The organism is Verrucomicrobiia bacterium (assembly GCA_035946615.1).
Taxonomy (GTDB): Bacteria; Verrucomicrobiota; Verrucomicrobiia; order Limisphaerales; family UBA8199; genus DASYZB01.
Genome location: DASYZB010000105.1, coordinates 115,027 through 172,697, shown reverse-complemented (window position 1 = coordinate 172,697; position 57,671 = coordinate 115,027). Strand labels below are relative to the sequence as shown.

The window sequence follows — 57,671 nt, the reverse complement described above, 5'->3', positions numbered from 1 at the left end:
GTTCGCATTTGAGGCCGCCGTTGGTAAGGCGGGAGAAGGAGTTGAGCATGCGGAAATAGTTGAGCGGGTTGGCGATGAGAGCTTCGCGGAGGATATCGCCGCCGAGTTCAGCGACGACCTCGCAGATTTGGGCGGAGGCGATTTGCTGGGTGGCCTGGAAGCCATGGATGTGGCCGTTTTGGGCCAAGAGAGCGAAGGCGCGATCGCGGCGGGCAGCGCACTGGTCGAGGAGGCGCTGTTCGCGGAGGTAATCCTGGTACCCGCCGGTTTTCCAGCGGTGGATCATGTCGTCGTTGAGGTCTTTGCCATGGTCACCGAGGCGTTGAATGATTTGGCGGTAGGCCAGGCCGTCATCGAGCATTTGGTTAATGCGCCATCGGACTTCTTTAGGCAACCGGGCGATGGCGCCTTGCCGATGGTGGGCAGGGCCGAGCGGGGCAGCGGCAAGAGGGGGATGGCTGTTAGTTGGAGATTGGGAGTTGTTTCCCTGGAGCGGGATTTCGCTTGGAGGCTCGGGAGGGGAGGGTTCGCACGGGGTCTGAGGTTCCGAGGGTTCTGAGGTGTTTTGGGGCATAACTGGTCTTTCTTTTTGAAAGGAATGGCAGCAGGGGCGGGACAAGGGGAGTCCAAGGCAACAGTTTTTGCGGTCCGGCTGACTGGCACCGGATGGGTGCGACTGACTGTGTCTGTCTGCATATAAGGGCTTCGCTTGGAGCTGAGCCGTCGGCCAGGTGGGTGGTCTCCTTTCGATGCATGGCACGCCCACCAGGCGGGGGATTTTTAGCATTTAATGTACCAGTACGGATTAAGTAGATGTTGTAATATATTTAGAGGATCGGGCTAATGGGTTTGTTGTAAAAAGGGCTGAAAAACAGAGGAGGTGAGGAGGAGGGGGCGGATGGCGGGATGTGGGGGGGAAGGAGGGCGGCGTCCAAAATTTGGGCAGTATGGATGGATGAGGAAGAGTGGGGCTAGTGGAGAACAAAGACGGACAAGGACGGACACGGACGAGTGGGAGGGATGGGACCAAATCGACAGAGCGCAAAGACTTTGGCCCGGGGCGCCGTCGGAAAGACAGCGCGAAGAAAAAGGCGCCGCCAGCTCCGCGCGCCGTAACTCCGGGGCTCACTGCGGGAACCAGACGGAGCGAAAGAATTCATTTGAATACTCGCCTGCGGGTAGAATAAAAACTGAGGGCGCGGTGTTGGTAGCCATGGGAATCCAATTCGTCAGGTTGGTTGAGGATTCGAGCACATAGAGAAATCCGGGCACCCCGGACATCCCGAGTTGAAACTGGTCCGGCAGGCCAAAGGCAGGTGTGAGGATTCCCGCCGCAGAACTATAGATGTGGAGCATGGCGCTAGAGCTGACGGCGCTGCCCACAGGATTCGTAATGCACACCCAGTACCAGCCCTGGCTTCCTAAAGTTAAATTTGTCAGAATTAACTGGCTGTTAGTCGCCCCCGGCACAGGCACGCCGGGATCCGTGGAGGTTGGGCTGAAATACCACTGAAAACTCAGTGATTGCTGGCCGGCAACGGTCGTGGTGAAGGTTGCATTCTGGCCCACCAGTTTGTTCTGGGATTGAGGTTGGGTGGTAATCCAAGGAGAGGAGAAGGAGGTGGAGGACAGGCTCTCATCGTAGTGGAAGAAGACGGAGCCGTTCAGCGTCAGGGAGTTCACCATGAGCGAACCGTAAAAGTCAGTCAGACTGCTCCCACCACCGTTGATGGAGGCATTGGCATTGGGTGCAACCAAAACGCCGCTAAAGCCACCGTTGCCGGAAACGTTAAGAGACATGACGGAAGGCGCGGCGTAAAGTAAGAAATCCGCAGCATAACCGGCTTGATTGAGGACCCCGTTGCCGCCAATCGTGCAACTGGTTCCCCCCGAATAAACGACGATATTGCCGCCCCGACCCACAGTAAAGGTGTCGCCGCCGCTCATATTGAGCCCGTTTGGCAGCGCCAACACGACGTTGGAACCGGTCACATAAGTGGTTCCAGAGAGGTCAGTTGCGGTGTAGTAATTTGTATAAGGACCTGTTGCGCCAACGAGGATATAGTCGTAGGAGTTGGTTGAATACACTGTCGCGGTATTGCTAACAGGATAATTGTAGCTGGCAATGCTGACTGCCCACGTATATATGGCTCCGCTTTTTGTGACCCAGAGGTAAGTACCGGGCAGGGGCGCGGTAGTGCCCGACATTGTATTATAATTCGTGCTTGTGTTGATTGGCCCGGGCCACGTGGTGGTGGTCGCGGCGGTGGTGTAGTTACTGAGAGAAGTGGAAACCCACACTCCACCTGTCGCAGTGAGAAATTCAGCGGTGTTCGGATATGAGGTGGCGGGGAAGCTGGGATTTGCACTTTGCAGCCACCAGCCGGGTTCAATGCCGGAGTTGGTGGCCAGCCAAGAATGGCCACCAATGCCGCCCGGACCAATTGCCATGGTGTTTGAGCCAGAGAGCGTGTATGCGTGCCCATATATCTGGGCGGTACCGGTGTTCAGGCTGTTCAGAATGCCGCCGAGCGCCATGACATCGCCATTGTCACCAGAGTATTTTGCCGGATCGTACTGGCCATTGATGCTTTTGGTTGGATCGGAGGAGTCAAAGCTATCGACCGCTAAGCGGTTTCCATTGAGGTCGATGGCCTGGCGAACGGCCAGAGCCCCGGGCCAATTCGTCTGGCCGAAGGCAGAAACCGCCAGTAAATGGGTGAGGAGCAGCGCACAAGCTCTCCTGGCACTGGGATTGAGAGATACCCAGGACTTCTGAGAGTACACTCGCATAAGTTCGGCTGGTGTTAATGCCTCAAGCGAAGCGTTGTGGTGTTAAGTTTCGCTTCTCGCTCGGAAGTGTCCCAAAAGCAGCCACAAACCAGGCTGCCGCGACACAATAAGCTCAATGGAGCAGTCCGTGGGCCATACACACACCCGGGTTCCCGGCAAAAGTTTCTCGCGCCCACCGTGCAGGGGAAAGGCCAAACGGAACTCAAGGTGGCTTGCGACAATGCTGTCAAAGGCTGTTGGGGAAACGGTGAAGGTGCGACCAATGGTGGCGCTTCCAGGGTGGCTGGTGAACCGAGAGGTTAAGGACGCTGAAGTGGTTGTTCTGAGCGGGAAGGAAATTCCCGACTTTTTCTCCGTTCAGATTTCCATGCTTACATTTTTGCTTCGGCGTCGCGGATGAGGGTGATTACCTGTTGAGGGTCGTTTGCGGTCAGCAGGTTTTGCCGGAGGCGGGGGTCGCGGAGGAGGCGGGTGAGCCGGGCGAGGATGGCCAGGTGCTGGGTGACGGTGGGGGCAATGAGCAGGAAGAACAGGCGGGCAGGCACGGCATCGATTGCGCCGTAGGGAATGCCATTGGGGTGACGTCCAAAGACGATAACGGAATGATCGACAAGGCCAACCAGGGCGTTGCGGGCATGGGGCAGAGCGATGCCGTCGCCGATGCCGGTGCTGTGCAACTGTTCCCGCTCGTGAAGGGCGCGCAGGAGGGTCTGGCGGGCATCCGGCTGTGCCGCCAGGTCCGGGATTTGGTTGACCAACTCGCCCAGGACGGCGTCGCTGTCGGGGCTTTTCAAGTTCAAATTGATCGTCGCGGGGGACAGGAGGTCGCCGAGCGTTACAGAGCCGAAATTTTTCATAGAGCGGGATATGGTAGGGAGGAAGTGGAAGGCGTAAAGGGGAAATCCAAGGGAAGGGGGGATGGGAGGGGGATGGGAGGGATGGGATGACCGTGGGCCCTTTCCTTCGTCGGGAACTTTGTCGAGTGGTTTGGTCAAGGCCGGGACTGAATACTCACTCACCAGAGGGCGCTTCCCAGCTCTGACAAAGTTTTCGACGAAGTTTCCGACAAGGTTTCCGACAAAGTTTCCGACGAAGGGAGACACGAGGTTGGGCGGGGAGAAAATCAGCTTGTGGATCGAACGGGTTTGGACAAACTGTTGCCCGTAACCATATGGCATTTACTGCAACCAAGGATTTGATGTTGCCGGCAACGGTCACCGGCTCGTGGCCGCGTCCGCGCTGGTACAACGTGAATATGTGGGGCCGCCCGCTGGATACGGCGATGATGGACCCGTGGTTTCGGGAGCAGTTCACCGACGCCCACGCGGTGGTGGTGTCCGATCAGGCCCGAGCGGGGCTGGACATCGTCACGACGGGCGATTACCACCTCGATGAAGATGTGGCGGGGCGGTCGTGGCATCATTACATGCTGCAACGCTGGAAGGGCTTCGAGCAGGAGGAGCTGCAAACCGAGAAAACCCGCTCGCCGCTGTTATCGTATCCGGTGGGAACGATGCTGGATTCGATTTACAAGACGTGGCGCTGGCCGCGAGTGGTCGGGAAGGTGGAGCACGACCCGAAGAACCCGCTGGAATACGCCAAGATATGGCGCATAGCGCAGCAGGCGGCGGCTGCGGCGGGCAAGCCGGTCAAGTTCGGCACCTGCTCGGCGCAGGTGCTGGCATTTTTCCTGGACAGCCACACGCCGAATTACGCGCTGGATGATAAGAAGCAGTTGATATGGGACATGGCCGAGGCGATGAACCGCGAGTTGCGCCAACTGGCGGCCTCGGGCTGCAAAGTCATCCAGGTGGAGGAACCGACGCTGCATTTCATGGCCCGCTACAACCCCGACCAGAAAGAGCTTCTGAATTTCCTGGTGGATGCCTTCAATCGCGAGGTCGAGGGCCTGGAGAATGTCGAGGTCTGGATTCACACCTGCTGGGGCAATCCGAACATGCAGAAGGTGTTCAGCGACGAGTCGTACGCCAACTCGATCGAGATATACCTGGAACGGCTCAAGGGGGATGTCTGGACCATCGAGGCGACAGAGAACAATCTCAAAGAACTGCCGCTGTTCAAGCCATTCAAGGAGCGATTGAAGAAGAAGATAGCGGTGGGGGTCATCAGCCATCGCACGCTGCAAGCGGATTTCCCGGATGTCATTGCCGGCCGAATCCGGCGCTGCCTGGAATGCATCCCTGCGGATAAGCTGGTGCTATCGACCGATTGCGGTTTTGGCCGGCAAGGGTTCAACCGGCACCTGGCGTTTTACAAGGCGACGGGGATTCCGCTGGCGCGCAACATCATCCTGAAAGAACTGGGTTTGCCGGAGCGGTATATCCCGGCAGCCGATGAAAAGCTGGCGTGGGACCAATTGCCCGATTACGAGCCATATACGCATCTGAAGCCGTTGAAGCAGGGCTGAGTCAGAGCCTCCTGGCGTCGGCTGCTACGGACCAGCGCCCGGTGAAACTCGGGACTGAGATTAGAGCCTCCTGGCGTCGGCTGCTACAGACCAGGGACGACGGGGAATGGCGGCAATTCTATTTTTACAAAGCAGGCGCTAAAAAAATCCAAAAGCGTGTATTGAATTCTCTGTCGAGCATTCTATAGTGCGGTCGGTTTGTCGGAATCGAAATGAGCAACTCTAACGAGGCCAGCCCGGCCTGGGACATCCAGCAGGCGCGAAACTTGTATTGCATACATCGATGGGGGGCCGAGTACTTCGATATCAACGAGGCGGGCCGTGTCATCGCCAAGCCGTTGCGCGACGCGGGGGCATCGGTCGATATCACCGATGTGATCGAGGAGGCCAAGGCGCGCGGGCTGAAGTTTCCGGTCCTGATCCGGTTTCAGGATATATTGAGGCACCGGGTGGAGTCGATAAACCTGGCCTTCCGCAGCGCGATCAGCGAATTCAATTACCAAGGCAGGTACCGGGGCGTTTTTCCAATAAAGGTCAATCAGCTTCGCGAGGTGGTTGAAGAAATCCTGGATGCGGGCAAGCCTTACGAATTTGGATTGGAAGTGGGCAGCAAACCGGAATTGTTTGCCGGCCTGGCGCTTCAAAGCCAGCTAGGCAGTTTGATTGTGTGCAACGGCTACAAGGACGCCGCGTTTATCCGGATGGCGCTGCTGGGCAATAAGCTTGGCAAGAAGGTCATCATGGTGGTCGAAAAGCTCGAAGAGCTGAGGGCCATCATCACCATTTCCAAACAACTTGGGGTCGAGCCTCTGATTGGTGTCCGGGCGCGGCTGTTGAGCAAGGGCGGGGGCAAATGGGCTGATAGCGCCGGAGAAAATGCCAAGTTCGGGCTGAGCACAGCCGAGTTGCTGGTGGCCACGGAGATGCTAAAGACTGAAAACCTGGGACACTGCTTCCGGTTGCTCCATTTCCACATCGGGTCGCAGGTGCCGGATATTCTGATTGTGAAGAGGGCGGTGCAGGAGGCGGCGCGATTTTATGCGAAGCTGCAGAAGATGGGCTTTCCGATCGATTACCTGGACGTGGGCGGGGGCCTGGGTGTCGATTACGACGGGAGCCGCTCGGCCTTTGACAGCTCGACCAATTACACCTTGCAGGAATACGCCAACGACATCGTTTATTACATCGCCGATGTGTGCAACGCCGAGAAGGTGCGGCACCCGGACATCATCAGCGAGAGTGGGCGAGCGGTTGTGGCGCACCACAGTGTGTTGATCGTCGAGGTGTTTGGGTCAATTGCCAAGATTCGCCCCGGCGATTACTTCCATTACACCGAGAACGAACAGCCGCTGGTAAAGGAGTTGCTCGATATCCGCAAGAACCTGCCGAAACTGAACAAGCTCGAGGCGTATCACGATGCGCTGGAACGCAAAGAGGATGCCCAGCACATGTTCACCCTGGGCATGTTGGAATTGCCGGAGAAGGCGAAGATCGAGCATCTCTATTGGGAAATCAGCCTGGAAGTGGTAGAGAGCTTTAAAGGCCAGGCCTATGTGCCCGAGGAAATCCGCAAGCTCGAAGACAGCCTGGGGGACCAGTACCTGTGCAATTTTTCTGTGTTCCAATCCTTGCTGGACCACTGGGCGCTGGGCCAATTGTTCCCGGTGATGCCCATTAGCAGACTTCACGAACGGCCCACACGCGAAGCCACGCTGGTGGATATCACCTGCGATTCCGATGGGCAGGTCAATAAGTTTATCGACCTGCGCGACGTGCGCGACACCCTCTCGCTGCACCCGCTGCACGCCAATGGCAACGGCATGCCCGACCCGTACTACCTCGGCTTTTTTCTCATGGGCGCTTACCAGGATATCATGGGCGACCTGCACAACCTGTTTGGGCGCGTCAATGAAGTTCACGTCTTTCTCGATCCGGACGAACCTGCCGGCTATTACGTCGAAGAAATTATAGAAGGCACGACGATCGGGCAGGCGCTCGACTCGGTTCAATACGATGAAAAGGAACTCAAACGGCAGATGAAAGCGCAGGTCGATGAGGCGATCAAATCGGATCGGATGAAACCCTCGGAAGCCATGCGGCTGCTGGATGATTACGAGCGAGGACTTAAGGAGTACACGTATCTCAGCTTTTGAAGGCCCCCCCTAATGAGCCAGCGCGCTCCGACCCCGCCCGCCCGCGTGCCCCGGTGATGGCCGAACAGGTTGCCCATCCCGACCTGCTGCCGTCGTTGGGCCTGCTGGCGCGCGGCCTCTCGGCGCTATTCTGGGGCCTGCCCCTGGGGTTGGTGGTGTGCTTCAATACCGTGAGGGCAGAGACCTTGCGCTCGATGGGTGTGGCGCCGCCACTGGCCTGCACCGGCCTGCTGGTCTATGGCCTTTGGAAATTGGGCGGATTCCAAAAGCAGGAACGGGTGTGGCGCAACGCCCTGGATAGAGCCCGGGTTCTGAGCCTAATCAATTTTGGCCTCAGCCCTTTCCTGTATTGGTGGAACAAGGTCCCGGGCAATAGCCTGTTTTTGGTGATGGTCCTTTTGATGGGGTTTTCGGCCTTGCTCTTTCTTGCGAGCCTGAACCTGGTGTTGCAACGGCTCGGGGCCATGTTGCCCGACGAAACCCTGCGGCTGGAAATAAAACAATTTACCAAGCTCAATCTCAATCTGCTCGCCGTCACAGTCCTGATTGGCCTCGCATTTCTTGCCCTCAATCACTGGCCAAAACTCCTGTTAGTTTCCCCCCTGTACGGGCTCAAAGCGCTCCTGGACCAGGGCATTTTCTGGTCGTTGGCGATGCTGGTCCCGCTGGTGTTGCTGCCCATCGCGTTGACGATGGCTTTGCTGTGGAAAACCAAGGAGGTTATTTTGGAGAATGTGTTCGGGGCCAAGCCCGCGTAGAGAGGGCCTCAGCCCAGAGCCATCTCCAGTCTTGTAATCGATGCGGGCGCAAAGACAGGACTCAATTTCCCGCCATTCACCTCGACGTTGATATCGCGCGCTTCGACGGCATGAGGCTGGTCGAATGTGTTATGAGCATGGATATCGTTGGAGGCCAAAACGCGGCCCTTTGCGGATTGAACCGCAGCGCCGCGGACGTTGATAGCCGCTTCGCGCGGCTCGGTTGGATGAGGATTGACGACCGTCAGAATCAATTGCTGGTCATGCAAAGATGCCGACCCGGCCAGCCCCGGCAGCCGCCCTCCGCTGCCTTGCCCGCCTCCAACCTGGGGCGCATCGAAAATCGCGCGCAGCGATTTGCCATGGTGATGGGCGGCGTACATTTCGAACACGTAGAAGTTGGGCGTAGCGACGAAACGCTCTTCGTGGGCCAGAAACAACGAGTGCAGGTTATTGATAAGCTGCGCCACGTTGGCCATGGCAACTTTCTCGGCGTGCCGGTTGAAAATGTCCAGGGTGAGCGCTGCGATGAGGGCATCGCGCATGGTGGAGGTTTGGCCGAAAAGGTGGGAGCGGTCAACCTGGGTGCCGGGGCGATGCCAGGCGCCCCATTCGTCCACGACCAGTTTGACATGGTGTTGGGGGTCGCGCTCAGCCATGGCGGCCCAGTGCGCCTCGATGAGAGGTTCCATTCGAAGGGCTTTGGCCAGCAGCTCATACCAATCGCCAACGGTAAAATCAATGGCATCGCCTTTGCCGGCCGTGCCGCAATAATAGTGCATCGCCCAGCCATAGAGGCTACGAATCAGGCCGCGGTCGCGCTCGGTGAGGCGCTCGAAGAATTTCCGCGTCCAATCGATGTCGCCCCCGTTCGGGCCGGACCCGATGAAGGCCAGCGGGACTCCGTAGCCGGGCACCCAGGCGGTAAAGCGGCGGAATTCCATCGCGTATTCCTCGGGAGTAAAATTGCCGCCGCAACCCCAGGATTCGTTTCCGACACCCCAAAAGCGCACGTCGAACGGTTCGGGATCGCCGTTGGCGGCGCGTTGGGACGAGAGAGTGGTTTTGCCTGCAGGCGCGTTGCAGTATTCGACCCATTGATAGAAATCGCGCGGGGTGTTGCTGCGCAAATTAGCCGCCAGATACGGCTGCGCTCCGATGAGCCTGCAAAAATGCATGAACTCGTTTGTCCCGAATTCGTTGGGGTCGAATTTTGCGGGGCCATCGGGGGCGGTTGCGAGAAAGGGGTCGTTGATCCAGAAATTGGTTCGACGGGGTCGCTGAGCGCGGGGGCCAACGCCATCGCGCCAATCATAGCTATCGGCGAAGCAACCTCCAGGCCAACGCACGACCGATGGCTTGATTCGTTTCATCTGCTTGACCAGCGCCGAGCGGATGCCGCCCTGGTTAGGGATTTTGGAGTCTTGGCCGACCCAGATACCGTCGTAGATGACGCCGCCGATGTGCTCGGTGAAGTGCCCGTAAAGGTCAGGGGAGATGGTCCCGATGGGCTCGTCCAGCAGGATATCAATCCAGGCGCCGGGTCCCGCGGCCCGTGCGGCGGGGAGAGCCAACAGAGCAGCGCTGCCAACGGCGGCCTGTTGAATAAATCGGCGTCGAGTGATCGGAATTACGGCGGGTTTTTGTTCCGGCATACGCTGGAAGGCAACCAGAGGTCCCATGCCGTGGCGAGAGATTTCTGCATGGGTGAGAATCTGTTTTTCTGCCTCGGCGGTCGGAAACTTTGAGCTTGTGACGAGTGAGCAATCAGTGCCGGGTTTGACCAAACCATTCGACAAAGTTTCCGACAAAGGAAGGCGAAAAGGGGGCTGCTCTGCCTCGGTGGCCGCTCAGAAAATTATATCGCGCGTCCTCGAAACGTGCTACACAGCCACCGATTGAATGATGAACAGCCACCTGGAAAAAGATGACGAGGGTGAACAAAGACTGGTGAAGTTGTATATGGAGTTGACCGGCAGTTGTGAGTCCGCAGCGCGGAGTGTTTTTATGCACACATGCGGCTTGGAACCAGACCCCTCGAGGCCGGCGCCCGTTCCCTTAACCCAACCCATTTCCAATGGTGAGCCTGGCAAACGACCGGGGCAGGGTGGTCTCGTGCCCATTCTGCTCTTTGGGATAGCGGCCTGGCAGGCGCTCCCTGCGGCAGCAGCGCCTTCGACGACTCCCCCGCCCGAGCACACCCTGATTACCACGCCACTCTCATTGGCCGATGCGGTCAACCTGGCCCTGACCCAGAATCCAAGCATCCAGCGCGCTCGCAAAGACATCGAAGCGGCTCAGGGTGTGGCCATCCAGACACGCGCCATCGCTCTGCCCACCATCGGCATCAACGGCAGCTACTCCGACGCCCAGCGCTCCGATATTGATAGTTTCCAGGGCCCGGGCTTTACTTTCGGCACCACGGAAAACTGGGTTTCCCAGCTCAAGCTCGTCCAGTCCATCTATGAAGGCGGACGCATCCTCTCGTCGCTGCGCGCGGCGCGCCTGACGAGGCAGCAATCCATGTTGAATTACCAAACCACCGTCGCCGACACGGTCCTGAACGTCGAATTGGCCTATTTCGACGTGCTCATGGCGGCCCAGCAGATCACCGTCCAGGAGGCCTCCGTCGAGCTGCTCACCCGCGAGCTGACCGACACCAACCGGCGCTTCGAAGCCGGGACCGTTCCCCGATTCAACGTTTTGCGCGCTGAGGTCGAGCTGGCCAATGCCCGGCCCAAACTCATTAACGCCCGCAACAGCCTGCGGATTTCCAAAAACAACCTCGCCAATCTCCTCGGGTTCAACATCCCGCGCGAGACGTTCCAGGAGATTCCGCTCAACCTCTCAGGCCGCCTCGAAGCCGACCCGTTCGAACTGGAACTCACCCGCGCGCTCAACCTGGCCCTGGAACGCCGCACCGAGTTGGGCTCCCTGCGCAAAGCACAGGCCCTTCGCAAGGAGGACCTCGTTACCGCCAAAGCCGGTTACAAACCGAGCTTGCAGGGCTTCGTCGGCTATGACACCCACAACTCCGTGCTCAGCCAGGACCTCGGCGCCGAACTCCATGGCTGGATCGCCGGCGCTCAGCTCACCTGGAACCTCTTTGACGGCCTCCGCACCCAGGGCCGCATCCTGGAAGCCACCGCCAATTACGAACGCGCCGAGGTGGACCTCGACGACACCACCCGCAGGATCGAATTGGAAGTGCGCACTGCCTACTCCAATTTCATCGAGGCGCGCGAGGTGCTGGAATCGCAAAAAAAGGTCGTCGAAGAGGCCGAAGAAGCCCTTCGCCTGGCCCGGGCCCGGGAACAAGCCGGCACAGGAACCCAACTGGACGTGCTGAGCGCGCAGACAGCCCTCACCGATGCCCGCAGCACTCAAATCCAGGCCCTCCACGACTACGACGCCGCCCGCGCCCGCCTACAACGCGCCGCCGGCTTGAATCTGCCGGAGTAACCTGCGGAGCGGGCGCGTCCCCAGCTAAAATAAGCGCACTGCATCGCGACGTTCCCGGGACTCGCTTCTCACAAAAGATTTCCTGCCGAATCGGTTTTGGAAGCCGCATCACGCCACCGCTCCACCCCAATCCTTCGGAGAATCTCCGTGTCACTGGTCGGCTTGGTTTCGGGCGGGAGCGAGTTTTCCGGCGCACGGTCGAGCCACAGCCAATAACCGCTTAGAGCTGCGGTGATCTCGACGAACCGCTCAAAATCCAACGGCTTTACCAGAAACGAGTTCGCTCCCAGTTTGTATGCCAGGCTCACATCGCGGATTTCATCCGAGGAGGTCAGCATGACCACTCGCAAATTGGGCAATGAGGATTCCTGGCGAATCCATCGCAACACTTCAAAACCGTCAATGCCCGGCATCTTTATATCCAGCAGCACCAGCGAGGGAATAGGATACTCACCACGGTTAGCGAAAGGACCTTTGCCCTGTAGATAAGCGATGGCTTGCTCGCCGTTTCTAACCACTTGCACCGGATTGAGAACTCTGCTTTTGGTAAACGCCCGGCGAATTAAGAGAGCGTCATTTTCCTGGTCTTCAACGAGCAAGATGACGGGGTGATCAGGCATATAAGCCACATTCAACTAACCCATCCAGAATGCCTTCTGTATGGGGTGAATACCCTAAACCCCGCCTACGAATGACGCGCGAAGTCGTATCCTGCAATGACCAACACGATCCTGACGAAAACCAGAAAAGCACCCTCGCGCGGTCCCCATCCGACTGAAGAGCAAACGGCGGGCCACTCCCATCTTCTACATCGCAGGTCCCTGTGATATCAGGGTCCCCAGGAATTTCCCAGGAGTCCGTTTCCCCTGCGCCCCTTGCTCAAAGCTGGTTGACAGTAGATAGTCAAACGTACATCATTAATATAGTGAATTACGCCCGGCATGGTTTGCGACGTTCCAAGTACCTGAAGGCGCCCCGCCAGACGCTCCCTGCCGGCCTTGGGCTCCTTGCCCTCGAGGGCTAACCACGGGCTTCTGATCTATGTCTCCCTCCGCCCGAACCCTCCCATACCGCTTCCGTGGCCTGATGGCTGCCCTGCTTTGTGTGGGGCTGGCCCAGCCGGTTTTGGGGCAGATGGTCGATTTGAACGGCAACGGGATGAGCGACATCTGGGAGTTGATTTACGGGGCAAGCAATCTCGATCCGAAAGGCGATGCGGATGCAGACGGGGCATCGAACTGGCAAGAGAGCATCGCCGGGACCGACCCGTTCGATACGAACTCCGTGCCAAAGATCACGTTGAGCGTTGTTTCCGGGACCAACTTCAACGTGAGCATGCCCAGCGCGCTGGGCAAACAATACCAATTGGAGAGCGTCGAGCCGTCCGGGCCGGGCGGTTGGTCCAATTGGACTACTGAAGCCAGCCTCATTGTCCGCACCGGCTCGGTCGTCACCCTCAGCGGCTCGACCGGTCCTGCGCCCAAGTTATTCCGCATCGCCATTTCCGATGTCGATACCGACGGTGATGGCGTCAACGATTGGGAGGAATACCAGCTCGGCCTGGACCCGATGAACCCGTACAGCAACGGCCAAACCGACGGCAACGGCCAGCTCGTGGGCGATTATGCCTATGTCGTTGGAAAGCTCGCAAACCAGAATGTCCTGGCCATCAGCGCTACGGACCCGACCGCAATCCAGCCTGACCCGGGGCAGTTCCCACTCAATTCGGGTTTAATCACTATTACCCGGGGCGGCTTCCCGCTCAATGCCATCACGGTGAATCTGGGGCTGGCGGGGCCCGGGCCCGGCATCGCCATCGAAGGGGTCGATCACGCCCCCCTGCCGCGTTCCATCGATTTCCCGGTCGGTTCCAGTTCTCAAGTTGTTTCCGTCATGCCCCTGGCCGACACTAACTTAATGGCCCCTGTTCTGGCCAAGCTCCGCCTCCTTCCAGGGGCCGGATACAAACTGGGGATGGCCAGCAATGCCAGCATTCTGATTTATCCCTCGGCCACGCCAACCGGGACAGGTTTGACCGGCCAGTACTTCACCAATTCGAGCGCCACGTACTCCAGCAGCGCTAACTTCGACCCAGCCAGTTTTGTCATGACCCGCCTGGACCCGGTGGTGGACTTTCTCTGGGGCAACTTTACAACCCCATTTGCGAACAGCGGCTATTACACCGTCCGCTGGACGGGGCAGGTCCAGCCACAGTATTCGGAGACTTATTATTTCGATGCGAACACGGATGACGGGGTGAAACTGTGGGTGAACGACCAGCTCATTATTGACCACTGGGTTCCACAAGGCGCCTCGGATTCCATTGGCACGATCACTCTGCAGGCGGGGGTTCGCTACGACATCCGGATGGATTATTTCCAGGGCGGTGGCAACGCCGCAGCGCATTTGTATTGGTATAGCCCGAGCCAGCCCAAGCAGGTCATTCCGAGCGAGCGCCTCTATCCCGCCAGCACGCCCCCGACGCCGACCGCCGTCACTAGCCCACTGAGCGCAATCGCATTTTTAGGGCAACCATTCAGTTTTGCCGTCACCGGCGCTAATTCGGCCAATTCCTACACTGCCGGCGGCCTGCCGCCGGGCTTAGGCTTTAGCCCCGCTTCGGGCCTCATCAGCGGCACGCCAAACCTCGCGGGTGATTTCCAGGTAACTCTCACAGCCAGCAACTCGGTCGGCCTGGGTGCCTCGGTGCTCGATCTCCAGGTGCTCGATACGGGCAGTTCGGTCGTGCGCGAGGTCTGGCTTGGCGCACCAGGCACCAATGTCGCCGATATTCCTCTGAACACGCCCGCCAGCCTCACCAACACCCTGGGCACCCTGGAAGGCCTCACCGATTTTGGCGATAATTATGGCGAACGGATTCGCGGCTATCTCACGGCCCCGGTCACAGGCAATTACTATTTCTGGCTTGCCGCGAGCGACTCGGCGGAACTTTGGATTTCAAACGACAGCGAGCCGGTCAACAAGGTGAAGCGCGCTTACGTCCTGCCGATACCTAACCCTGCCCCGCCGCCCACGAACGGGACTGCCCCGCGCCAATGGAACTTGCAAACCAACCAGCGTTCCGGGTGGCTGTCGCTGGTTGCAGGCCAGCGCTATTATCTCGAGATTCTGCACAAGGCTGGGGCGGGAGCGGCGGATAACTGGTCGGTGGGTTGGCTCCAGGACCCGACCGGCACCAATACCACACCCGCAGGCGTAGTGCCTGGCTACGTTTTGTCCCGGTATTATCCGTTGCCTTCAGCGATCGCTCCGGGCGCCCTTTATACGGCCAACCTGCTGCCCAGCGCGACCGCCACTGGCAGCACCGGCACCGGTTCGGCTTCCCTGCGGCTCAGCCCGGATGGGACCCAGGCAGTTATTCAATACAGCTACTCAAGCCTCTCCTCACCGGTTGTCGCGTGGCACCTTCATGCCGATCCCTATCTCAACAACCCCGAGACCCTCTTGTTCGATCTCGACACCGGGGCTTTGCAACCGCAAGGCACCTTTACCTGGGCCATCGGGGCCGTCGGCACCCTCTCCGCTGCCGATGTCCTCGAGATTATTCGCGAAGGCAAGCTCTTCATGGACGTTCATACCACCCTCCATCCTGACCCTGCTGAAATTGCCGGCCACTTCCTCCCCGTCAGTGGCACTCAGAGTTTCGTCCCGCCTCCGCCGTCCCCAGCCTGGACCGACGATTCTTCCAGCTCGAACGCTGCCGCCCGGTTTCTAATTCAGGCCACCTTTGGTCCAAACCCCGACGAGGTGGCCGCCGTGCAGGCGCTAGGCTACGCGGGTTGGATCAGCAATCAATTCGCTTTGCCGCCCACTCATCACCTGCCTCTGGTTGTTGCCAACAAAAGCGCCGACCCAACCGATCCGTATCCCAGTTCGCTCACATTTAATTCCTGGTGGCAGCGATCGGTGACGGCGCCCGATCAATTGCGTCAGCGGGTCGCTTTTGCCTTGAGCGAAATCATGGTCGTCTCGGAAAACGGCGTGCTTCAGAACTATGCGACAGCCCTCTCGTCTTATTACGACACACTGCTGGACAATGCGTTTGGGAATTTCCGGGGCTTGCTTGAGGCGGTGACCTTGGCGCCGGCGATGGGAATCTTTCTGGACATGCGCGCCAATGATAAAGGGAGCCTGATCACGGGAGCCCATGCCAATGAGAATTACGCGCGCGAAGTGAATCAATTGTTTTCGGTTGGCCTGAACCGGCTCTGGCCCGATGGGACTCTGGTGATGGATTCGCAGGGCAACCTGGTGCCCACTTACGACCAGAACGTCGTCATGGGTTTTGCCAGCGCGTTCACCGGCTGGAATTATTGGCAACCCAATCAATCTAATGGCCGGTTGCCCGCCAACTTCTACCCCTCATCAAACTATACCAACCCCATGGTCCTGGTGCCCCTGCATCACGATCTGGGACCCAAGCTCCTCCTGGATAATGTCGTGCTCCCGCCCGCCTGGGGCGACCAGGCAAACCCGGCCAGCACCAACTTCGATGCTTATGGCCTGCATGACCTCGAGTTGGCGCACGATTCGATTTTCAACAACCAGAATGTGGGCCCCTTCATCTGCCGGCAGCTCATCCAGCGCCTGGTGACCAGCAATCCAAGCCGCGACTATCTTTACCGCGTTGTGCAGGCCTTCAACGACAACGGCGCCGGTGTCCGCGGCGATATGCAGGCCGTGATTCGCGCTATCCTGCTGGATTACGAGGCGCGCAGCAGCGTGTTTAGCGGGCAGCCCACCTTCGGCAAACAACGCGAACCCTTGTTGCGCGCCACAGCCACCGCGCGCGCCTTTCCGTCGCCCCCCTGGAATGCGGGGACCTATAGCGAAAATGGAGACCGCCCAATCACCGTCACCACCACCAATGCTCACCGCCTCAATAGCGGTGATACGGTTTTCCTGAGCTTCACGGACACTTCCGGCCAACCCGCGCCCGCTTCGCAGGGCTACGGGGTGACGGTCACCAGTCCAACGACCTTTACCGTAAATGCCCCTGGCCTGTCGTCCGGGACCTACACCCAGGCGCAGAACATCAGCTTTACGAACATTGTTGGCAGTACGACCAATGTTTTCACCACCAATACACTGACAGTAAGCGTTTCCGGCAACGGCCTGCTGCCCGGCGACCCAGTTTACCTGGTGTTTACAACCGGCGGGGCTTCCAATGGGCTTTACCAAATCTACGCCACCAATTCGACGTTGAGCTTTGTCCTGTTCACCCCGGATTCCGCCAACCGGAGCGGCAACTGCCTCTTGCCCAAGCTCAGCGCGGGCGGATACAGCCAAACTAAAACCAATATCACCGTCAGCATTTCCTCCGGACCGCATGGGTTGAATCCAGGCGATCCGGTCTTTATCCACTTTACCAGCGGCAGCGCCGTGAGTGGCCAATACCAGGTTGTGGCAGTGCCCGATGCAATTCACTTCACGGTGTATGCGACCAACTCGGCCACTCAAACCCAGAATAGCCTTTCGGTTTATCCGCTGGTCCAACCGCCCCTGGCGCGCTCGGGCAATGTGGTGGTCCAGGAAAGCACCTGGAACCTCAGTTATACCGACAGCAGCCTGACACAAACTCCTTTGCGCGCGCCGACGGTTTTTAATTTCTTCTACCCCAATTTCGAGTTCCCCGGCCCATTGGCTTCGGCGGGATTGACGACACCCGAATTCCAATTGACCTCGGATACGACCGTTGCCATCCAGATGAATTTTCTGGAAGGAGGGCTTCTGAACAATGGTGGCAACACCAATGGCTTGAGCAGCTTTAGCGGTGGCAACGGGTCAATCGTGCTGGACCTCGGCCCCTGGATGACCCCGTCCTACGCTGCCAATGCGGGCATTGCTTCGCTGGTCGATGCCCTCAGTTCGCTGCTCACCGGCGGTCAATTGTCCCCAACTGCCAAGACCTTCATCGTGAACTACGTCGCCAATACCGCCAATTTCCCGTACAACAATCCACCCTCCGATTCCCAATTGCGCGACCGGGTTCGAGCTGTGGTGCATTTGATTGTGACCTCACCTGACTTCACCATTCAGCAATAGATTATGGAACAGAGACCCTTTCCGTTGATGCAGTCGCGGCGCGAATTTATTCGGCAGGCGGCGTGCGCGGCTATCGGCACAGCCGCCCTGACCTCCGCCATACGCGACCTGCGCTTCATGAACGCGGCTGTGGCCCAGAGCAACATCTCCGATTACAAGGCACTGGTCTGCATCTTTCTCCAGGGCGGGAATGACTCGAATAATGTCGTCCTGCCCACCATCCAGGCCGAGTACGACAATTATGCTGCGATTCGCACCCCGGTGCTGGCCATCCCACAATCCGCCATCCTGCCTCTCTCCCCATTGACCAGCGACGGTCATGAGTACGGCCTGCATCCGTCCTGCCCCGAACTGCAGACTTTGTTTGCCGAACAAAAGCTGGCCATTCTGTTCAACACCGGAACGCTCGTCTATCCATTGACCCGCGTCCAGTACCAATCCGGCGCGCTCAGCAGGCCGCCCCAGCTTTTCTCGCATGCCGACCAGGTTACCCAATGGCAGACCTCGATTCCAGACCGGCCTCCGCTGACCGGCTGGGGCGGGCGCTGCGCCGATTTGTTGGCCGCTGTTCAGCCCAACGCGCCCATCTCATTGTCCGTGACTCTCAGCGGGGCCAATACATTCGAAGTCGGCAATACGCTCTCCCAATACTCGGTATCGACTTCCGGGGCTATTTCGCTGAGCGGCGTTAGCGGCAACCGCTTGCAGGCGCTGACCAATATTCTGGGGCTATCGTATCCGAATATGCAGGCCCAGGCCTATGCTCAAGTTGCAAAGCACTCGATCAATACCGGCGCGCTGCTCAATAGCGCGATTGCTCCCACTTCAGCGGCGAATTACTGGACGGTTCCTTTTCCGGCAAAGATCACGCCCCCCACGGGCGGCCTGGCCTTTAACTCCGCGCTCAGCCCCCAGCTCCAGATGGTGGCGCGGTTGATCGAGGCAGGCCATCGCAGCGCAGCCAGTGGAGGCTTTGGCATGCAACGCCAAATCTTCTTCTGCCAGGTCGGCGGCTACGATTTGCATACCAACCAGACTCCCGGCCCTGGCCAAACCATCATAGGCGCCCACGCCAATCTCCTGGCTGAGTTAAGCCAAAGCATGCTCGCCTTCCAGCGAGCGATGGAGCAATTGGGCCTCTCGGGTAAGGTAACGGCTTTCACAGCCAGTGATTTCGGGCGAACCTTCCCCAGCAACGGCCAGGGCTCCGATCATGGCTGGGGCAGCCATCACCTGATTCTAGGCGGGGCCGTTAAGGGCCAGCGCACCTATGGCGCATTTCCGGTGCTGACTGTCAACGGGCCCGACGACACCAGCACCGGTCGTTGGATTCCAACAACCGCTATCGATCAGTATTTCGCAACGTTGGCCACGTGGTTCGGCGTGGACAGCGGGAATCTGACGACGGTGTTCCCGAACATTGGCCGCTTCGCCGCATCCAATCTGGGTTTCATTTGAGAATCAATCGTGTCTTCGTATTGCTCTTGCTCGCCTTGGCGGGCGGATTGGCCCTGTACCTGATCGGAAGACGCCCCAACGCCGCTGGGCCGCAAACTGCAACCGAAGAGCGAACCAATCTGGCATCGACTGCGGCTGCGGAAACCTCCGCGCGGAACACGAACCTGCCACTGGTTCAGGCCGTTGTCCCTCAGCCCGCTGCACAGGTCGCCTCCGCTTCAAACGCCGGCCCGACAGCAATGGCGGCAGCGGTCGCGCCCCTGCCCCCCGAGCTGGCTAATCTTTCACCTCAAACCGTTCTGGAAAACATGCGCACCGTTATCTGGCAATATGGCTCGACTTTCGGCGGAAACCCGGTCGGCACCAATGAGGAGATCACCCGGGCGCTGCGAGGGCACAATCCCAAACAGATCAATTTCCTCAAGGCCGACGGCAACCGGGTCAATGCGAACGGCGAATTGGTGGATGTTTGGGGCACCCCTTATTTCTTCCATCAACTCTCTGGCACCGAAATGGAAATCCACTCCGCCGGCCCTGACCGCCGAATGTGGACGGCCGATGACTTGGTGATAAAGTGAGGAGTCCGTAAGATGGAACTACAGAGGGCGCTTCCGCTTGGCGTGGAGAGCGCTGAAGGCCGAGAACTCTTGAGCCGAGTAGTTGCCATAGCTCAGCAAGTTCTGAGGTTAATAGAGGTTGGGCTTCGACAAGTTTTCGACAAAGTTAAGTTTCCGACAAAGGGGGATGAGATCGTTATGAAAAGGTCCAAACTCCACTCCCTCTGAGTAGTCCATCCCACGGCCGGCTTACTCGCCCGGAGCGCTGACGACTTTCCAGCCCACAATCTCATAACGCCGCCCAGGGAAACTTCCCTTCCGCTCCAGTGTCCCGCCTTTGGCCGGGCTCCACCGCAGAACCACCTGGTTGGCTGCGCCCTTTGCCACATCGAAGGTCTCGCCGTCATCTTCGTATAATGTAAACGGGGCCGGGTTGCGGCCGAATACCTTTACTGTTATCCGGAAAATCGTGTCGCGCTCGACGTGTTGCACCGCTTCGGCAACCGGCAGGAGGGTATTCTCCCTGGCATATAAGGGCATCTCACCCGGAGAACCCGCGACCTCGACCGTTGCGCCGCCGGGATACCAGCTGCCAGTTTTGAGTTCACACCAGCGTGTACCAGTTGGCAGGGTTAATTTCCGGGTTCTGGCTTCTCCCAGCAACGGCGCGGCCAGCAAGTTGTCGCCGAACAGGAACGCATCGTCCTCAGTCCAGATTTGGTTGTCTCGAGGAAAGTCCAGCAGCAGCGAGCGCACCGGCGGCAACCCCTCCTGATGATAGCGCATAAAACCGGAGTAGAGATAGGGCAGCAGTTCATAACGCTGATTTACAATCGTACGCAGTTGACCGGCAACGGCCTTCTGTTCGGCGTCGGGAAGCAGTTGGTTGGCCTTGTTCCTCTTACCGTCATATTGCTCCCAGAGGGGATGGGGCATGAACCAAAGGTTTAAACACATCTGCGGCGCAAAGGCGCTCATCGCCACCCGATTCAGCAGTTCGTCCAGGCTGCGCCCCTCGCGCACCTCGGGTGACCAGAGCAATCCTGTGAAGGACGCATTGATGAGCTGCCGGAGGTATTGGTCGAAGGTATAAGCGTCGCTGTACAGGTTAAAAGGCAGCGGGGCCGCCAATGCCGTGGTCGCCCGCACGTCGCTCCAGGTCCGCAGATTATGCGCTTTGAAAGCTGAGAAAAGCGACCGCTGGTATAAATAGCCATAGAGTTGCGACATCTGGTCACCGTCTATTCCCGATGGAAAAATCGAGCAATAGGGGAAATTGAAGGGAGTTGCGTCATTAGGCGGTTGGCGGTCGCATTCATCCCCTTTGAAGCCCAGAATGCCTTGGCTTACGAACTCCCGGTCGTGGTAATCGGCGAAAGTCCGAAATGCTTCAGGGTCGGCAAAGTCCACCACCAGGCCGCCCCAGACCAAGAAATCTCCCGCGCGCGGTTTTAGCGGCGCGAATAATGGAGAACTCGGGTTCAGGTAGGCGTGCTCCCACAGATTCATTTTAAACCCTGCCTGGCGCAGTTCCTGGATCATTTTTCCCGGCTCCGGGAAACGCTCCTTCGACCACACGAGCGAACAGGAATAGGCGTGTGATTGCCACCCGGGCTCCAGACCGATCATATCACACGGGATATTCATCGACCGCAGCGCACGCGCTGTTTGCAAGACAGCAGCCTGGTCCGCGCTCGTGAAGGTCCGGTACTTCAGGCCCAAACCCCACAACGGAGGAATCGCTCCACCGCCCGAGAACAGGTTGTAACGCTCGACGGCTTCACGAATCGTTGGCCCGCCAAACACGTACACGTCCACTCCTTCCGAATCGCAAGGAATGTCGAAAATCACTTCTGTCCGCCCCCGCGCCGGACGCGCGGCATACAATTGCCGCTCGGAGGTTTTGAGGTCTGGTGAGTTGTCTTCGCTCGCCACGGTGGCCTGGTTGGGAGTCAATCTCGCCACCTGCACGTTGGGGACCCGGGCGGTATCCACGTAGATGCCGTAGCCTTTTGTGCTCAGATAAAAGGGCACCGGCCCGTGGCTAGCCCCGGTCTTGCCCACCACCCCGGCGCAAACCGTCAGATGCTTGAACAACCCTTTTTGTTCATACGCCCCAGGGTCCAGCCCAAAACCGTAAATCTGTTCCCCGGTTTCATTGCAAGGGACATAAACCGTGGTGCGCGAAGGAGTGATGCGGCATCGAATCAACTCGGGCCCAATTGGCGCTGTGCCAACAGCGGGCAGAGCTTCAAAGGCCTCCACGCGCGGACCCGATTCCCGCACCGCCACCGGCGTGAACCGCTCGGGCGTTCCGAAGCGCACGCGCCAAACCCCGGGAAGCACCTGCTCGACTTGCGCCTTTGGCCAACCGCTGGAGGGAGGCGCCGGATTGGCCGCCGCGGCGGATGCTTGGAACGCCGAGCGGGACAGACCTGCGGACATGGCCGCAAACAGCGTGAACAGCAAGAGAGGGTTTCGCATAATCTTGCCCAGGATTCAGGTTTTGTTCGCTGGCTTTGTCAATGATGAAGCTGGAGTAATGTCCTGATTTCAGCGTTGGTAAAGGATGTTGCCGTCCATGACAGTGAGCAAAACCTTAGCCTGGTTTATTTGAATGGGATCGATCTTGTATAGGTCCCTGTCCAGGAGGACCACATCCGCAAGCTTCCCGGGCGTGATGGTCCCTTTTGCCTTATCGCAAAACTCGGCATAGGCGGAACCGAGGGTGTAGGCGCGCAGGGCTTCATCGAGAGTAATCCTCTGCTCGGGGAACCAGCCGCCGGGATATTTGCCATCGAGAGTCTGGCGGGTCACGGCGGCTTTGATCCCTTCCAGCGGATTGAGCGGGGCAACCGTCCAGTCCGACCCGAACGCCAGCACCGCCCCGCTATCGAGGAGCGAGCGGAAGGCGTAGGCGCTTTTGGCCCGCGCCGGGCCGATTCGCTTTTCGCACCAACGGCCATCGTCGGCCGCATGGTAGGGTTGCATCGAAGCGATGACCATTTGCCTGCCAAACCGAGGGATATCGGTGGGCCGCAGATGCTGCGCGTGCTCGATTCGGAACCGGCGGTCCGCGGCGCCATTTTTCTCAGCCACCGCTTGGTAAAGGTCCAGAATTCTCGAATTGGCCTCGTCACCGATAGCATGGATCATCACTTGCAACCCGAGGCGGTCTGCCCTTTCCACCCGCTGGAACATGATCCCTTCCGGGAGCATCTGGTCGAACAGCAGCCCCCGGTTCTCCGGTGCGTCGCTATAACCCTCAAAAAACAAGGCTGTTGAGGAACCGAGGCTGCCGTCTGCGAACCCTTTCAAACCGCCAAAGCGCAGCATATCCCCGCCGAAGGCTGCACGGACACCGGCCTTGGCCAGGACGTCCCAGGAAACAATCGAGTGGAGCGCATAGATGCGCGTTTTCAACTCGCCCCGCTGGGCCATGAATTGGTAAAGGCCAACGTCTTCACCGGCGGACACATCGGTAAGGCTTGTCACGCCCGCTTGCGCGGCGTGGCGGGTTGCGGCCAAGGCAGCGGCACGTTTTTCTTCGAACGTTTTCTCCGGGATCACCCGTTCCACCAAACTTTGGGCGGCATCCTTGAGCAGGCCCGTCGGTTCGCCGCTCGCACAGTCTCGCACGATTACCCCTCCCGGTGGGTCTGGGGTTTGTTTGGTTATTCCGGCAAACCGCAGCGCCAGGCTATTGGCCAGCGCCATGTGGCCGTCCAGCCGATTGATAAACACCGGGTAATCGCGCAGCACCGCATCAATCACTGCTTTGGTTGGCAATGGCGCGCCGGGCCACTTTTCGTGGTCCCAATCGCCTCCAAGAATCCAACTTCCCTTCGGGAGCCTGGCCGCATAATCGCGCACACCGTCCGCCAACTCATCCAGAGAAAGGGTTTGGCGCAAATCGACATTCCCCAGCGAAAAACCACCAGCCAGGAAATGCACATGCGAATCATTGAACCCGGGTAAGAGGGTATTTCCTCCAGCGTCAATCGTCCGTGTTCGAGGTCCCGCTAATGTTTGGGTTTCAGCCGTCGAACCCACTGTGGCAATCCTGTTGCCCAGGATTGCAACCGCTTCGGCAATGGGTTGAGTCGTGTCCATGGTGTGGACCGATGCGTTGAAAATGACAAGGTCGGCAGCAATTAGCCCGGTCCTGCTTTGAGATGGAGAGTTCAGCAAGAGATATTTAGTCATCCGAGGGGTGGATGTCACGTTCCGAATCCTCGAAGTTTCTTTTGGTTGCGGGTTTGGCGCGCTAAGTCCTAGATTGGCCGGGTGGCGATTGTTGGCTATTGCCTCTGCGCGCTTATTGGATATTTGCTGGGCTCGATCCCAAGCGGGTTCTTGGCCGGCAAAACTCGGGGCATTGACATTCGCAAAACAGGCAGCGGCAATATTGGAGCGACCAATGTGTTTCGGACCCAGGGCATGCTTGCCGGGATTCTTGTATTGCTGGCAGATGCTTTTAAGGGGTGGGTGGCAGTCACCCTGGCGGCGGGGGTCATTTGCAACAGTCTGTATCCGGCGGCTTCACCGCTCGAACGGGAGTGGTTCGAAATCACGGCGGGTTTGTCGGCGATTCTGGGTCACAATTACACCTGCTGGCTTGGCTTCCGTGGCGGCAAAGGCATCGCCACCTCAGCCGGCGTCCTGGCGGCCCTGGTCCCTTTGGCTTTGATCATTATCCTGGTTATTTGGGCTGTCGTGTTGCTCCTCACCTGCTATGTTTCCCTGGCTTCGATGATTGCCTCGTTTGCCCTTCCCTTTGCTGCCTGGTTGACCGGGCGAAGCACCAATCTCATCGTCGTGACGGCCGCTATGGCTGCCTTGGCCATTTTTAAACACAAATCCAACATCCAACGCCTGCTCAACGGGACCGAGAACCGCTTTGGCCGCAAGGGCCAGCCCGCGGGAGGGCACTCGCCCGAATCCACCTCATGAACATCACCATACTGGGCGCAGGCGCATGGGGGACAGCCTTGGCGCGTCTTCTTTACCAGGGAGGAAATCAAATCACCCTCTGGGGTCACAAACCCGAGTGGTTGCATGAAATCCGCCAGACCCACCGTAATGAGCGCTTTTTGCCGGGGATTGATCTGCCGGCGGATTTGCTGCTCGAACCGGGCCTACCGGAGGCCGTTGATCGAGCGGAATGTGTTGTCGTGGCTGTGCCGTCCCAGCCCTTTCGCCAGGTGACCCTTCAGTTGAAACATTACTCCGGCCCGCTCGTCAGCGTCACAAAAGGAATCGAATACGATACAGGGCTGACCATGTGCGGCATTCTGGCTCAAAACGCGCCGCAAGCCAAATGCGCGGCGCTTTCAGGGCCCAGCTTCGCAATCGAGGTCGCCCGGGACATACCCACCGCCATCGTTGCCGCCAGCGAGGACCCCACCACCGCCGCGCTGGTCCAGACTCTGTTCAGCCGGCCCACTTTCCGCGTTTATACCGGCCAAGACGTCCTCGGGGTCGAGCTGGGTGGCGCTCTCAAGAATGTCATCGCTTTGGCTGCAGGCGTTAGCGACGGGCTGGGTTTTGGGGACAATTCCAAGGCGGCGCTTGTGACACGCGCTGTTGTGGAAATCCGCCGCTTGGGCATAGCCTGCGGCGCCGAGCCCGAGACTTTCACCGGTTTAAGCGGGTTGGGCGATCTCATGGTCACGTGCTTCTCGCGACTGAGCCGCAACCGCGGGTTTGGGGAGCGTGTTGGCCGTGGAGAAAAGCCTGCGGACATCGCAGCCGGCATGGTGGCCGTGGCAGAAGGCTATCCCACCGCGCGTTCGGCCTACCAACTGGCCCGCAAACACCGGGTCGTCACCCCGGTCATCGACGAGGTCTTCGCCATGCTCTATGAGCAGAAAAATGTCGCCCAGGCTGTGCGGGACCTCATGACGCGCGATTTAAAGCCCGAAAGCTGACGCGCGCGTTCACCAGTGATCGTAGCAGCCGACGTCAGGAGGCTCTACTTTTTTTCGGCCTCCGGCTTGGCCCTGTGAAACTCAGGGCTAAGGTCACAGCCTCCTGGCGCCGGCTGCTACGCGCGAGGATTAACATCACTTGGGCGAAGAACCGCCCCTCAATAGGAAGACAGGCGTGATCGTCCGTAATTTTTCTGCGTGACTTGATGGCGTGGGTTCATTAGAAGGGTATAAGCCGAATAGGCGCAAAATGGGTCATTGATTAAAAAAATGGGTCAAACGCATGCATATAAAGTCGTATAAATTGCGGGGGATGGCCGTCGATCACGGCGCATCCAAGTCCATGGATTTGGAGTTGGAATTCGAAGACGAGCGGGCGTTCGTCATTTGGGATTCGTTCGAGTTAGGCAGTTACAGGCTCAAAGCCAGGATCGAGATCGACCCGGAATTGTTGCAGGAAGGGACCGGAGGCGGGTGCGATTATTATTACCAGGGCCCACTGGTGTTGCCGCGCCCTGAGAATAACTGATGCCCCTATCGCTGTTGCTGCAGACCAAGTCGCGGCCAGCCACTAGAGAGAAGAGCTTCTACCGCGGAATACGCGGCCTTCACCCGGTTTTTCCGCGCATTCGGCGGTTCGAAGAATTCCGTTAGGCGAGACTTTGAGGCGCCCAGGGGCGTCCGATGGCCCTAGCCAACCCCCGCCCCCTCTGTTAGCTTCCACGCGCCTATGAGTTTCTGGGGTAAGTGGATTTCCGATTGGCTCGAAGGACTGGGGCAGTTGACGCTGTTGACCAAAGACACAATGGCCTCGCTGCTGACCTTCAAAGTTGCCTGGAGGGACCTGTTGTACCAAATCTACTTCGTCGGAGTCAAATCGCAGTCGGTCGTCCTGATTACCGGCGCCTTCACCGGGATGGTGCTGGCGGCTCAAACGTATCTGCAGTTTCACAAGGTCAAAATGGATACCGCGACCCTGGCGGTCGTGAGTGTGTCGATGTGCAGCGAACTGGGCCCTGTTCTGACCGGGTTGATGGTAGCGGGCCGAGTGGGAGCAGCCATTGCGGCGGAGTTGGGTACCATGAAGGTCACCGAACAGATCGACGCGCTGCGAACTCTGGCGACGCATCCGGTGGATTACCTGGTGGTGCCCAGGCTGCTGGCGCTGCATGCCGCCCTGCCGCTGCTAACTGCAGAATCCATCACCGTGGGCATCTGTGCGGGCTATTTGGTTGGAGTTTACTTGTACGGCGTCGATCCCACCTATCTCTGGTACAACATGATTAAATACACCGGCGTCATCGATGTCGCCGTTGGACTCATAAAGGCCCTCATTTTTGGCGGGATTATTGCCATTGTCGGGTGTTACAAGGGCATGTTTTGCGGCGAAGGGGCCGAGGGCGTTGGACGCGCAACAACCGAAGCGGTCGTTTATTCGTCCATCACGATTTTGATCACCAATTTCTTCCTGACTCTGGTCCTGGGGAAGATTTTTCATACCGTGTAAGATGATTGAGGTGCGTCAGTTGAGCAAAAGCTTTGGGAACCATAAAATCCTTGATGGCGTCAGTTTCCAGATCGAAAAGGGCGAATCAGTCGTCATCATTGGACGGAGCGGCGGCGGCAAGAGCGTGCTGCTCAAGCATCTGATTGCGCTGCTCAAGCCTGATTCAGGCGAGGTCTTGATTGAGGGCGAAAATATCGTGCCTCTGGACGAGCGGCAACTCCTGCGTATCCGTCACAAATTCGGGATGCTCTTCCAAAGCGCCGCCTTGTTCGACTCGATGACCGTCGCCGAGAATATCGGATTTGCGTTCCGGCGGGACCGCTCGCTGCCCGAGAGCGAGGTTGCCAGGAAAGTGGCCCATGTGCTGGACTTGGTTGATTTGCCAGGAATCGAGCAGAAGAATCCCTCCGAGCTTTCGGGCGGCATGCGCAAACGGGTCGGGCTGGCCCGAGCGATTATTTATGAGCCGGAGATTGTATTGTATGATGAACCCACAACCGGCCTCGACCCAATCGTCTCGGATAGCATCGATAAGCTCATGCTCCGGGTGCGCGATCTGCTCAATGTCACCACCGTCGTCGTCACCCATGATATGCGCAGCGCCCGCCGGCTCGGCCAGCGGATTCTCATGCTGCATGAAAAAAGGATTTATACGACCGGAACGGCCGAGGAGATTTTTGCGTCGCAAGACCCCATCGTTCGGCAGTTTGTTGAGGGGGTCTCGGACGACGGACCAGCACAATTATAGATGAGCGTCTTTTCAAGATTAGAACCGGAATTTTATGAGTAAATCGCGGCTTGAATTGAGAGTGGGCGTGTTTGTGGCTATCGGCCTGGTGCTGCTGGCAGCGCTGCTGCTGGAGTTCAGCAAGGGAATGACTTTCTTCCGCCCAACCTACGATATTTACCTGCGCGCGAGCAATGTCGGCGGCTTAAAGGTCAGGGCAGGCGTCCTGATGTCAGGCGTGCAGGTGGGCACCGTGTCTGACATTGCGCTGGCCAATAATGGCAAGAGCGTCACCATCACTTTGCGAATCTTTGCGCAGTATAAGGTTTACAAAGACGCCCTGTTTGTCATCGAGCAATCCGGCTTTTTAGGCGATCAATACGTCGCCATCGAACCTACCGACAACAAAGCCCCCCCATTCAAGAACGGAGATGTAGCCCGAGCCGAGGCGCCCTTTAACCTGCAGGAGTTTACCCGCTCCGCCAGCGGGTTCATCATGCGTATCGATGAGACAGTCAAAAGGCTCAATGCCGCCCTGAGCGAGGTCACCGGCACTCTGCTCAATCCGCAAACCCTCACCAATCTCTCGCTGACCGCAGCCAATCTGCGCGCAGTCTCAGACCGCGCCCTCACGACGGTAGGCAACATCGATGGCTTGGTAAATTCGAACAGCTTGTCCGTTTCCGAGTCGGTCAGCAACCTGTCGCTCTTTTCGGGCCAACTCAACCAGTTCGCCGGAGACCTTCGCGGGTTGGTCCAAAGCAACCGCACCGAAATCCACGCAGCGGTGAAAAATGTTGAAACCTCGACAGAAGTGTTGAAATCTGTGATGACTGACATGCGGGCAGGGAAGGGGTTGGCCGGGAACCTGCTCGAAAACCAGCAACTAGCGGCTAAAATGACGCAAATCGCCGATAACTTGAGCATTACCAGCAGCAACCTGAATCGTCTTGGATTGTGGGGCGTCTTGTGGCGTCACAAACCGCCCCGGACCAATGCCCCGGCGGGGCCAGCCGCCCCAATCACCGCCCCCAAGAACCCTTTTGATTAAGCCCTATGATGGCGCTCTGGGTAATCCGCATCCTCTTTCTGGCCCTGTGTACACTGGGGGGCTACGCCATCAGCCAGGTCCGCGAGGAGTTCGTAATCGTTTCCAATGGCGCCCTCCTGGGGATGGTTATCGGATTCGGCTTCGGCTGGCTGATGATAGCGATTGATGAGATGCTCAAGGGGTTTTCGTTGCGGGCCTTTTCAGCCACCACTTTCGGCCTGCTCCTGGGCACGGTGGTGGCCCTGCTCATCGACCACTCGGGCCTCTTCGAGCGGGCTGACGAGATGCACCGCTGGATCATCCGCCTGTGCCTGTTCCTGAGCTTCAGTTATATTGGCATCGTGCTGGCCATGCGCAGCAACAAGGAGGATTTTTCCCTCATTATTCCCTATGTCCGTTTTGCGCCCCAAAACAAACCGGACAACCTCCTGCTGCTGGACACCAGTGCCATCATTGACGGGCGCGTGGCGGACTTAATCGAGGCCAATTTTATCGAGGGCCTCATAGTGGTTCCGCGATTTGTTCTCAAGGAGCTTCAACAAATTGCCGATTCCAATGACCCCGTCAAACGCGCCCGGGGCCGGCGCGGCCTCGAGATGCTTAACCGCATCCAGCGGAACAACCGCAACGAAGTCAAAATCCACGACGGCGATTTTCCCGACGAAACGGGGGTCGATGCCAAACTGGTGCGGCTGGCGCGCAATCTCAAGGCCAAGCTCTATACCAACGATTTTAACCTGGGCAAGATTGCCGAACTGCAATCGGTTAACTACGTGAACTTGCACGAGTTGGCCAAATCCTTGCGCACGGTGTTGCTGCCGGGCGAAGTGCTCTCGTTGCGAATCGTGCGCGAGGGCAAAGATAAAGGCCAGGGCGTCGGCTACCTGCCCGATGGTACCATGGTGGTCGTCAATCGCGCCCAACCCTGCATCGGCCAGCAGGTCGAGGCCCAGGTGCAGAGCCTGCTCCAGACGGGCGCCGGGGTGATTGTATTCGCCGAACTCAAACAGCCCCTTCCGGCTGTCCCTGCAGCTTGAACCTCCCTGCACGACTTCGAGCCGTCCTCCCAGCGGACGAACTCAGCTTCGACCCGGCTGTGCTGGCCAGTCACTCAGGAGACAAATGGTTCGCTACGCACCGGCCTGATGCGGTTGCTTTGCCCCGGACCACCCGCTCGGTTTCGGTCTTGCTGCGCTTTGCCAATCGCCATCGGATTCCGGTTACCCCTCGAGGCGCCGGTTATGGGTATGTGGGAGGGTGCGTCCCGGCCCGCGGCGGTATTGTGCTCTCCCTCGAACGGATGAATCGGATTAAGGAAATTTCCGTTGCCGATTTTGTTGCGGTGGTCGAACCGGGGGTCACCACTCAAAAGCTCCAGGATGCTGTGGAAAAACGCGGCCTGTTTTATCCCCCCGACCCAGCCAGCAGGGCCAATAGCGCCATTGGCGGCAACATTGCCACCAACGCCGGCGGCCCGCGCTGCCTTAAATATGGCGTCACGCGCGATTATGTCCTGGGCATCGAGGTCGTCCTGGCCGGCGGCGCCGTGGTTCGCCTCGGTGGCCGAACGCACAAGAATAAAACCGGTTTTGAACTGCACCGGCTATTCGTCGGCTCCGAAGGGTTGCTTGGCGTGGTGACCGAGGCCACATTGAAACTCCTCCCGCTGCCTCCATATCGGGCTTGTCTGGCTGTTGGTTTTTCTTCAATGCGCGCTGCCGCGCGCTGTGTACGCGGGATTTTAGACGCCGGCCTTCTGCCCGCCGCGCTGGAATTGGCTGATTCTTTTACGCTCGCGGCGGCTTACCGCCGCCTCACCCAACTCGCCATTTGCGAGCCGCAGCCCACGGCTCAGCCTTCCAGCACCATCCGGCGGCTGCGCAATTGCAGAGCGCATCTGATCGTGGAACTTGATGGCCAGATCCGCTCCGTCAAAAGCGAGGCTGGTCAGTTGAAACAACTACTCGCGCGATTCCGGCCACTGTTCCTGGAAACCGGCCTTGGTTCCAATCGGTGCGAGGAGATGTGGCAAATCCGGCGGGAATTCTCCTACGCTTTGCGCGACACCGGGCTCACCAAGCTCAACGAGGATATCGTGGTTCCGCGCGGACGGCTCGAAGACCTGTTTGCCTTTGCCGCCCGTTTGCAGAACAAGCACGACGTTGCCGTTGCGTGTTTTGGCCATGCCGGGGACGGCAACATCCACACCAATATCATGGTTGATTTCAACCAACCTGGGGCAAAACAGCGCAGCAAGGCTGCCCTGGATGACCTGTTCGGCCAGGTGCTGGCCTGGGGCGGGGCCATTACGGGTGAGCATGGCATTGGCCTGGCCAAATTGCCTTGGTGGCCGAAGGCTGTCTCGAAAGAAGCGCGCGCATTACACCGGACCATTAAGCACGCGCTCGATCCAAAGGGGATACTTAACCCGGGCAAGTTCCTGTAGAACAGGGGCAAACCTTGGCAGGAGACGAGCGTAAGGCGTCTCTGATCAAGATTGTGAGCTGGCCGCTTTGGTTCACCCGGAAGTTGCTGACCAGAGACTCCTTACGTCGTCTCCTACAATCAGGAATGGTGGCTCGTTGCTTCGGCCCTGTCATTCCCCGAAATAGAATGGCCGCCATTTCACGCGCGGCTTGACATTGGGTCCATACCCCCTTCTACTGAGCGCCGTTAACACATCTTTGACTAATCCCCGGAACGCTTATGATCGATCTCAACCAGCTCGAAGTTTGGTTCGTCACCGGCAGCCAGCATCTTTACGGTCCGGAAACCCTCAAGAAAGTCGCAGCGCATTCGCAAGAGATAGCCTCGGCGCTGGATGGCTCGTCACCCATCCCGGTCCGGGTTGCCTTCAAGCGGGTGGTGAAGACATCTGCCGACGCCCTGACCCTGTGCCAGGAAGCCAATAGCTCTCCTAGTTGCATCGGACTGGTTACGTGGTGTCACACCTTTTCACCCTCCAAGATGTGGATTCAAGGACTGAAATTGCTGCGCAAACCGATTGTTCACCTGCACACCCAGCACAATCGCGATATCCCCTGGTCCTCCATCGACATGGATTTCATGAACCTCAACCAGGCCGCCCACGGCGACCGCGAGCATGGGTTCATCATGAGCCGGATGCGCATCGAGCGGAAAATAATCGTGGGCCATTGGCAAAGCGCCGCCCTTCACCAACAGCTTGGCGCCTGGTCCCGGGCCGCAGCCGCCTGGCATGACTGGCAGGGCGCGAAGTTTTGCCGGTTCGGCGACAACATGCGCGAAGTGGCCGTCACCGAGGGGGACAAAGTCGCGGCCCAAATCCAGTTCGGCTACTCGGTAAACGGGTTTGGTGTGGGCGATTTGGCAAAGCAGGTCAAAGCGGTGGCCGACCGGGACATCGAGCGGCTCGTCTCGGAATATGAAGCGCGCTACGTGGTCGCGCCGAAGTTGCGCAAGAAGGGCCCCATGCGCCAGTCGCTTCAGGAAGCCGCCCGCATCGAGTTGGGACTTCACGCGTTTCTGTCCTCAGGCGGCTTTAAAGGCTTTACCACCACATTCGAAGACTTGCACGGCTTGGCGCAACTGCCCGGCGTTTCTGTCCAGCGCCTGATGGCCAATGGATTTGGCTTTGGCGCTGAAGGGGACTGGAAGACTTGTGCTCTGGTCCGCGCGATGAAAGTCATGGGAATTGGCCTCAAGGGCGGCACGTCTTTCATGGAGGATTACACGTATCATCTGGACCCAAAACAGTCTCTGGTGTTAGGCGCGCACATGCTCGAGATATGTCCCACCATCGCCCGCAGCAAACCATCACTCGAAGTCCACCCCCTCAGCATCGGCGGTAAGGCTGACCCGGTCCGATTGGTCTTCGACACTGCGCCCGGGCCCGCCATTAATGCCTCGATCATTGACCTGGGCAATCGCTTCCGCATGCTCGCCAACGAGGTGGAAGTGGTCGCTCCCGACAAACCTCTGCCCAAACTCCCGGTTGCCCGCGCACTCTGGATTCCAAAACCCAGCCTGGAAATTGGGGCTGCAGCCTGGATTCAAGCCGGCGGCGCCCACCATACCGGCTTCAGCCAGGCTGTCACGACCGAGATGCTTGAAGACTTCGCCAGGATGGCCGGCATTGAAATGGTTGTCATCGACCCGAGCACGCGGCTGCGGACCTTCAAACAAGAACTCAACTGGAATGAGGCCTATTACAGCCTCTCCAGGGGATGGCTTGGCTGAGAACGTTGAAAACATTTGGACAAACTGCTGATCAAAATGGATCACTCCTGGCCAAGGTAGGCATGCTGCTACGAGACACGAGCGCAGAAGGAGGGGGCAAGGCTCAGTGAATGCCGGCCGGTAGAGCCGATAGCCAAATAGAGAACCACTCGCCGATCAGGGGTCCGCTCAATTTCTGCGTTCGTGCTATCTCGTCAACGGCAAGTCAACCATTGATCCAAATCTGTACGACTTTGCGCTCAACGATCCGATGCTGGTGGATTCGTTGGGCTTGTCACCTTGCACCGACAAATGTGACGAGGACGCCAGAGAACGAAATCGAGACATCGACAGCTACGCCAAATACGGAGGACTTGTAGATCTTGGAGGGGGCGCAGTGGGGGCGCAGTGGCTGGGGCCAATCTGGCTCAAAATCAGGGTTGTCCATCCACCGACACCCATGCCTTATCTCGGCCCATCCGGCGCGACTGGCTGCCTGCCAGAATGACGGCACTGAAATTCATGTCTCAATGCGCAGTCTTCCGCCGACAAGGATTCTGGCTCGCAGACCTCCGCGTCCGCGCAAAGCGGCTTCCGCGCCCGGAGCCAAAGCCTGGTCCATCCAATAACACGGGCGGCATTCTTCCACGCCAATGAAGCGAACGCCCTGCAAGATAAACTCTTCGCCGATCAGCAGGTTCAAATCCACGCCAGCGGTGATCACGTTGCGGCGCAATACGCCGGGTGATTGGCCGCTCACGCCCAATCCGCGGCAGATGTCGTCAAACACTTCTGAGGCAAAAAATGTGATCTGGCCTTTGTAGTTTTCCTTGTGGTTGAAAAAACGGTCGTCCACGATGCCGCGCCCCGCGACACAATGAATCCCGCCGCGCTCTACGATGCGATGCGTGGCAGCCGATTGGCCATGATGACCCACGAAATTATGGCCCGAAGATATGTAGAGCCGCTGAACACAAATCTGAGTCGCGGTCATCACGGCTGTGTTCGTTTGGCGCCGCCATTGCCGTGGATTTTCCCATTGGTCTTTTCCAAAACCACCGCGCAATGTTTGTAATTCGGTTGACGTGAATACGGGTCAAAGGTCGAATGAGTCAACCGGTTTACTTCCGCGTAGTGCATCGGAATGAAAACCTGGCCGGGCTGGACTGTGGGCGTCACGAACGCCACGGCCAACAAGCTGCCTCGGCGCGAGCGAACCTGCACCAGATCATTGGGCGCAAGGCCAAGCCGCGCGGCATCCTTTGGGTTTACCTCGACGTAACAGGCCGTCGGCGACAATGCGCGCAACACATCGCTCTTGTTGGTTCGCGAACCCGTGTGCCATTGAGCCGAAGTGCCGCGACCAGTCAGCAACACACAAGGATATTCGGCGTCCGTCGGTTCGGTTAATGGACGCGGCGCGTCAAAGAAGAATTTCGCGCGCTGATCCGGTGTGAAAAAGCATCCGTCTTCAAACAAGCGCCGTTCCATTGGAGGATTTTTACGGTGGCCGTTTTCGGCCCAAGGCCATTGGATGCCTCCACATTCATCAATCATCCGATAGTCACGAATGCCTGTGATGTCGCAAGGCTGTCCGCGCGAAAGGTCCTTCAACACTTGAAACGCAGCCTCGGGAGCGCGCCATTTTTCAAACATTTTTCCGCAGCCCCAGTACTCGGCAACCAGTTGGAAAATGTGGAAATCGGCCAGCGCCAGACCCGGCGCGCGCCTAACCTTCTTCACCAGCCCGATGCGTCGTTCGGAATTGATCAGAGTGCCCTCCTTCTCACCCCACCCGGCCGCAGGCAGGAAGAGATGGGCGCGTTGCGCGGTTTCGGTGCTGGGAAACATGTCCTGCACCACCAGAAAATCCAGCTTGGCCAGCAGATCGTTGAATTTGCTTTGGTGAATCCAAGAGTGCGAGCCATTGGTGGCGATCACCCATAGCGCTCGGATTTTGCCGTCGCGGATGCCGTCCACGATCTGATCGTAGGCCCAACTTGATTCGGATGTTATCTGTTGCTCCGCGAGGCCCAGGAGCGCGCTCACTTTTGCGCGATGCGTTGGATTTTCAAAATCGTGCCCGCCGATGAGGCCGGTGATATTCGAGAAGAGCCGGGAACCCATCGCGTTGCACTGACCGGTGATGCTGTTGGCGCCGGTGCCAGGCCGGCCGATGTTGCCGGTCATCAGCGCCAGATTGATAATCGCTTGCGCCGTGCGTGTAGCCTCGTGTCCCTGGTTGACACCCATTGTCCACCAGAACGAAACACGTTTGCCATTGGCAATTGTATTGGCAAAACGATCCAGTTGTTCTTGCGTTAATCCAGACTCAGCGCAGACGCGATCGAGTGTAAACTGTTCAATGAATCTGGCAAACTCCTGGAAACCGGTCGTGTGCGCGTCCACGAAGGAACCGTCCACCGCGCCCAACGCCATCAGACGGTTGGCTAAACCATAGAGAACGGCCAAATCGCTCTTGGGTCGGAGCGCGTAATGCTGAGTAGCGGCCATAGCAGTCTCGGTGGCGCGCGGGTCCACCACAATGATTTCAGGATAGTGGGGATTGCGCATCACGCGCTGCCACATGATGGGATGGGCGATGCACGGGTTCGCGCCCACAAACACCAGAACGTCGCTCTGCTCGAAGTCCGCATAAGTGAACGGAGGCGCGTCAAAACCAAACGATTGCTTGTAGGCAACATGGGCTGTGGCCATGCACTGGCGCGTGTTGCTGTCGCAGTGCAAGCCGCCCATGCCGAATTTAAAAAGGCCCCCCAGTAAGGCCATTTCCTCCGTGCAAATTTGACCGGTGCTGAGGAATGCGATGCTGTGCCGGCCATGTCGCGCTTGCACGCCTTTCATGCGCGCGCAAAATTCCTTCATGGCCGCTTGCCAATCCACCGGCCGCCATTTTCCATGCGGGTCGCGCAACAATGGTGTTGTGCCGCGGTCGGAAGCAGAAAGCGGGGTGAGGGCTTCCCACCCTTTCGGACAGGCCATGCCGAGATTGACCGGGTGAGCCGGATCGGGAGTTAAATTGACAGCTTCCCCTTTGCGCAGATGGATTTTCAATCCGCATCCGGTGGAACAAAAACCGCAAACCATGCTGGTGGTGGCATCCGGTTTGAGTCGCGCGGGAACCTGGCCCAAGCCAAATTCACCGGGCGAACGAACCAGGTCGGTGGTCAGCGGGCCAATCCATTGGCGCAAAAACGTGTTGGCGCGCCGCGCCTTCATGTGTCGCCGGGCATTTTGTCGGGCGCGACAGATGTAAAGAATAAATACCGCTCCATCAATTCTCCCGCAAAGCAGAGGGTACAGGCCAGTGTGGCCAAGGCCGGCGCCATGGCCCCGACGCAAAGGCCAAATGGGATGAACGATCCTCCACTCAAGGCGCAAAACAGACGCGCGCCCAAAATCGGCCGGAGCCGGCCCCCTTGGAGCGCGGCCGTACGGCGGAGTTCAGTCCAGCGGTCCCTGTCGGTATCAGTGTGTTTGAGGACAGAGACTTCGATGGCCAGTTTGAAGAGTGTGACCAACAGAAGCGCGATTTCGGTCCCGGCGCCCGGCGCAAAGCAAAGTTTCAACGCCAGCCCGAGGATGAGAGCTGTGCCCAAAAAACGAGGGAGCGTCGAAGCGAGCCGCCAGAAACGGCGGCGGGTGTCGGCATAGACCATAGTTTGGGTTATTAACGCGATGGAACCGAGTATGATGGCAAAAGAAAGTGGAACGCGCGCCAACAAAACCAAACCAGCGATGCCGCCGAAGGCAGCAAGCGCAATAGCTTCCCGGCTCAACCAACTCGTCCGCCATCCAAGCCAGACACGCCAGGCTTTTGTGGGTTGGCCCAGATGAAAGATGCTGACCACAAGGCCGGCGATGAAAAGTGAAAACGAGAGAATACGTTGCCCGGAATCGCCATTCGGGGACGAAATGACCACTCCGCCAATGCCCGCTTGAGTGAGGACCAGCATCAGAATCAGCGGCCAATGGGCGGGCGCGGGCCGGGGAGTCGAATAATCGGCGGCGCGGAGGTCCGCGTCCGGCTTGCTGGACAAGTATCGTGTGGTCGGAAGTGTATAACCGGGTTGTGGAGAATCGTGAAGCCAGACCTCCTGGCTGGCGGAGAGTTGCGTTCTCACCGCCTCTTTTTGAGCGAGGGTGATGCGAATGGCCTCACTTGGACAAGCTTGCACACAGGCGGGCGCTTCGCCGACCGCGAGGCGATCATGACACATGTCGCATTTGCGCACGATGCCGCGTTTGGCCGAAAATTTGGGCACTTCGTACGGACACTTCATCACGCAGTAGCTGCAACCGATGCACTGGTCGCTCAGATGACGAACGATGCCGGTGACGGGGTCTTTGTCATAGGCCATGACCGGACAACCCTCCAAACAGGCAGGTTCAACACAGTGATGACAGGCTGTGGTAACGGTCTGCTGGATCGGGACGATACGATTGCCGCCGTGCAGGGCCGGCTCAAGTCGCTCGCCAAAAAGCGCGCCGACCTTCCGCCAAGTTTCGCCATCGTCGAGTCCATTTAATGAATGGCACGCGCTCACGCAGGCCTTGCAGCCGGAACATTTGTCGAGGTCCACTTCAAAGCCGTATTGCTCGCCGGGGCGCGGAGCGCTGAGAGGGATAAGGTCGCGATAATGTATCTCCAGCAAGGGTGCTTGATGGCGTTGATGATGCTGGCAGAATTTTTCCACAGCGGTCAGCCTCCGCTGTTCGGCCAGCAACGCTTCCACCAGTGTTTCCGGCTGTTCAGTAGTTAGCATTCTTGGAGAATCACATCGCCGTTGGTTTCGGTGACATGGAAAACCTTGATGCGCTCACCCGGCTCGGCGCCTTGGCCGGTTGCGAGGTCGAATTTGTGGGCATGAAGCGGACAGATGACTTTGCCCCCGCCACAGACGCCTTCGGAGAGCGGACCTTGTCGGTGCGGACAGCGGTTCCGCGTGGCAAAGAGCCGTCCGTCCCGTTGCCGGAAGACGGCGACTTCTTCACCTTCCACAATGTAACAACGGCCCTGGCCAAGCGGAATTTTTTCGATGCTACCCAGGTTGACGATTTGTGAAATTGCGTTCATAAGAGAAAATCAGCCGTTGTTTTCCGCCGTCGCCATGACATGCCCCAACTCCGGTCCGCTGAATTGCCCCGGGTAGGCGGGGTTCCTGGCTTCCTTCCACGGGTCCTTATAAGCGTCCACTGCTTTTTGAATCTCAGCGTCAAGATGGGCGCAGATGTTTTCGCTGTCCTCGACGAGAACGCTGCGCAGGAATTCGATGCCAAGCCGCTGGACAAAGCCATAGCTGCGTTCGAGGTACTTGCCGTGTTCGCGGTAGTACTGCATGAAGCGGCCCATATAGAGAAGGACTTCGTCATGGGTCTTTACCGTGCACAGAAGGTCGCCTTTGCGCACGGTTCCACCCGCCGCCCCGCCGACATATATTTCCCACAGGCCGCCCTCGATGGCGACGGCGCCGAGGTCCTTGACGTAAGCCTCGGAGCAGTTGCGCGGGCAGCCCGCCGTGGCCAGCTTCATCTTATGCGGTGATTCGACTCCCTGGTAACGGCGCTCGATCTTTTGCGCCAGCGCGATGGAATCGCCCACGCCGTAGCGGCAAAAGTCCGTGCCAACGCAGCTTTTGCAGGTGCGGAATGCTTTTGTATAAGCGTGCCCGCTGGGAATTCCGAGGTCGTTCCAGATTTTCGGCAGGTCCTCCTTTTTTATGCCGAGCAGGTCCAGCCGTTGCCCCCCTGTAAATTTGACCATCGGGACGTTGTATTTCTCGGCGACTTCGGCAATGCGACGCAGTTCAGCGGGCGAAGTGACGCCGCCGTAGATGCGTGGAATGACTGAATACGTGGCGTCCTTTTGGATGTTGGCGTGGACCCGGTCATTGATGAATCGGGCATCACGTTCGTCGTCATATTCGCCGGGCCACAACGTCTTGAGAAGGGATGCCAGGCCAACCTTGCTCGAGGGGTCTTCCTTTCCGCCGGCCATTTCCCGAAAAACGGCGCTGACGGATTTGAGGCCGCGCGCTTTAATTTCGGCGACGAGTTGGGATTTTTCCAGCGGGACACCCGGCACATAATAGTGCTCGCTGGGGTCTTCGCCCTCGTCTCCACCGTAGGCCTCAAGCAATTGCGCAATCAATGTCTTGCACGAACCGCAGCCCAGGCCGGCCTTGGTGCATCCGCCAATTCTGGAGACGGAGTGACACTTGCCGATGATAATGGCTTCCTTGATCTGGCCTTTGCTGACTCCGTTGCAATTGCAGATTTGCGCGTGATCGGGAAGGTCGAACACGCTCAAGACCGGCGCGCCCGTGGAACTGCCAAAAAGCAAATCGGCCCGCCGCGCCGAAACGGCCGCGCCGGACACAAACATTTGCATCAGGACGCCCGCCATGTCGGTTTCCCCCAAAAGGATGGCCCCGGCCAGCTTGTTCTCGCGAACGATCAGCTTCTTATAGACCCCCCGTGAAGGCTCGCGATAAACAACCACTTCGTCATCAGGCAGGGAAGCCTTGGTCTCGCCCATCGAGGCGAGTTCCACTCCCATGACCTTGAGTTTGGTTCCGAGTTTGGAGCCAAGATAACCCGCCTGCGGATTGAAACCGGTGATGACATCGGCCAGGGTTTTGGCTTGGTCCCAAATTGGCTCGACCAATCCATAAAGTTTGCCGCGATGTTCCACGCACTCGCCGACCGCGAAAACATAAGGCTCGCTGGTACGCATTTGATCGTCGCAGACGATGCCTTTGTTGACCGTCAAACCGCTTGCGCTGGCGATTTCCGTGATGGGTCGGATGCCGGCGCTGACCACGACCATATCGGCTTGGAGCCGGGAACCGTCTTTGAATTCCAAGTGAGTAATTGAACCGTTGCTGGCGGCGATCCTTGTCGTGATCGTATTGCATCGCACCTTGATCCCCATGCCTTCGATGGTTCGCTGGAGCATCAGTCCGGCTTCGGGATCAAGCTGGGCGATCATCAATTGCGGCGCGGCTTCCAAAACAGTGACTTCGACGCCGTGCGTTGCGAGGCCGCGCGCGGCTTCCAAACCGAGCAAGCCCCCGCCAATGACCGCCGCTTTTTTCCGGGTTTTCGCGTAGCTGGCAATCTGATCGCAGTCATCCAGAGTGCGGAACAGGAAAGTGCCCGGTACGCCAAAACCTTCCATGGGCGGCACAAAAGGCCGCGAACCGGTGGCGATGATGACATGATCGTAAGGCTCCTCAATGTGCGCCGCATCCGCCAAAGCCGCGTCCAAGGCGTAGGCGGATGCCTCGTTTTTCAGGGGCGCGCCGACGACCATTTTGCGGCGGCGGTCAATGAAGGTGGCTTTTACGCCGGCATGAAGACGAATGCCGTTGCGAGAGTACCAAGCCAGCGGGTTGATGAAAATCTGCGCAGCGGCCTGGCTGCCATTGAGCACGTTGCTCAACAGAATGCGGTTGTAATTGCCGTAAGGCTCGGCTCCGAACATAACGATCTCGAACCGGCCCGGCGCGCGTTTCAATATTTCTTCGACCACGCGGGCGCCCGCCATGCCATTTCCGACGATTACGAGTTTTTCTTTGTTGGGGTGCATGATCAGAACATGAACTCAAATTGCGCCCAGATTCGTTGCATGTTTACGTGGGCAACGGAGATGACCGGAGGAGCGGCGTCGGCGCCGATGTAATAGGCATATTCGAGCAGCGCCTGCCAATGTTTGCCGAACTTTTTCGTCGCGATGAGGTCGAATTCCTGGCCGAAGTCCCCGGCGCCGGAATCGGAATCGAATTTGTGATAGACAAGGCGCAAGGGGATGTCGGCCGGGAAAGTAACCTGGGCGTAGCCGTAGAGGTCGTGCAAACCAGCCCCTGGCGCGGTCAGAAACATTTCGGCCCATCCGTTGAAGGCATGTCCTGTGTCCAGCGGGGTGCGGAACGCGGCGCGCCCTCCTCCCGCGCCTGTGTTCAGGCCGCTGCCAAGGTCTTCCCAACCGGCTCCGGCGGCAATAGGCCGGTAATTGGCTCCGGCCTCCAGGTTTGCGTAGTCCGCGTTGTACCGGAGCGCGCTGTCGCCGTAATTCTCCTGCCAGGCAAACTCAGCGCGGTAATCCAGCCAAAGCTTGTCCATGACAGGGGCGCTGCCGGCAAAATAGCCGCCGTAAGTGGCGCAGGAATTATTCGCGCCCGCGCCATTTTTTAAACCAAGGAGGTAAGCATAGCCCACGAATCGGCCACACTTCCAGCCGGAGTAGTCAATGTTGATGAGGTGCGAGTCGGATTGATAGTCCGTATTGGCGGCAGGCAAGCCGGCTACGTTGCCATAAACGCGATGCGCATCCCAAAGGTAGTCGTAAGTCAGGTCAAGATGGTCGATTGGCTGGACATGCGCCGTGGCGGAGTCAAACGTCTGGATGTTCTGCCGCCAATCAACGTCCCCGACGAATCGCTGGTTATCCAGGTTGAGGCGCTGGCGTCCGCCTGAAACGTCAAATAGATTTGTATAGGCGAATTTCAACCACGCTTGATCCAAGTCCGTCACCGGCGGGTCCGCGATGACGGGCTTGTAGCCCTTGTCGTTGGAACCGGCGGCGTTGTAATTGCCTTCCGAACCGTTGACGCTTGTGTTTTGCCCTTGCACACCCGCCTGAAAACCATAGAGGGACGCAGTGGTGTAGCCCAACCGCGTGCGAATCGTTGGCGCAACAGACGCCTTCGTCACCGCTTTAACCCCGCTCTCATTGGCGTCTTCGACTCGAGCCCTTACATCCAGGTCCAAATTACCATTGGCCAGCGCATCGGGGATTTTGCCGTCAAAAAATTTCTCGATGGCATTTTGGTTCGTCGCCACAGCCGTAATGGCTTCCATTGATTCATTCGCGGGAGGCAACGCAGGCTGGCCGGTCCCCGCTTTGGAGAAGGGTAATGGTTGGGCAAAGGCTGAGGCGGCCAGCACCAGAAGAGCCGCGCCGGCGGTGAGGTTTTTTGCACGGTTGGGTATGTTTCTCATTTATGGGTTTTGTATGTATTTGGAAACGCGCGGGGTTAGACGCGGGCTTGCGCCAGCGCGCCCCAAGTGGCGCGCCAGCGGCTTTTCACCAAGCCAAGTCCGGCTAGAGCCGCGAAACAGAGGCCGGAAAAAATCATGAAGCCAGTCAAATAGGAACCGGTCAGTCCCTTGGAGAAGCCGAGCGAACTGGCCAGATAAAAGCCGCCCACGCCCCCGCCACAGCCGACCAAACCGGTCATGACGCCGAGTTCTTTGCCGAATCGCTGCGGCAGGAGTTGAAAAACGGAGCCGTTCGCCATGCCGAGCGCGCCGGAAGCGATGCAAAGCGCGATGAGATTGAAATAGAGACGCGAGCCAAAGGCCGCCGTGAGGAGCGCGCACCCGGCCAGGGCGTAGAAGCGGTAGAGCGCGCGGATACCGCCCATGCGATCAGCCAGCGCGCCGCCGAGTGGCCGCGCCAGCGCGCCGACGGCGGTGCAAAGAGCGGCCAAGTCGCCAGCGTGGACGGCGGTCAAGTGGAATTCACCTTTGAAATAGAGCACGTAGGAACTGGCTAACCCAACAAAGCCGCCGAAGGAGACGGTGTAGTAAAAGCAAAACCAATGCGCGTCCTTTTCCTTCAACAACGCGAGGTAATCGGCGAGTTTCTTCCGTTGCACTTGCCCCGGGGCCTCTTTGGAGACTAGCGCATAAACCAGAAGGACAAAGACCGCCGGTATGAGCATCAGACCGAAGACGACGCGCCAGCCATACGCGGCAGCGATGCGAGGGGCGAGGAGGGCGTCAATGACCGTGCCGATGTTGCCAGCCCCGGCCAGACCCATTACGACTCCTTGCAAGCGGGGTGGATACCAGCGTCCAGCCTGCGGGAGAGCCACGGCGAAGCTCGCCCCCGCAAAGCCCAGCATCATGCCGACCAACAGGGTTGCCTGGAAATGCTCCAAGCCGACAAGCCAGGCATAAAGCAAGCCGGCGATGACGAGTATTTGAGCGGCGATGCCTGTGATCTTCGCCCCGAAGTGGTCCACCGCCAAACCAAGGGCAATCCGTAGCAACGCGCCGGACAAGATGGGAACGGCAACCATCAGGCCCTTTTGTTCCACGGAAAGATGAAGCGATTCTCCAATCTGCGCGCCGAGCGGACCAAGGAGCGTCCATGCCATGAAGGAGAAGTCAAAGTATAGAAAGGCGGCCAGCAGGGTCGGCCAATGGCCAGCCTGCCAAAAGGCCTCATCTTTGCGGGAGTCCACAGGCGACTGTCGCGCTGTGAACTCAAGCGTTGGTGTAAGGGTTTGTTGATTCGATGGAGTCATGTTGATGATTCTTTTGGAATTGTTGCGCTTGGGAAAAAATCTGCGGGCGATAAACCCGGTGGGTGATGTCAAAATGGAGGGCAGACGGGTTGGGACAGAGACCGCTGGCGCGCACCAACTCGAATGCCCAGGCTGCTTTGTTTTGAGTCGGTTCGTTGACGCCGGGACCGTGGAAAACGCAAAAATTCCGGACGGCGCGCGCGGCGCCACTTCCCAAATCAAATGGGCCGCTCAGGCTGCGGCGCAATAGGGCCGCCGGTGCATCCACATACTCGGGACGCGCCAGAGTCGTGATGATTTCTTCGTGGTTCTCGGGCGCGGCGCAATATTCACAGGCATCAAGCAACGCGGCCAGCAGCGCCAGGTGTTCCTCTTCGCGCTTTTCGGCAAATTCTCGCCGCACCATCAAAACCTTTTCCGGGTGACCGGGATCAAGCTCGGCGCTCACCGCCGCGCACCAACCGGCCCGCATTTGCACTGCCGCCGAGTTCCACGGTTCGCCCACGCAAAAGCCGTCCAAATTTCCCGACTGCAGGTTGGCTGCCATTTGTGGCGGCGGGACGATGACGATGCGCACGTTGCGGTCCGGGTTGATGCCCGCGCCGGAAAGCCACTTGCGCAGCAGGTGGCGATGCGACGAAAACGAAAACACCGCGCCAAAAGTGAGCGTTCGTTCACGGTGCGACCGGGCGATTTCATCGCGCAAGGTGTTCACGTCCCGCACGCCTCGCTGCCACAAATCCCGGGAAAGCGTGATGGCGTTGCCGTGGAGATTGAGCACCAAGCCGGTCAGGCAATCACAGCGAATCGAGCCGAGTCCGAGTGTGACAGCCAGCGGCATGGCGGCCAGCGCGTGCGCGGCTTCCAGTTCGCCTTGGATGATTTTGTCGCGAATGGTGGCCCAGCCCAATTCGCGGCGCAGGCGGACCTGCAGCCCGTATTTGTGGAATAAACCCAAAGCTTGGGCCATGACCAGCGGCGCGCAATCGGTCAGCGGCACGAAGCCCACCCGCAATTCACTTTGCGGCGCAACCTTTTTTTCAGAGGTCGGCCTTTTGTTTATCTCGAGGTGGATTTCCTTTGCCACGCGGATATGTTAGCGAAGCACATGCCAACCGAGCGCCGCTGGCTCGCTAAATGCTTTTGGAAGTTTCGATGGAAACGATGAGTTGGACTTGTGCGTGAAAATCCCCCTCGACAGCCGTCACCTGCGCACCTTCTGCTTGTTGGTGCGAACGGGCAGTTTTACGCAAGCGGCGCGCGAACTGCACGTGACCCAATCAGGGGTGAGTTACTCAATCAAGGCGCTGGAAAACGATATCGGCTGTCGTCTTTTAGACAGGCTGGGCAAAAAAGTGGTTCCGACCCAGGCGGGTGAACAATTATTGCAGCACGCCACTCGGATTCTAAACGAGATGGATACGGCGCGCGAATCCATAGCGCGCCTGGGCAAATGGGGGCACGGGCGGTTGCGACTTGGCGCCAGCACCACCGCTTGCCAGCATCTCATTCCACCGGTCTTGCGGGAATTCAAGGAGAGCTTCCCCGATCACGCCATCAGCCTGGAGCCGGGAGACACGCCCGAACTGGTGGCAGCGCTGCTGGGGCACCGGGTCGATCTGGCGCTCTCGCTCGAGGTCGATAGGGAGCCAAAACTCAAATTCCATCCACTGTTCACGGACGATTTGCAGTTTATCGTCGCGCCGTTCCATCCTTGGGCCAAGGCCGGCCGGATCGAACGGTCGGCCATTCCGCGGCAGAATTATATTCTTTACAGCAAGCGAAGCGTCACCTTTCGGTTGATTGCGGATTATTTTCGCCGCGATCAGATGGAGCTCAACACCGTGATCGAAGTCGGCAGCATGGAAGCAACCAAAGAGTTGGTGAAGCTGGGGCTGGGCGTGAGCATTCTTGCGCCGTGGATCACGCAAAAGGAAATCGATCAAGGTTTGCTGGTAGCCCTGCCGCTCAGCCGGCGCAAACTGCAACGCAATTGGGGCATCCTTCACTGGCGGGGCAAACAATTGAATCTGGCCGAGGAAACATTCATCGGCATGTGCCAGTCCTTCTGCGCCGAATTGCGCAACTTTGGCAAGCTGAACTGATTTTACGAGAGGCCTTACGATTCCTCGCATTATTTTCTGTCCTCGCATTATTTTCTTGCATCCAACGGACTTGCTATTCTAATATAAGGCGTTCCATTTCGCAGTTGCCGCCCGGGGCGGGCGTGTGTTTGCCCCGGGGGCTCTTAAACCAAGCAACCAGGAGAGATTATGAAAAAGAACGCTGTGTGGGCCGTGTTGATATTGGCTGGGGCATTGAGGGGCGCGGATACCGGCCTGGCCCAGGGAACCGCATTCACCTATCAAGGGCGCCTGAGCGCGGGTAATGGCGGGGCAAACGGTCTTTACGACATGACCTTCAAGCTGTTCAACGCCAGCAGCGGCGGGACACAGGTGGGCAGCACGATCACCGATTCGGGCATGGTTGTGACGAATGGGCTGTTCAGCGCGGCGCTGGATTTCGGTGCGGTGTTCAACGGGACCAGCTATTGGCTGGAGGTCGGCGTGCGCAGCAATGGGGTGGCCTCATTTACTACCCTCACCCCGCGCCAGGAGTTGACGCCCACGCCCTATGCCATCACCTCCGAGAACCTCGATGGCCTGCTGCCGGCCACCCAATTGAGCGGCACTCTGCCAGCTTCTGCGCTTTCGGGCACCTACGGCAACCCGGTCACCTTCAACAGCCCGGCCAACAGCTTCAGCGGCAATGGCAGCGGCTTAAGCGGGGTCAATGCGGCAGCCCTGGGCGGTTTGGGACCGAACAGTTTCTGGCGGACCACGGGCAACGCGGGCACGACACCGGGCGCGAATTTCCTGGGCACCACGGATAACCAGCCGCTCGAACTCAAGGCGGATTTCGTGGGCATCAATCGCACAAATCCTATCACCGGCGCGGACGTTTTCTCCATCCGCTCGCCGACTACCAATAATTACGGGGGTATGTATGTGGACACAGCGGGCGCGAACACGTTGCCCTTTTACGGTTACGCGCAAAACGGCTTTGCCCAGGCGTGGACCTTTCTTAATGGATTCGACGCCAACAAGTGGGAACTCTTTAATGGGGGTGACATCAGGCTTGCTGTTACAACCGGCGGCCTGGTAGGGGTCGGAACTACTAGTCCGCAGCAGGGGTTAAGCGTGAACACCAGCCTGGTTGTGGATCAGATCAACCAGAACGCAGGGTTTCTCAATAATTACAACACCAACGGCTACGGCATCACGTTTGGCAGCGCCAGCGGCGAAGGCATTGCTTCGCAGCGTACGGCGGGGATCGATTTGTACAGTTTGTCTTTCTACACGGCTTTTATCAACCGCATGATCATCATGAACAACGGTTACGTGGGTATCAACACCATCAACCCGGCGGCCCGTTTGGACGTCGAGACCACCGACAGTTCGGCTTTTGCCCCGGCGGTGCAGGGCACGACGGCCTCTACCAACGGGGGTGTAAACGCGGTGTACGGATTGGTCAGTTCCACTTCGCCGGGCGGAAGTTCGGCTGCGGTTCGCGGAGAGAACCGTGGCACCAACTACTTTGGCATTGGGGTTTACGGCTCGCAAAACGGCTCAGGCTGGGGCGTTTATGGTTACACGCCCAACGGCTACGGGGTTTATGGTTACAGTGGTAACGGGTCCGGGGTCGTAGGGCAGTCATCAGCAGAGAGCGGCGTCATAGGGGCGTCAGCAACAGGGAGCGGCGTGTATGCATCGAGTGGTTCGAACGCCCTGACAATTGCCAGCGGGGGCATCCAGGTCAGCGGCGCCGGTCTGAGCACTCCGACCGCTGCGTTCGTACAGGTTTGCACGTCCGCCAACCAAACCGCTCCCCATCGCACGACCATTGACAACCCGCTCTGCAACGGCAATCCCAATGCCATTCTCCTGGTAACCCACAACTACAATCCGGGCGGGTCGGGTGGCAATTTAGAGACTCATCCCTACAGCGTTTGGTACAACGGCGCCAATTCGAAATGGGAAATCTACAATGATGACTTCGCGACCATGGCGGTGGGCACCACATTCAATGTACTCATCGTCCGGCCCTAGCATTGGAACGCATGTCATAAATGTCCGGGCATTAGAGGCCGGAACAGCAACTCGCCACGAATCAAGCATCTGATGGATAAGTGAGACCCATGCCCCGGACTTTGGCAAAGGGCGTTAAGGTGTGGGGCTTGCGATTTTTGGTGTTCATGATGTGTTCGGCGTGGAAGCCCCTCACCAGCAGCGCATCCGCAATGAGCGAACGATGGCACCGCCAAGGCACCGCTTCAGCGCACATCAGCGCAATTTGACCCTGCTTGGCCAGCTTGATCAGTTCTTGGAGGGCAACTTTGAATTCCGTAGTTTGCATGTAATCGGCAAAGCCGCGGAAGGAGCCGTTGCGCCAACCCGTATTAAACGAGGCGCGATTGGCGCGCCGCAATCCGCCCAGGCCAGGCAGATGGATATAGCCTATGCCAGCCTCCTTCAGAGATTCAGGCATTGAATCCCCATTGAACTGGGGATTGTGCCGTGAGCGCGGGATGGTGCGCACATCCGCGACCCGTGTTACGCCATGCGCCTGTAGCAGGCGCACGAATTCCTCCATCGAGTGAGTTGAATGCCCGACTGTCAGAATGACCGGCGAGGTTTTCGTTGCTCTTGATGGCCTGCTAGAGGCGCTGGCCTTTGTTTTGTTCATATCAACCCTCTCATCTCAAAGAATATTCCAGCACCGGCGGAAGACAAATTAAACCTGAAGCGGCACCGAACGGGTGGCGTTTGCGGCTCCCCGAGCGCGGGCGCGCCCAGGCTGATAGCCGGCGTACGCATCTTGCGCCTTACGCCATGACAATGGTTAAGGAGCGCTGCCGTGCGCCGTTCTTTTTCCCGTTTTCCCGCTGGCGCCATTGGCTTGGGCTGATGCCAAAACGCTTCTTGAACATCAGATTGAACAAACTCAGCGATTGGTATCCGCTCTCGAAGGCCACATCCACTACCTTCGATTCTGTCGTCGCCAGTAATTCACGCGCTCGCCACAGCCGCACCTCGGCTTGCTTCTCTCGGAAGGAAACGCCTACTGTCTTCTGGAAAAGCCGGGCCGTGTGCCGCGGACAGCACCCCACCCGCGCCACGAGTTCGCTAAAACTCAAGTCCAGCATGTCCTCGGCGGGCATTTGCCTCAGCACCTCCTCGAGGCGCCCTTTGGCGCCGTTGTCCGGTTCCGGTTCGGCGCCCTTCGCGTTGAGCTCATTTTCGAGGGCTTGGGCAAACAGCTCCAGCATCCACACCCGGACACGCAGGGAAGCGTCTCCCGGGTTCTCGCAAAGTTTCTTGAACGTTTCGGCGGCCAGGTCCACAGGCGGGAAAACACGCGCCATGGCGGCTTCGATGCGTCCGGCCGCATCGAGGACCCTCTGTTCACCAAGCGTCATAAGACCGGGCAGCCTCTCAGGGACGACGATAAAATATTGGCATACTGCCTCGCCTAACTGGCTCGAACGGATTGTTCCCTTGGCCCGCGGCGATACGACCAGCACCGTCCCGGCGATCATTTCGTGATTGTTCCGCGAATCCATCCAATATCCAATACCTCGTCTCATCCTGATAAAACACCATCCGGAAACCCGGGGGGACCATTCGCCGCCCGGCACGAGAACGATCTCTGTCAGGACCAACTGCTGACCCATCGAATCATTCGCTTTCATAAGCTCTATCAGTTATTGTTAAATAATTTACAGCCATATAAAGCTTTCCAAAGGCTCTGCAGAGACAGATCGACCGGTTCGATCTGAGCCGTTAAGTGCCTAATAAGCACCATCGCCTGGGCTCGAACAATCACCCCACAGCCGACAGCCACCTTGCTGTAAAGCCGGCAGGTGTTGTGCAGGCCGAAACCCTAGAATGGGGAGATGGCGAACACATGACGGAAGGGCAACGAAATGGCAACGACCCCCACCCGTTAAAATCACTTTCGAAACTTCGAAACTGCGCGCGCTCGCGCGGAGAGGCCATGCGATTCTGACCCAACCCCTTGAGAATCCGATTCTCCCTGCGGCCCATCGTCATGGAACGCAATCGGAGCCGTCGCCGAGACTCGCTGGTGGCGGCGGGGTCCCGTGACAGAAACGTAACACGGGTGACACACGCCCGCCCTTTCAGGCTCTTAGGTTGGCCCGCCAAAATGCGACTAACTCTCAGGATGCGAACCGTGAAGACATTGGACAGAATAATCATGCAGGACAGAGTCATACGAAGCGGGTTTATGAGTGAATTCCCAATGATTCTGTCCCGCCATCATTCTGTCTCCTTGGTTGCGGCAAATCCCCATGCGGGCCAGTGTTCCGCCAGCCTTTTGACATGAGTTCAAGCGGGCGAATGCTGAGACGGTTTGCTCTTTGCCTTTGGTGGCGCGCCATTCCCATCACCACGCTATTCTCCGCTGAGCCAAACCACCCCGGCCCGCCGCCGGCTGTCACAAACGCCCCTTCACTTTCTGCCACCAAGGCCGAACCGCGCTTTAATGTGCGGGTCTATCAGGTCTGGGGCGAGCCTTCCATCGCCACAAATCTCGTGACTTCGGCTTTCTGCAAATACACCGGCCCGGAGGTTGGTTTAAGCGAGATAGCCCAGGCCGCAGCAGCGCTGCAAGCGCAGTACGCAAAGCAAGGAAAGCCCGCAGTCAGTGTCGCCGTCGCGTTCGGGAACATTACCAATGGCGTTGTGACCATGAATGTTTTTCGCGGCAGCGTTCCCCAGATTCTCGTCTCCGGAAAGCGCTATACTCTAAATGAACATGCCGCCTCGCAAAAAATTCCCCCCGAAAAGACCACGACGGCGGCCGGCACTGCCTCCAACACACAAACCAATACCGGGCCGCATTTCACAGTACGGCATTACCAAATCCTAGGCGACACCCTCCTCACGACCGAAGCACTCACGCGAGTCCTCAGCAAGTACACCGGCACCAATGTGAGTATCTCGGACATCTTAAAGGCGGCCTCAGACTTGCAAATGGAATACCGCGATCGTGGATTTCCGACCGTGAGCGTTACGATTCCTCAGCAGCGAATCACCAATGACATGGTTAAAATACGCGTGTTCGAAGGCCGCCTGTCCGATATCGTCGTTACCGGCAATCGCTTTTTCAGCTCGAACAACGTCATGCGCAACCTGCCGGGCTTGCACGCCAACACCATCCTCAGCGGCCCGGTGTTTCAGGCCGAAGTGGACCGCGCCAATGCCAATCGGGACAGGCAAATCTACCCGCAAGTCCAGCCGGGCGAAGAGCCGAACACGACGGAGCTGGTGCTGCAGGTCAAGGACCGCCTGCCGCTGCACGCCAAGATCGAGTTCAATAACCAGAGTTCTCCCGGCACACCCGAGCTGCGCCTCAATTCATCCGCCGAGTACGACAACCTTTGGGGATACGAGCATTCTTTTGGCGTTCAATACAGCTTTTCTCCCGAACAAGACAAGGCAGGCAACCAATGGAATTGGTATGACACGCCGCTGGTGGCCAATTACAGCGCCTTTTACCGGATGCCTCTGGGCAACCCGGAGGCCATCGCGGATGTCATCGCCAGCCAGCCGGGCAACTTCGGCTATAACGAGGCCACCCGGAAGTTCCAACTGCCTCCCCCTTCGGGCCGTTCCGAGCTAAACTTCTACGCCAGCCGCGCGACGATCGATACCGGTTTGGAAACGCTCCAAAGCGAACTCCTCTACAACGTGCCGGGGGTGCGCCAGGTTAGCCGCCAGGACGTTCAGGAGGACATCACGCTCAACGAGGACATCGGCGTGCGCTGGAGCGAGCCGGGCCAGGGAACAGAACAATTTCGCTCGACGCTCTCGCCGGGATTGGATTTCAAAACCTATTCCCTGCTCAGCACCAAAACAAATAATTTTTCGTTTACCGAAATTACGGTCAACGCGAACGGCACCACAAACCCGCCCGTCATTAGCACGGTCGCCTCGCCGGTGCCCACCACCTATACGCCTTTGAATTACCTGCCTTTTTCATTGCGTTACGACGCCAGCATGCGCGACAGCGGCGGCACAACCTTCATCGGCCTCGGATTCAGTATGAACACCTGGTATTCCGGGTCGTCGAGCAATCTCCATGCGGCTACCGGTTCAACTCAATCCTCAGGTCACTGGGTCGCCTTCACTCCCAGCATCTCGCGCGATTTCATTGTCTATACAAACTGGGTCCTGACCGCCCGCGCGGATGGCCAATGGGCCAGCGAACCCTTGGTCAGTGTCGAGCGTTTCGGCGTTGGCGGTGTCAACAGCGTGCGCGGCTACCGCGAAGGCGAGATATTCGGCGATACCGGCTGGCACATCACCCTCGAACAAAAAACGCCCCCGCACGTCATTGGCTTGGCTTACAGCAAAGCGCCCCTTACTGTGCGCGGCGCGGTCTATATGGATTATGCCGAGGCTTACCTGCTCGACCCCCAGGGCGCCAAATCACGCATTCCCCTTTGGGGCGCCGGTTTTGGCGGCGTCTTTTCCCTGGGAACACATTGGGAAGCGCGCCTCCTCTTTTCCCTGCCTCTGCTGAGTGCCGGCACAACCGAGGCATTGCAGCCGAGGTTCAACTTTGCGCTGGTGGGACAGTTTTAATGAATGGAAAATTCTTCAACGCAGAGGCGCGGAGACGCAATGTCACCAGAAAATCACAATGAAAGCGTTTTGCGGCCTGGGTGGATGGGCTAAACTGCGTCTCCTGGAAATGTTATGAGCAATTGCTTTCATTCTGATGCGGCCCTGCCTCTCCGCGGCTTTGCGTCTTTGCGCCTCTGGGTTAAACTCGCGGTTTTGTTCCTGGCGTGCGCCTTTCCTGCCGCAGCCAACCCCGCCGGCGGCACCGTGAGCCAGGGCAGGGCCACCTTCAACTCCCAGGGCTCGCAGTTCACAATCCGCACCTCGGACCGGGCGTTCATCAACTGGCAAAGCTTTAATATCGGGCTGGGAGAAACCACCACCTTCATCCAGCCCTCGACCTCATCGCTGGTGTGGAACCAGATTCACGACCCGAACCCGTCCCAAATCCTGGGCAACCTGAACGCCAACGGGTACGTCGTGCTGCAGAATTCGTCCGGCTTTTATATCGGCGGCAAGGCATCGATTACCGCCCATGGCTTGCTGATGACCACCGCCCCAATCCCCATGCCTGATCTCTCCGAGGCCGGCCCCTGGGATTTCAATGCCCCGCCCCCTACCGCCAGCATCGTCAATTATGGCCAGATTAGCACCGACAAAGGCGGGTCGGTCTTCGTGCTCGCCCATGATATCGATAACCACGGCTCGATTACCGCTCCGGGAGGCGACATCGGCCTGTACGCCGGCAAAGACGTCCTCATTTCCACGCGGCCCGATGGCCGGGGATTGAGCGCCCGCGTGACCCTTCCCGAGGGTTCGGTTGATAATTCCGGAAAACTGGTCGCGGACGCCGGCAGCATTGAGATTCATGCCCAGGTCGTGAATGAGGGAGGCATTGTCCAGGCCAACTCGGTCCGTGAAGTCAACGGCGCCATCGAATTGGTCGCAAGTGAGGCTATCGACCTCGGGCCAAATGCGGTGATTTCCGCCAAGGGCGATTCGCAAGGGAACAGCCCTGGTGGCAATGTGACCATCAAGTCATCGGGCAGCTATTCCGATCAATCCGGTTCCGTCATCGATATCTCCGGTGGCGCGCAGGGCGGCAACGGCGGCCAGGTCGAGGTCTCCGCCCCCCAAATGAGCGCGCTCGAAGCCAGCATCAATGGCCAGGCCGGGTCCGGGTTTGTCGGCGGGAAGCTTGTCTTGGACCCAATGAATATCGTTTTGTCGGATTCAGGCAGCACCGCTCCTTCCTCGGGTTCGGTGGGCCCTTCGGACCCGCCCGCCGCCGGCACGCTCACCTTGAACGTCAATTCTTTCGCAAGCAGCTTGTCCCAGATCACCTTGCAGGCCGCGCAGAACATCGAAATTGCCACTTTATGGACGCTGCCTGACAGCCCGACTCCCAATGCAATGCTTACCCTGGAGGCCGCCCGGAACATAACCATCGATAATGGCGCGGGCATTCAGGCATGGAAAAACTGGAGCGTTACAATGAAGGCCGGGACGGAACTTACATCCGCCGCCAACGCAAAGGCCGGCCTCGACGGCATCTACCTGAAAGGGAGCGGCCAAGTCCAGACGCTGGACGGCAATATTAACCTTTGGGCCGGTAATGAGATCATCGTGGCGAGCGGGACCGCCGGCGCCGTGGCAAATAACGGAATCCGGACTCTGGGCGGCGGGAATATCGCCGTCAATGCCTTGTACGGGGATGTGAACGCTGGAAACAACCCCAGCGGGTATGACTATTCTCACTCTGCGCCCTATTACAGCCCCGCCGAGGGGCTTAACGCCAACGATCTGCTTGGCGGGATCAGCACTGCTGAAGGCGGCAATGTGAGCATCCAGGCCGGCCGCGACGTCATCAGCGCGATCCCAGTCAATGGTACCGGCAACTCGGTGGTGTCCGATTACGGTTCCGGGGCCTTCGGGCCCGAGCCCGGTAATGTCACCATCGTCGCAGGGCGCAACGTGATTGGGCATTACGTCCTGGCCAATGGGGTAGGCGCCATCACGGCTCTGAACGGGAATGCCGGGGCCGCCAGGGCGCCCAGTGGGAATATTGCTCTCAGTCTGGTGAAGGGCAGTTGGACCGTAAACGCGCCCAATGGCAGCATCAATTTGCAGGAGGTGCGCAACCCCAACGGCGTCTTTGATGCCATCAACAGGTCCCCAGGCGCCCATCTCTTTGGCTATGACCCACAGGCCTCCGTGGACCTCGAAGCCGGAATTGGAATTGACCTTACTTGTGCCAGCGTCCCGCGCCCATTCGTATCCGCGGCAGTGCCCATCCTGTTTCCACCCAGCCTCAAGATGTCAGCGGGTTCCGGCGGCATTGTCCTGGAAGATACTGTCATTCTCTTCCCCTCCGCCTATGGCAACCTCGATATTCAGACCAAAGACGGCGGCAGCCTAACGACCAATCCCTCCGGCCAATCGAGTCTTCCCCAACTGATCATGTCGGATAGCGTCCGCCACAGTTGGACCGCCGCAGGTCAATTCGGCGCGGACGACCACGGCGCCGCCCCGCTCGAGGTCAACAACCCTGCTCCCGTAATAGTGGACATATCGGGCAACATCCAGAATTTCGGTCTCACGACAACCAAGGCGACTCAAATCAAAGTGGGTGGCAACATGGACGACTCGAGTTTTGCCGGCGAAAACCTGCACCCCAATGATATTACCTCTATCACCGTTGCGGGCCAAATCGACTATCGGAGCGCTTACTCTTTTGTTGTTTTGAACCGGGCTATTCCTTCTCTCCCTCTTTATGATCTACCGCCAAACACCTCCCAAATCTGGGACACTCTCTTTAGCGTCGCGCTTCTGCCAAGTGCTGTCGCCAATCTAAAAATACCTTCCTACGTTCTCCCGAGCCAGTTGGCCTCCTACGCTCTCGGCAACGCCGCCGCTTTTCCCGCCAATAGCCAGGGATTCAGCGACCCAGGATTTGTCTATAATCCGGCTACGCGGCAGTTGGGTTTTGGGGGATCGGGGTTCAACTCAACTATCCTGAATCGGTTGACCCACCCCCTGGTCGCATTGCGCTACGGCCCGGACGGCTTTCCAGAGACCCGGGTTGGCGCTGATGGAAAGCGCTATTTTGTAACAGACCCGATTCAATGGGCGGATGCGGGTTCGCTCTCGACTCTCTACACTTCGAGCCTGGGAAATCCGAATCCTGCGAACCCTCAACCGGGACTTCGCGTTGGCGGTCCTGGTCATTTTAACATCCAAGCCGGGTCGATCTCATTAGGGAACGCCCTGGGCATATTCAGTGTTGGCGTCCACGATGTGCAGGGCAGTTCCACCCACTATGCTAACCTCGCCTCGGTGACCAAATCAGGAGCCGACCTGAGCGTGACGGTGGACAATGATCTCAACATGATTACCTCAACAATAGCGTCTCTGGGAGGGGGAAACCTCGATCTGACCAGCACCTCTGGCACGTTGGATTTGGGTTCCCAGACACTGTTGGCCCCAGTAAACCGGGACGTAGGATTTGGTGTTTTCACTACCGGCAGAGGCAATGTCAATGTGACTGCTTTTGGTGATGTGAATGTGGATGGTTCCCGGATCGCCGCCTATAATGGAGGGAACATCACCGTCGAATCGCTGCAAGGAAACGTGGACGCGGGCAATGGTGGGACATCATACTCGACGATGCTGACGTCCTACGTCAATCCGGTCACCGGCAAAGCCGGCTATTATGCCGAACAGGTTTTTGGAAGCGGCATTGTGGCCAATACCCTTGTGGACCCTTCCCAAGTATCAGGCAGCGCTGCGCAACCAGGCAACATCACCATCAAGACTCCAAATGGCGATATCAATGCGAGCCTAGGTGGCATCCTGCAAGAGGCTCTGAATGGAAACGTTTCTGCAGGGCCTACCGTCACCCTTATTGCCGGCACACGCCCTTCGGCCGGCTCACCCGGTCATAAAGGCAATATCAATCTGGGCGAATCTGGTGTGATAGGCGGCACCGTCAATGCCGATGCCAATGGCAACATCACTGGCCTGGTCATCTCCCGTCAGAACAGCACGATCAATGCGGCCCAAAGTTTCAGTGGGACAGTGCTCTCAGGAGGGACGGCCAACTTGTCCGCAGGCGGAACGATTTCGGGCACCATTGTGGGTGTGACAGGTGTTAGTGCTTCTGGCGGCCAAGGCGTTTCCGCCGCGCTGCTTTCGCAAAACGTTTCGGTTGGCGGGGGTCAGGCGCAATCGACACTGGGCGCCTCGGCCAGCGGGACCGCCGCCAGCCAGAGCGCCGCTCAGCAGGCCAACGCTGACACCCAACAGCAAGTCGCCAGCAACGATACCCAGGATGATGACAAAAAGAAAAAAGGCAAACAACCCGCCCTGGTCAGGCGCGTTGGCCGGGTCACCGTCATCCTGCCGTCCGGTTCCTGATAATGAATGCCATGAAAAAGAGAGTCCTCTTCGTCTGCATCCACAACAGCGCACGCAGCCAAATGGCCGAGGCATGGCTTAACCACGATTGCTCACAATGTTTCGAGGCCCACAGCGCCGGGTTGGAGCCCGGTACTCTCAATCCCCTGGTAGTAGAAGCAATGCAGGAATCCGGCATTGACATCTCCAAAAACGCCACCAAGAGCGTCTTTGATGTATTCAAATCAGGACAATTATTTGCCTGCGTGATAACCGTCTGCGACCAGGCCAGCGCCGAACGATGCCCCATTTTCCCGGGCGTCACCAATCGCCTCCATTGGAGCTTCCCTGACCCTTCGGCCCTCTCGGGGACCCACGAGGAAAAATTGGCTCGCGTCCGTCAAATTCGCGATATGATCCGGAGCAAGATAAACGAGTGGTGCAAGGAAGCGTGCCTCGTCGATACCGTGGCCTGCTGTTAATTCAGTTTAACAGGAGATAACAGAACAGAGGCCCGCAACCAGGGCAAGCGAGGCAATCTGACCTCGTAACGTGTGTCCTCAAATTGTTTGGCGTTTTAATGCGCAACCACACTATAAAATCGCTCCGCGTCCGTTGAACTGTCGATAAACGACTGGACGGTGCCATCTCCGGTTATCGTCCCGGGCAAAGACGGCCAGTTCGTCACAGGCGAACCCAACCCGGCGCTATTCGTAAAATACAGCGTGTAGGTTGCCCCGTTTGTTGTCGTCAGCGAGATAGTCGTGGCCGTATCCAGGCGCACTGCAGACAATAACGGCGGAGGCGGTGGAGGATTACCTATAGAACTCGCAGACTGTCGCGTAAATTTCATGGTCCCATCCGGGTTCAGCAGAAAGAATCCGACCCGGTACGCCGGCCCGTTGGTTTGTCCGGTAATCGGGTCCTTGTTAACTACCCCTAGTTTGCTGGTTGGGCATGCCTGGAACAGATCGCAGCGACCGGGCGCAGAAAAAGTGTCGGGAGTTAAACCCTCAAAAGAGAGATAATACGTGTAGCCGTTGAAGTCTCCGAATGACGGGTCGGTCTTGGAACCGATGAAGGCGGTGACGCTGTTCTGCATGTCACTGGCCAGTTCAATCTGGACGGTAACCAGGAGGGTCTGGTTCGTGGCCGTTTCCGTACTGACGATAGATGCCCCATTCTCAATCCCAAGGATATC

40 protein-coding genes (2 of these 40 only partly in view) are annotated in these 57,671 nt (G+C 58.3%); 21 read left to right on the top strand and 19 right to left on the bottom strand.

All coding sequences use genetic code 11. The annotated features are described in order from the left end of the window. The 3 genes from VG146_15195 to VG146_15185 form a co-directional block, all read right to left on the bottom strand. Positions 1–574 carry the 5' portion of a hypothetical protein gene (locus VG146_15195; GenBank protein ID HEV2393697.1) on the bottom strand. The gene continues 125 nt to the left of window position 1, outside the view, so only the first 574 of its 699 coding nucleotides appear in the window; its start codon is at positions 572–574; its stop codon lies beyond the left edge, outside the window. A gap of 551 nt (positions 575–1,125) precedes the next feature. Then, positions 1,126–2,793, bottom strand: coding sequence for an immunoglobulin domain-containing protein (locus VG146_15190; GenBank protein HEV2393696.1), 1,668 nt, complete (start codon positions 2,791–2,793; stop codon positions 1,126–1,128). 371 nt (positions 2,794–3,164) lie between these two features. Further along, on the bottom strand, positions 3,165–3,650 hold the full coding sequence (locus tag VG146_15185) for a PTS sugar transporter subunit IIA (protein HEV2393695.1): 486 nt from the start codon (positions 3,648–3,650) through the stop codon (positions 3,165–3,167). A 314-nt stretch (positions 3,651–3,964) separates the two neighbouring features. Between VG146_15185 and VG146_15180 the strand changes: the two genes are divergently transcribed. The 3 genes from VG146_15180 to VG146_15170 all read left to right on the top strand — a co-directional run bounded on the left by VG146_15180 (position 3,965) and on the right by VG146_15170 (position 8,132). Next, complete coding sequence (locus tag VG146_15180) at positions 3,965–5,221, top strand: cobalamin-independent methionine synthase II family protein (protein ID HEV2393694.1); 1,257 nt, start codon at positions 3,965–3,967, stop codon at positions 5,219–5,221. A gap of 212 nt (positions 5,222–5,433) precedes the next feature. After that, on the top strand, positions 5,434–7,374 hold the full coding sequence (speA, locus tag VG146_15175) for a biosynthetic arginine decarboxylase (protein HEV2393693.1): 1,941 nt from the start codon (positions 5,434–5,436) through the stop codon (positions 7,372–7,374). 56 nt (positions 7,375–7,430) lie between these two features. Then, positions 7,431–8,132, top strand: a complete 702-nt coding sequence (locus VG146_15170) for a hypothetical protein (GenBank protein HEV2393692.1) — start codon at positions 7,431–7,433, stop codon at positions 8,130–8,132. A gap of 8 nt (positions 8,133–8,140) precedes the next feature. On the opposite strand, the gene VG146_15165 is transcribed toward VG146_15170, so the two are convergent. Beyond that, positions 8,141–9,787: an alpha-L-arabinofuranosidase C-terminal domain-containing protein gene (locus VG146_15165; protein HEV2393691.1), complete on the bottom strand. Its 1,647-nt coding sequence runs from the start codon at positions 9,785–9,787 to the stop codon at positions 8,141–8,143. A gap of 247 nt (positions 9,788–10,034) precedes the next feature. Between VG146_15165 and VG146_15160 the strand changes: the two genes are divergently transcribed. Then, positions 10,035–11,594, top strand: coding sequence for a TolC family protein (locus tag VG146_15160; protein ID HEV2393690.1), 1,560 nt, complete (start codon positions 10,035–10,037; stop codon positions 11,592–11,594). Between the two features lie 68 nt (positions 11,595–11,662). On the opposite strand, the gene VG146_15155 is transcribed toward VG146_15160, so the two are convergent. After that, positions 11,663–12,214 (bottom strand): response regulator, encoded by a 552-nt coding sequence (locus VG146_15155; protein HEV2393689.1) that lies wholly within the window; start codon positions 12,212–12,214, stop codon positions 11,663–11,665. A gap of 421 nt (positions 12,215–12,635) precedes the next feature. Between VG146_15155 and VG146_15150 the strand changes: the two genes are divergently transcribed. The 3 genes from VG146_15150 to VG146_15140 are packed head-to-tail and all read left to right on the top strand — an operon-like array spanning position 12,636 to position 19,696. Then, on the top strand, positions 12,636–17,660 hold the full coding sequence (locus tag VG146_15150; protein ID HEV2393688.1) for a DUF1800 family protein: 5,025 nt from the start codon (positions 12,636–12,638) through the stop codon (positions 17,658–17,660). A 3-nt stretch (positions 17,661–17,663) separates the two neighbouring features. Next, positions 17,664–19,118: a DUF1501 domain-containing protein gene (locus tag VG146_15145; protein HEV2393687.1), complete on the top strand. Its 1,455-nt coding sequence runs from the start codon at positions 17,664–17,666 to the stop codon at positions 19,116–19,118. After that, entirely contained in the window at positions 19,115–19,696 is a 582-nt protein-coding gene (locus tag VG146_15140; GenBank protein ID HEV2393686.1) for a hypothetical protein, read from the top strand. Before VG146_15145 ends, VG146_15140 begins: the two co-directional genes overlap by 4 nt. A 228-nt stretch (positions 19,697–19,924) precedes the next feature. Here VG146_15140 and VG146_15135 read toward each other — a convergent pair whose 3' ends face one another. Together VG146_15135 and VG146_15130 are read right to left on the bottom strand one after the other, a co-directional pair. Beyond that, positions 19,925–22,159, bottom strand: a complete 2,235-nt coding sequence (locus tag VG146_15135) for a TIM-barrel domain-containing protein (GenBank protein HEV2393685.1) — start codon at positions 22,157–22,159, stop codon at positions 19,925–19,927. 69 nt (positions 22,160–22,228) lie between these two features. Beyond that, positions 22,229–23,788 (bottom strand): amidohydrolase, encoded by a 1,560-nt coding sequence (locus tag VG146_15130; protein HEV2393684.1) that lies wholly within the window; start codon positions 23,786–23,788, stop codon positions 22,229–22,231. A gap of 180 nt (positions 23,789–23,968) precedes the next feature. On the opposite strand from VG146_15130, the gene plsY reads away from it, so the two are divergent. The 9 genes from plsY to araA all read left to right on the top strand — a co-directional run bounded on the left by plsY (position 23,969) and on the right by araA (position 33,108). Next, complete coding sequence (gene plsY / locus VG146_15125) at positions 23,969–24,628, top strand: glycerol-3-phosphate 1-O-acyltransferase PlsY (protein HEV2393683.1); 660 nt, start codon at positions 23,969–23,971, stop codon at positions 24,626–24,628. Continuing rightward, positions 24,625–25,605, top strand: coding sequence for an NAD(P)H-dependent glycerol-3-phosphate dehydrogenase (locus VG146_15120; GenBank protein HEV2393682.1), 981 nt, complete (start codon positions 24,625–24,627; stop codon positions 25,603–25,605). The genes plsY and VG146_15120 overlap by 4 nt, the downstream gene beginning before the upstream one ends. 283 nt (positions 25,606–25,888) lie before the next feature. Next, a complete protein-coding gene (locus VG146_15115) occupies positions 25,889–26,134 on the top strand; it encodes a hypothetical protein (protein HEV2393681.1) in 246 nt (81 codons plus the stop codon). A gap of 201 nt (positions 26,135–26,335) precedes the next feature. Beyond that, on the top strand, positions 26,336–27,112 hold the full coding sequence (locus tag VG146_15110) for an ABC transporter permease (protein HEV2393680.1): 777 nt from the start codon (positions 26,336–26,338) through the stop codon (positions 27,110–27,112). A gap of 1 nt (position 27,113) precedes the next feature. Next, entirely contained in the window at positions 27,114–27,860 is a 747-nt protein-coding gene (locus tag VG146_15105; protein ID HEV2393679.1) for an ABC transporter ATP-binding protein, read from the top strand. A 34-nt stretch (positions 27,861–27,894) separates the two neighbouring features. Further along, positions 27,895–28,890, top strand: a complete 996-nt coding sequence (locus VG146_15100; GenBank protein ID HEV2393678.1) for an MlaD family protein — start codon at positions 27,895–27,897, stop codon at positions 28,888–28,890. A gap of 5 nt (positions 28,891–28,895) precedes the next feature. Beyond that, positions 28,896–29,927, top strand: coding sequence for a TRAM domain-containing protein (locus VG146_15095; protein HEV2393677.1), 1,032 nt, complete (start codon positions 28,896–28,898; stop codon positions 29,925–29,927). Continuing rightward, positions 29,924–31,336, top strand: a complete 1,413-nt coding sequence (locus VG146_15090) for an FAD-linked oxidase C-terminal domain-containing protein (GenBank protein HEV2393676.1) — start codon at positions 29,924–29,926, stop codon at positions 31,334–31,336. Before VG146_15095 ends, VG146_15090 begins: the two co-directional genes overlap by 4 nt. A gap of 260 nt (positions 31,337–31,596) precedes the next feature. Then, positions 31,597–33,108, top strand: coding sequence for an L-arabinose isomerase (araA, locus tag VG146_15085; protein HEV2393675.1), 1,512 nt, complete (start codon positions 31,597–31,599; stop codon positions 33,106–33,108). 413 nt (positions 33,109–33,521) lie between these two features. On the opposite strand, the gene VG146_15080 is transcribed toward araA, so the two are convergent. Genes VG146_15080 through VG146_15040 form a run of 9 tightly spaced genes read right to left on the bottom strand, consistent with a single transcriptional unit; the run spans position 33,522 to position 44,511 of the window. Beyond that, entirely contained in the window at positions 33,522–33,611 is a 90-nt protein-coding gene (locus tag VG146_15080) for an NTP transferase domain-containing protein (GenBank protein ID HEV2393674.1), read from the bottom strand. Continuing rightward, positions 33,608–34,081, bottom strand: coding sequence for a molybdenum cofactor biosysynthesis protein (locus VG146_15075; GenBank protein HEV2393673.1), 474 nt, complete (start codon positions 34,079–34,081; stop codon positions 33,608–33,610). Before VG146_15075 ends, VG146_15080 begins: the two co-directional genes overlap by 4 nt. Beyond that, complete coding sequence (locus VG146_15070; GenBank protein ID HEV2393672.1) at positions 34,081–36,327, bottom strand: molybdopterin oxidoreductase family protein; 2,247 nt, start codon at positions 36,325–36,327, stop codon at positions 34,081–34,083. The genes VG146_15075 and VG146_15070 overlap by 1 nt, the downstream gene beginning before the upstream one ends. Beyond that, positions 36,324–37,874: a DmsC/YnfH family molybdoenzyme membrane anchor subunit gene (locus tag VG146_15065; GenBank protein ID HEV2393671.1), complete on the bottom strand. Its 1,551-nt coding sequence runs from the start codon at positions 37,872–37,874 to the stop codon at positions 36,324–36,326. The genes VG146_15070 and VG146_15065 overlap by 4 nt, the downstream gene beginning before the upstream one ends. Further along, complete coding sequence (locus tag VG146_15060; GenBank protein ID HEV2393670.1) at positions 37,868–38,185, bottom strand: nitrite reductase (NAD(P)H) small subunit; 318 nt, start codon at positions 38,183–38,185, stop codon at positions 37,868–37,870. The genes VG146_15065 and VG146_15060 overlap by 7 nt, the downstream gene beginning before the upstream one ends. Positions 38,186–38,194: 9 nt before the next feature. Next, complete coding sequence (gene nirB, locus VG146_15055; protein HEV2393669.1) at positions 38,195–40,699, bottom strand: nitrite reductase large subunit NirB; 2,505 nt, start codon at positions 40,697–40,699, stop codon at positions 38,195–38,197. A 2-nt stretch (positions 40,700–40,701) separates the two neighbouring features. Continuing rightward, positions 40,702–42,111, bottom strand: a complete 1,410-nt coding sequence (locus VG146_15050; GenBank protein HEV2393668.1) for an alginate export family protein — start codon at positions 42,109–42,111, stop codon at positions 40,702–40,704. Between the two features lie 35 nt (positions 42,112–42,146). Then, positions 42,147–43,424, bottom strand: coding sequence for a nitrate/nitrite transporter (locus VG146_15045; GenBank protein HEV2393667.1), 1,278 nt, complete (start codon positions 43,422–43,424; stop codon positions 42,147–42,149). Next, positions 43,384–44,511 carry a CmpA/NrtA family ABC transporter substrate-binding protein gene (locus VG146_15040; GenBank protein HEV2393666.1) on the bottom strand — a complete coding sequence of 376 codons (1,128 nt, stop codon included), beginning with the start codon at positions 44,509–44,511 and terminating at the stop codon, positions 43,384–43,386. The genes VG146_15045 and VG146_15040 overlap by 41 nt, the downstream gene beginning before the upstream one ends. A 94-nt stretch (positions 44,512–44,605) precedes the next feature. Here VG146_15040 and VG146_15035 point away from each other — a divergent pair, with 94 nt between their 5' ends. Together VG146_15035 and VG146_15030 are read left to right on the top strand one after the other, a co-directional pair. Further along, positions 44,606–45,529 (top strand): LysR family transcriptional regulator, encoded by a 924-nt coding sequence (locus tag VG146_15035; protein HEV2393665.1) that lies wholly within the window; start codon positions 44,606–44,608, stop codon positions 45,527–45,529. 168 nt (positions 45,530–45,697) lie between these two features. Continuing rightward, positions 45,698–47,533 carry a hypothetical protein gene (locus VG146_15030; GenBank protein ID HEV2393664.1) on the top strand — a complete coding sequence of 612 codons (1,836 nt, stop codon included), beginning with the start codon at positions 45,698–45,700 and terminating at the stop codon, positions 47,531–47,533. 61 nt (positions 47,534–47,594) lie between these two features. On the opposite strand, the gene VG146_15025 is transcribed toward VG146_15030, so the two are convergent. Both VG146_15025 and VG146_15020 read right to left on the bottom strand, forming a co-directional pair. Next, complete coding sequence (locus tag VG146_15025; protein ID HEV2393663.1) at positions 47,595–48,170, bottom strand: DUF488 domain-containing protein; 576 nt, start codon at positions 48,168–48,170, stop codon at positions 47,595–47,597. A 139-nt stretch (positions 48,171–48,309) separates the two neighbouring features. Beyond that, positions 48,310–49,176, bottom strand: coding sequence for a helix-turn-helix transcriptional regulator (locus VG146_15020; protein ID HEV2393662.1), 867 nt, complete (start codon positions 49,174–49,176; stop codon positions 48,310–48,312). Positions 49,177–49,846: 670 nt separating this feature from the next. On the opposite strand from VG146_15020, the gene VG146_15015 reads away from it, so the two are divergent. The 3 genes from VG146_15015 (at position 49,847) to VG146_15005 (ending at position 56,952) form a co-directional block, all read left to right on the top strand. After that, complete coding sequence (locus tag VG146_15015) at positions 49,847–52,096, top strand: POTRA domain-containing protein (protein ID HEV2393661.1); 2,250 nt, start codon at positions 49,847–49,849, stop codon at positions 52,094–52,096. Positions 52,097–52,210: 114 nt separating this feature from the next. Beyond that, positions 52,211–56,491: a filamentous hemagglutinin N-terminal domain-containing protein gene (locus VG146_15010; GenBank protein ID HEV2393660.1), complete on the top strand. Its 4,281-nt coding sequence runs from the start codon at positions 52,211–52,213 to the stop codon at positions 56,489–56,491. A gap of 11 nt (positions 56,492–56,502) precedes the next feature. Then, complete coding sequence (locus tag VG146_15005; protein HEV2393659.1) at positions 56,503–56,952, top strand: arsenate reductase ArsC; 450 nt, start codon at positions 56,503–56,505, stop codon at positions 56,950–56,952. 95 nt (positions 56,953–57,047) lie between these two features. Here VG146_15005 and VG146_15000 read toward each other — a convergent pair whose 3' ends face one another. Next, positions 57,048–57,671: the 3' portion of a hypothetical protein gene (locus VG146_15000; GenBank protein ID HEV2393658.1), read on the bottom strand. The gene runs 450 nt beyond the window's last position; only the last 624 of its 1,074 coding nucleotides appear in the window; its start codon lies off the right edge, out of view; it ends in the stop codon at positions 57,048–57,050.

What these genes read in the sequence shown, in the direction of transcription:
- VG146_15025 (HEV2393663.1), bottom strand. Translation starts at nt 48,170, where the DNA reads ATGAACAAAACAAAGGCCAGCGCCTCTAGCAGGCCATCAAGAGCAACG.
- VG146_15120 (HEV2393682.1), top strand. Translation starts at nt 24,625, where the DNA reads ATGAACATCACCATACTGGGCGCAGGCGCATGGGGGACAGCCTTGGCG.
- VG146_15075 (HEV2393673.1), bottom strand. Translation starts at nt 34,081, where the DNA reads ATGACCGCGACTCAGATTTGTGTTCAGCGGCTCTACATATCTTCGGGC.
- VG146_15145 (HEV2393687.1), top strand. Translation starts at nt 17,664, where the DNA reads ATGGAACAGAGACCCTTTCCGTTGATGCAGTCGCGGCGCGAATTTATT.
- VG146_15070 (HEV2393672.1), bottom strand. Translation starts at nt 36,327, where the DNA reads ATGAAGGCGCGGCGCGCCAACACGTTTTTGCGCCAATGGATTGGCCCG.
- VG146_15030 (HEV2393664.1), top strand. Translation starts at nt 45,698, where the DNA reads ATGAAAAAGAACGCTGTGTGGGCCGTGTTGATATTGGCTGGGGCATTG.
- VG146_15095 (HEV2393677.1), top strand. Translation starts at nt 28,896, where the DNA reads ATGATGGCGCTCTGGGTAATCCGCATCCTCTTTCTGGCCCTGTGTACA.
- VG146_15150 (HEV2393688.1), top strand. Translation starts at nt 12,636, where the DNA reads ATGTCTCCCTCCGCCCGAACCCTCCCATACCGCTTCCGTGGCCTGATG.
- VG146_15105 (HEV2393679.1), top strand. Translation starts at nt 27,114, where the DNA reads ATGATTGAGGTGCGTCAGTTGAGCAAAAGCTTTGGGAACCATAAAATC.
- VG146_15065 (HEV2393671.1), bottom strand. Translation starts at nt 37,874, where the DNA reads ATGCTAACTACTGAACAGCCGGAAACACTGGTGGAAGCGTTGCTGGCC.
- araA (HEV2393675.1), top strand. Translation starts at nt 31,597, where the DNA reads ATGATCGATCTCAACCAGCTCGAAGTTTGGTTCGTCACCGGCAGCCAG.
- VG146_15005 (HEV2393659.1), top strand. Translation starts at nt 56,503, where the DNA reads ATGAAAAAGAGAGTCCTCTTCGTCTGCATCCACAACAGCGCACGCAGC.
- VG146_15080 (HEV2393674.1), bottom strand. Translation starts at nt 33,611, where the DNA reads ATGAATTTCAGTGCCGTCATTCTGGCAGGCAGCCAGTCGCGCCGGATG.
- VG146_15100 (HEV2393678.1), top strand. Translation starts at nt 27,895, where the DNA reads ATGAGTAAATCGCGGCTTGAATTGAGAGTGGGCGTGTTTGTGGCTATC.
- VG146_15110 (HEV2393680.1), top strand. Translation starts at nt 26,336, where the DNA reads ATGAGTTTCTGGGGTAAGTGGATTTCCGATTGGCTCGAAGGACTGGGG.
- VG146_15050 (HEV2393668.1), bottom strand. Translation starts at nt 42,111, where the DNA reads ATGAGAAACATACCCAACCGTGCAAAAAACCTCACCGCCGGCGCGGCT.
- VG146_15185 (HEV2393695.1), bottom strand. Translation starts at nt 3,650, where the DNA reads ATGAAAAATTTCGGCTCTGTAACGCTCGGCGACCTCCTGTCCCCCGCG.
- VG146_15135 (HEV2393685.1), bottom strand. Translation starts at nt 22,159, where the DNA reads ATGCGAAACCCTCTCTTGCTGTTCACGCTGTTTGCGGCCATGTCCGCA.
- VG146_15115 (HEV2393681.1), top strand. Translation starts at nt 25,889, where the DNA reads ATGCATATAAAGTCGTATAAATTGCGGGGGATGGCCGTCGATCACGGC.
- VG146_15160 (HEV2393690.1), top strand. Translation starts at nt 10,035, where the DNA reads ATGATGAACAGCCACCTGGAAAAAGATGACGAGGGTGAACAAAGACTG.
- VG146_15010 (HEV2393660.1), top strand. Translation starts at nt 52,211, where the DNA reads ATGAGCAATTGCTTTCATTCTGATGCGGCCCTGCCTCTCCGCGGCTTT.
- VG146_15180 (HEV2393694.1), top strand. Translation starts at nt 3,965, where the DNA reads ATGGCATTTACTGCAACCAAGGATTTGATGTTGCCGGCAACGGTCACC.
- VG146_15130 (HEV2393684.1), bottom strand. Translation starts at nt 23,788, where the DNA reads ATGGACACGACTCAACCCATTGCCGAAGCGGTTGCAATCCTGGGCAAC.
- VG146_15165 (HEV2393691.1), bottom strand. Translation starts at nt 9,787, where the DNA reads ATGCCGGAACAAAAACCCGCCGTAATTCCGATCACTCGACGCCGATTT.
- speA (HEV2393693.1), top strand. Translation starts at nt 5,434, where the DNA reads ATGAGCAACTCTAACGAGGCCAGCCCGGCCTGGGACATCCAGCAGGCG.
- VG146_15045 (HEV2393667.1), bottom strand. Translation starts at nt 43,424, where the DNA reads ATGACTCCATCGAATCAACAAACCCTTACACCAACGCTTGAGTTCACA.
- VG146_15170 (HEV2393692.1), top strand. Translation starts at nt 7,431, where the DNA reads ATGGCCGAACAGGTTGCCCATCCCGACCTGCTGCCGTCGTTGGGCCTG.
- VG146_15155 (HEV2393689.1), bottom strand. Translation starts at nt 12,214, where the DNA reads ATGCCTGATCACCCCGTCATCTTGCTCGTTGAAGACCAGGAAAATGAC.
- VG146_15020 (HEV2393662.1), bottom strand. Translation starts at nt 49,176, where the DNA reads ATGAAAGCGAATGATTCGATGGGTCAGCAGTTGGTCCTGACAGAGATC.
- nirB (HEV2393669.1), bottom strand. Translation starts at nt 40,699, where the DNA reads ATGCACCCCAACAAAGAAAAACTCGTAATCGTCGGAAATGGCATGGCG.
- VG146_15015 (HEV2393661.1), top strand. Translation starts at nt 49,847, where the DNA reads ATGCTGAGACGGTTTGCTCTTTGCCTTTGGTGGCGCGCCATTCCCATC.
- VG146_15190 (HEV2393696.1), bottom strand. Translation starts at nt 2,793, where the DNA reads ATGCGAGTGTACTCTCAGAAGTCCTGGGTATCTCTCAATCCCAGTGCC.
- VG146_15060 (HEV2393670.1), bottom strand. Translation starts at nt 38,185, where the DNA reads ATGAACGCAATTTCACAAATCGTCAACCTGGGTAGCATCGAAAAAATT.